Origin of the sequence: Streptomyces olindensis (genome assembly GCF_040645895.1) — a bacterium.
GTDB classification, from domain to species: domain Bacteria; phylum Actinomycetota; class Actinomycetes; order Streptomycetales; family Streptomycetaceae; genus Streptomyces; species Streptomyces olindensis.
Map to the genome: position 1 here is coordinate 123,242 of NZ_JBEYZD010000005.1, position 56,541 is coordinate 179,782.

Sequence of the window (56,541 nt, forward strand, 5' to 3'; positions counted from 1 at the left end):
GGTCGTGGCGGCCCGGGCGGGACCGGTCCGGTCGGTCAGCGGGCTGTTCGTGCACGCCGGGCATGGGGTGGCGGATCTCGATCCGGGCGGTACGGACACCCTCGTGGTGGTGGGCGGCGAGGGCGTCGACCGGGCCCGGGAGGACGCGGCGCTGGTCTCCTGGATCACCGCCGCGGCGGCCGGTGCCCGGCGCGTCGCCTCGGTGTGCAGCGGGGTGTTCCTGCTGGCGGCCGCGGGCCTGCTGGACGGACGGCGGGTCACCACGCACTGGGGGCGGGAGGAGCAGCTGGTCCGGGAACACCCCGAGGTGCGGGTGGACTGCGACCCGATCTTCGTCCGGGACGGGCGGGTGTGGACCTCGGCCGGTGTGACGGCCGGCATGGACCTGGCGCTCGCCCTGGTGGAGGACGACCGGGGCCGGGAGGTCGCGCACGCCGTGGCGCGCCGACTGGTGCTCTTCCTGCGCCGTCCGGGCGGCCAGTCGCAGTTCAGCGTGGCGTTGTGGTCGCGGCAGCCGGCGACGGACCCGGTGCGGGCCGCCGTCGGCGCGGTCCACGCCGATCCGGGCGCCCGGCACGACATCGCCTCGCTCGCCGCGCACGCCGGGCTGAGCCCGCGCCACCTCCAGCGCCGCTTCACCGCCGAGCTGGGTGTGCCGCCGGCCGCGTACGTCGAGCGGGTGCGCGTGGAGGCGGCCCGGCGTGCCCTGACCGAGGGGGACGAGCCGGTCGAGGCCATCGCCCGCCGCCACGGCTTCGCCACCGCCGAGACGCTGCGCCGCACGTTCCACCGACGGCTCGGGGTCGCGCCGTCGGAGTACCGCGCCCGGTTCCGCTCGACCGCGGAACCCGCCGGCGCACTGCCTGATCAACCCGTCCCAGAGGAAGGTGAACCCGTATGACGACCTACGGCCTGCTGGTCTTCGAGGAAGCCGAGGAGCTCGACTTCGTGGGGCCCTGGGAGGTGTTCACCGTCTCCGCCATGCTCCGCGACGGCGCCGACCGGGCCGTGCTGGTCGCCGAGCACTCCGGGCCCGTGCGCTGCAACAAGGGGCTGCGGGTGCTGCCCGACCACACGCTGGACGACCATCCGCCGCTGGACGTGCTGCACGTGCCGGGCGGGCGGGGCGCGCGCGAGGCCCAGCTGCGCAACCGGGTGGTCACCGACTGGATCGGGAAGACCGCGGACCAGGCGGCCTGGGTGCACGGGGTGTGCACCGGTACGTTCCTGCTGCACGCCGCGGGGCCGGCGCGCGGCCGCCGGGTGGCCACCCACTGGAGCCAGGAGGACACCCTCCAGGCGCGGGGCGACGTGACGGTGGTCCGGGACGCCCGCTATGTCGTGGACGGCAAGCTGGTGACCAGCCAGGGCGTCTCGGCCGGTATCGACAGCGCGCTGTGGCTGGTGGGCCGGCTGCACGGCCGGGAGCACGCGCGGGCCGTGCGCCGCTACATCCAGTACGACCCGGCGCCGCCGTACCTGGCGGACGAGCCCGTCTGACCCAGGTGCCGGTGCCGTGCGCCGCATGGGTCGGCGTACCCCGGGCAGCCGATGTTCATGGGCGGTGACACGGACGACGGTGGACAGGTGAGGCAACCGGGCGGCTGCGGGCACCGGGCGGTGCCGCACCCGGGCGACATCCGGATCGAGGCGTGGGCGGCGTGCCGGGAGCACTGTCTGGCGGAGGCCGTGCTGGCGATGGTGGAGTGCTTCGCGGACGTGTCCGGGGTGCGGCCCACCGCCGTGGGCCGGGTGCGGCTGGCCGAGGCCAGCGACGACGACCTGCTCGCCACGCTGCTGGACGAGGTCATCTTCCGGCTGGAGGCGTACGGCGAGGTGCCGGTGGACGTGGAGGCGGACGAGGCCGACGGCGGCCTGGACGTCCGGCTGGCGGTCACCGGCCTCGACGACGTGGAGATCACCGGGGCGGTCCCGAGGGCGGTGGTGTGGAACGAGCTGCGGATCGGGCCGGGCCCGTACGGCTGGTCGTGTGCGGTGACGGTCGACGCGTGACCCCGGCGGCCCCGGTGTGCCTACGGTGGAGGCGTGGGCGGCTCAGTCGTGACGCTGTTCCTGTGCGGTGACGTGATGCTCGGGCGCGGCGTCGACCAGATCCTGGCGCACCCCGGTGATCCGGCGCTGCGGGAGACGTACGTCGTGGACGCGCGGTCCTACGTCCGGCTCGCGGAGGCGGCGCACGGTCCGGTCCCCGCGCCCGTTCCTCCCTCCTGGCCGTGGGGCGAGGCGCTGCGGGTGCTGGCCGAGGCCGCGCCGGACGCCCGGATCGTGAACCTGGAGACGTCGGTGACGCGCAGCGACACGTTCGACCCGGACAAGGAGATCCACTACCGGATGGACCCGGCGGGTCTGCCCGCCCTGGCCGTGGCCCGGCCCGACGTGACCGTCCTCGCCAACAACCACGTCCTGGACTTCGGCCGCCCGGGCCTGCTGGAGACGCTGGACGCGCTGGCAGGTGCGGGGGTGCGGACGGCGGGCGCGGGCCGGGACGCCGACCGGGCGTACGCACCCGCGGCGGTGTCTCTTCCGGGCGGCCGGCGGCTGCTGGTGTTCGCCCTCGGCGCGCGCTCCAGCGGGATCCCGTCCGGCTGGGCGGCGGCTCCCGGCCGGCCGGGCGTCGCGTACCTGCCCGAGCTCTCGGCCGCCGCGGCCGACACCGTCGTACGGCGGGTCCGTGAGGTCCGGCGGGCCGGTGACATCACCGTCGTGTCCGTGCACTGGGGGTCGAACTGGGGGTACCACGTGCCGCGGGAGCAGGTGCGGTTCGCGCACGCCCTGGTGGACGGCGGGGTGGACGTCGTCCACGGGCACTCCTCGCACCATCCCCGCCCGCTGGAGGTGTACCGGGAGCGGCTGGTCCTGTACGGCTGCGGCGACTTCGTCGACGACTACGAGGGGATCTCCGGGTACGAGGAGTACCGCGACGACCTGCGGCTGGCGTTCCTGGTCTCGGTCGAGGCGGACGGCGGACGGCTGGCGGGGCTGCGCATGGTGCCGCTGCGGGCGCGGCGGATGCGGCTGGAGCCCGCGCCCCGGGAGGACCGCGCCTGGCTGCGGGCGACGCTGGACCGGATCAGCCGCGGGGTGGGCGTGGCCCTGGAGGCCGACGGTTCGCTGACGCTGGTGTGACCGGCACCGGACGCCGGGTCAGCTCGCCCAGGCCACCAGGCGCTCGCGGTTGCCGGGCTCGCGCAGTCGGGCGAGGGACTCCTTCTCCAGCTGGCGGACCCGCTCCCGGGTCAGGCCGACGCGCTTCGCGACCTCCTCCCGGCTACGGGTGTGGCCGTCGTGGAGGCCGTAGCGCAGGGAGAGGATCATGGCCTCGCGGGGCGCGAGCGTGCCGACGGCCTCGCGGAGTTCTTCGGCGAGGGCCTGGTACTCGGCGACTTCGGGGGCCTGGAGCACCTCGGTGTCGGGGATGAGGTCGCCGACGACGGTCTCGCCGGTCTCGTCCACGGGCGTGTCCAGGCTGACGGCCTGCCGGCCGACGCGGCGCAGCCAGCCGATCCGGTCCTCGGCGAGGCCGCTCTCCCGGGCCACCTCCTCGACGCTCGGCTCGCGGTCCAGGTCGTGCCGGAGCCGCCGCTCGACCTTGGCGACCTTCTGCAGCTGCTCGACGACGTGCATCGGCAGCCGTACGGTGCGGGCGTGCGCGGCCAGGCCCCGTTCGATGGCCTGGCGGATCCACCAGGTCGCGTAGGTGGAGAACTTGAAGCCCTTGGTGTGGTCGAACTTCTCCACGGCCCGGATCAGGCCGAGGTTGCCCTCCTGGATCACGTCCAGCAGGGGCAGACCGCGGTGGGCGTGGCGTTTGGCCATCGAGACCACGAGCCGGAGGTTGGCCCGGACCATGTGGTCCTTGGCCGCCTGCCCGTCGCGCGCGGCCTCCTCCAGCTCCCGGCGCCTCTCGGACGCGAGGTCGCTCTCGCCGGCGTCGGCCCGCTCCAGTTCCTCCAGCGCCCGCTCGCCGGTCCGCATCCGCCGGGTCAGCCGTACCTCGTCCTCCGCGGTGAGCAGCGGCGTCGCCGCGATCTGGGCGAGGTACTGGCCGAGCAGGTCCGGTTCCTCGTCGGGCTCGGGGATGCGGCTGCGCAGCCGTGCGGTGCGAGCGGGGGCGCGGCGGTCCTCGCGGGCGTCGGCCGCGGGGTCTTCTGCCAGGGGAGACATCCTCGTGTTCCTCCGTCTCCTGCCTTCGTTCCGGCTCGCTCCGGAAAGCCTCCGGTCTCGCTCCGGAAAGCTCTCCGGAGCGCGCTCCGGAAAGGTCCCCGGGTACCCGCGAGGATGGGTTCCGAACCGCATGCCCGGGCCCCGCGGGGGTACTCCGGGGCACATGACCGGCATCGAACTGCGCAGCAACGCGTTCAACGACCACTCCTTCATCGCGCGCCGGTACGCGTACGAGGGACCGAACGTCTCTCCGCCGCTGACCTGGAGCGGCGTACCGGACGACGCGGCCGAACTGGTCCTGCTCTGCGAGGATCCCGACGCCCCGTCGGGCACCTTCGCGCACTGGGTGGTGGTCGGCATCGACCCGCACAGCGACGGCGTCGAGGCCGGGCACTGCCCACCGGGCGGCACGGAACTCGTCAACGGCTACGGGCAGCAGGGCTGGGGCGGCCCCCATCCCCCGCCCGGTGACGACGCCCACCACTACTTCTTCCGGCTCTACGCGCTGGCCGAACCGTGTGTGCTGCCCGACGCGCCCCGGGCGGACCAGGTGCACGAGGAGGTCGAGAAGCGGCGGCTCGCCGACGGGACGCTGGTGGGGCTGTACCAGCGCTGAGGTCCTGAGCCGCGCGGGTCCTCGTGGCACAACGGTCGGTTGTGGCACGGGTGACGGGCGGTTGTTTGCCCGGCCCGCCCGCTCCCCGCTTGGATGGCTCCCGGTCAACACCGTGTTGTCCGCGGGAACGGGGAGTGTGCGCCGGGTATGGCGGGCAGGCGGTCGCTGGGGCGGCGGTTCGGGTGGCTGTGGGGCGCGTACGCGGTCAGCACGGCCGGGACATGGCTGGCGTTCGACGCGTTCGCCCTGATCGCGGTCCTGGCGCTGGACGCCGGGCCGGCGCAGGTGTCGCTGCTGGCGGCGGTGGGGCCGGCCGTCGGTGCCGCGGTGTCGGTGCCGCTCGGGCCGTGGGTGGAGTTCCGCCGGAAACGGCCGGTGATGATCGCGACGGACCTGGTCCGGTGCGCGGTGCTGCTGAGCGTACCCGTGGCGTTCGCCCTGGGCCGGCTGGGCTTCGGTCAGCTGCTGCTGGTGTCGGTGGTGGTCGCGGCGGCCGACATCACCTTCAACGCGGCGGCCGGGGCGTTCCTGAAGGAGCTGGTGCCGCGGCGGGACCTGCTGGTCGCGAACGGCCGGTTCGAGGCGACGATGTGGACCGCGAGCATGGCCGGGCCGCCGCTGGGCGGCGCCGCGATCGGGCTGTTCGGCCCGGTGACGACCGTGGTGGCCGACGCGGTGAGCTATCTGCTCTCGGCGGCCGGGCTCCGGGCGATCGGGGGCGGCGAGAAGCCCCCGGTACGGCCCGGACCCGCCACGGCCCGGCTCCGGGCGGGCGACCTGCTCGGCGGCTGGCGGCACATCCTGGCCGACCCGGCGCTGCGCCCACTGTTCTTCAACACGGTCCTGGTCAACGCCCTGATCATGGCGGCGTCGCCGCCGCTGCTCGTGCTGATGGTCGACGACCTGCGGTTCGCGCCCTGGCAGTACGCCCTCGCCTTCGCCGTGCCCTGCACCGGCGGCCTGCTCGGCTCACGGCTGGCGCCACGGCTCGTCACACGGTTCGGCGGGCGTCGGGTGCTGCTCGCGGCCGGGGTGCTGCGGGCGTGCTGGTCCCTCGGACTGGCCTTCGTCGGCCCCGGCGCGGCCGGGCTGGCGCTGGTGATGGCGATCGAGTTCGGGCTGATCACCTGCTGCGCCGTGTTCAACCCGGTGTTCGCCACCTTCCGCCTGGAGCGCACCCCCGCCGACCGGGTCACCCGTACCCTGGCCGCCTGGTCGGCCACCGGCAAGGCGGCCACCGCGGCCCTGACCGCCCTGTGGGGCCTGCTGGCGGCGTGGACCGGCCCTCGTACGGCCCTGGCGCTCGCCGGTGCGCTGCTCCTCGCGACCCCGCTTCTGCTCCCCCGCCGGGACCACGCGCCGGACACCGAGGCCGAGCCCGCTCCCCTGGCCCTGGAGCCGGACGGCGGCTGAACGGCCGTTCAGCCGCCGCGCGGACTCGGGACGCCGGGTCAGACCGCCCCGGGCACGTCCTCCGTGATGCCGTTCAGCGGGGAGGACGGATCGGCGCCGTACGGGCGGGTGATGATCTCCAGGCCGTGGCCCGCCGGGTCGAGGAAGTAGACGCCCCGGCCGCCGTCGTTGCGGTTGATCCGGCGCGGGTGGTTGCCGTGCGGATCGGCCTGGATGGGTATCCGGGCCTCGATGAGGCGGGCGAGGGCCTCGTCGAACTCGTCCTCGGAGACGAGGAACGCGTAGTGCTGCATGGGGATGTCGGCGTCGATGGTGAGGAAGTCCAGCGTGACGCCGTTGGCGGTCGTCACCGGCAGGAACACCCCGGCCGGTGCCCCGACCTCCAGCCCCAGGATCTTCGCGAGGAAGTGAGCGGACTTCTCCCGGTCTCGGGACAGGACGATGGTGTGGTTGAACTCGACTGACACGGTTGAATGCCTCCACGGGCATCTCCGCGGCGCCTCCATGCCTCACCCGGCCGGTGACCGGCACGCGATGCCGCGCCGTGGATCGTAGACAGAGGCGGCCGGGACCGTCGAGCGGTTTTCGGCCGTATCGAGGGCCCTGGCGCGGAGTGTCCGCTCCCGCGCGCGACGTCGCGTCCCTGCCGCCCCAGGGGATCCTGACAATTGTCAGGGACCGTGTCGCCCCAGGCCTCCCTACAGTGCTGAGCGTCGGCCACACCGTCAGGGGGAACACGACATGTCCACTCGTCTCTTCGCCAAGGCCGCGCTCGTCGGTGCCGGGGCGCTCGCGCTGCTCGGCCCGCTCACCGCCGGGACCGCGTCCGCGGCCACCGCCGGCGAGCAGGGCGGCGCCCGCGTCCTGGCCGCGCCGTACGCTGTCGTTCCGTACGAGAACGTCAACGTCCGCCGTGGGCCGGGGACTTCCTACGGCATCATCACCACCGCTCCGGCGGGCCAGCCGCTCGGCGCCTACTGCTGGACCCGCGGCGAGCGCATCACCGACAACGGCTACTCCAACGACGTCTGGGTGAAGCTCCTGGAGGGCTACGTCAGCGCCGTCTACCTCAAGGGCAACGAGTACGGCGACCTGCCCGCCTCGGCGCGCTGCTGACCCGGACCATGACCGGTTCCGACCACACCGACCGCACCTTCATCCCACGGGGGACAGACACATGAAGCGACCGATCAGCCGCATGGCCATGGGCCTCGCCGTGACCACGCTCGCCGTCGGCGGGCTCGCCACCACCGCCCAGGCCTCCCCGGCCGTCGCAGACGGCGGCGACCCGACCCTCACCGACGTCTACATCTGGGCCACCGACGTCAACCTGCGCCAGGAGCCGACCACCAACTCCCCGCGCCTCGCGGTCCGTTCGCAGTGGTGGGCGGACGCCATCTGCCAGAAGCAGGGCCAGACCGTGCACGACCCGGCGGTCGGCACCAACAACTGGTGGACCGCCGTCATGGAGCTCTCGGGCAGCGACGTGGCCTGGGTGAACAACCTGTACATCCGGGGCGGCGAGAAGATCGCCGGCGTTCCGGACTGCTGACGTACCCCGCGGGGGGCGGACCGGAACACCGGCCGCCCCCCGCGGTGTGTGCGGCTCAGAACCAGCCGGTCTCGGTCAGGTCGTGGCCGTCGCACGAGAGCACGGCGCGCGAGACGCGGCCGTTGAGGTTGTTGCCCATCTGCGTGTAGGCGTAGTTGATGCCCGGGTCGACGGTCTCGGAGACCCATCCGTCGACGCGCCCCACACCGCTGTTGGAACGCTGCAGCACGGCGGCGCAGTTGGCCCGGGAGTTCTCGATCCGGGCGAACGAGCCGCACTTGTCGGAGTAGAAGTACTTCAGGGCCATGCCCTCGGCGTACTTGGTGTCACCGATCTGCCGGAACGTGCCCGAGCAGTAGGAGGTGGTGGGGTACTGCCCCTCCATCCCGTAGGCCCCGTAGTTGCCGCCCGAGTACGGCGCGGCCTGGGCAGAGGCAGGGAGGAGCGCCATCACCGCGGCGGCTCCCCCGGCGGCCAGCAGTGTCCTGAGTGATCGGCGGCTCATGAGCCCTCTTTCGTTCGTGTGTCGGCGGGTGTTTCCCGAGGTGACCGTACGGGCCGTCACCAGGCCGCCGACACCTGACATTTATCAGGGTGTGCGGGCCCTGACATTCGTCAGGACCGCCCGCACCCCCCGCGCTCCTACGGTGTCCGCACGGGGCCGCGGCTCCGCCGGACAGCCGGACGACCAGGAAGGCCAACCATGCGCATGCTGCTGCGCGGCGCCGCCGCGCTCGCGACCCTCGTCACGGTCGCGTCGCTCACGGGCGGTGCGGCGGCGGTCCCCCGGCCGGAGACCGCCGCCCGGGCCGTACAGGCCGCCCAGATCCCGGACGGCGTCACCGCCGGCGTCGCCGTGTTCGACCGCCGGACCGGCACGTTCACCGAACAGGTCAACGCGAGCGCGCAGTTCCGCTCCGCGTCGATCGTGAAACTGCTGCTGACCCTGGACTTCCTCTGGAACCGCGGGCCCGACTACACCGTCCCCGCGGCCGACCGGGCCCTGCTGGAGCCGATGCTGCGCAGCAGTGACGACGACGCCGCGAACCACTACTGGTCGACGTACGGCGGCTCGGCGATCATCGACCGGATGTCCGCCCGGCTCGGTCTGCGCGACACCGCGCCGCCGCCCGCCGGGTACGCGGGATTCTGGGGCTACACCGCCCTCTCCGCCCGGGACACGGTGACGATCTACCGGTACGTCCTGGAGAAGGCGCCCGCACCCGTCCGCGACTTCGTCATGGACAACCTGCGCCGCTCCACCCGCTGTTCCTCCACCGACCACTTCGACCAGCACTTCGGCATCGCGGGGGCGTTCGACCGCCCCTGGGCGGTGAAGCAGGGCTGGTCCGGGAAGTTCGCGAAGGGAACCTGCGGCCCCCAGGGGGCGTCCGCCTCGGCGGCACCGGCCGAGGCCTCCACCCGTGCCGCCGCCGATGTGGACCTCACCCGTCCCGCGCTGCACACCACCGGCACGGTGGGGGCGGACGACCGGGCGATCGTGGCCGTGCTGACGCTGCACCCGGTGGGCACGTCGTACGGGAAGGCGTACACCGACCTCGGGCGGCTGACGCGCACGCTGAACGTGCCGGGTGCGGTGCGGCCCGCCGGGACGTGGTTCGGCACGTGGGGCGAGTTCGTGAACGTCCGCAAGGGCCCGACCACCGGTGACGACCGGATCACGCAACTGCCCGCAGGCGTCGAGGTGCTGGTGGGCTGTCAGATCCGCGGCCAGGTGGTCAACGTCCCGCCCTACACCAACGAGTGGTGGGCCTACCTGCCCCAGTACGGCGGCTACATCTCCAACATCTACATCAGCTCGCCGGACAACCGGCTGCCGAACGTCCCGGAGTGCGGCTCGCCGCGGCCGTGACGGGAACGGGGGACAAGCGGGGGGCGGGGCGAAGGCTCCGCCTCCCGCTCGCGTGCGCGCACCTCGAGGCCGGTTCTCGGCGAGTCAGCGCTGGTACTCGGCGAGATAGCGCAGCACCTTGTCGACGTGCGGCCGCACCCGTTCCGGGACCCCGCCCTCCTCGATGACCGTGCGGTCGCTGGTGCGGTAGCCGGCCGCGACCAGTGCGGGCAGGTCCTTCTTCGGCAGCCCGGCCTCCTTGAAGCGCTGGTCGAGCCAGCACACGTAGCCGCTCATGGTGGAGATCGCGTCCGGCGGCGACATGTGGTCCTTGTCGCCGTCGCCGTCCCCGTCCACCGCCCAGGCGTTGAACACGGCCGGCGTCCACATGGCGATGCCGTACTCGTCGCTCTCCGGGCGGGCGGCGTTCGCGTCGAAGCCGCTCTCGGCCTTGACCATCGCGGCCAGCAGGGCGGGGGTGATCTCCTCGTCGGTGCAGCGGTGCGCGGCGCGGGTGATGACGGGGCGCAGCGCCTCGGGCACGTCGGAGTCCGCCGGGATCTCACCGGGCGCCGGGCGGGGTGTGCCGGTGACGGCGGTGGGGGCGCCCCGGTCGCGGGCGTCGTCCCCGGTGTCGCCGGTGTCGCCGTCGCCGCCGAGCAGGGCCGTCCCGGCGAGTGCGGCGGCGGCCAGGACGGCGAGCCCGGCCGCGGCGGCCGGCAGCAGGCGTCGCCGCCGGGGGCGGGGAGGACCGGTCAGGGCCTCGACGCGGGCGGCGACGCTGACCGCCGTGTGCGGCAGGCGGGTGGTGTGGTCGGGTGCCAGGCAGTCGGCGATCAGCCGCCGCAGGTCGTCGTCGAGCCCGGCGTCGAGCCGCAGGGGTGCGGTACCGCGGGCGTAGGTCTGGGCGGCGAGGGAGCGGGCCCGGGCCGTGGCGCCCGGGAAGGGGTGCAGGCCGCCGGTGAGGACCTGGTGGGCGAGGACGCCGAAGGCCCAGATGTCGGCGGTGGGCCGGACGACGGCGCCCTGGGTGCCGGTGCGCTGGGACCACCACTCGGGCGGCAGGTGGTCGAGGGTGCCGAGCGGCGGCAGATGGGCGTGGGTGCCGTCGAGTTCGGTGGTCAGGCCGAAGTCCGCGAGCCACACCTGCCCGTCCGGGCCGAGCAGGACGTTGGCGGGTTTGAGGTCGCCGTGCACCCACCCGGCGGCGTGCATGTGGGCGAGGCCGGCGGCGACTCCGCGCAGGACGCGGTCCGCCCCGTCGATCGGCCCGCCCGTGACGGCCGCGTCGAGGACGTCCTTGAGGCTGGCCTCGGCCCGGTCCATCACCAGCGCGATCGCCCCGTCCAGGGCGGGCAGCTCCGGTGCCTCGACGGTGCACACGGCGTGCGTGCGGACGAGGTGCGGGTGGTCGGCCTCGGCACTGAACCGGACCTCGCGCGCCACGAGTTCGCCGAGCGCGGCACGCTGCCCGGGGCCGAGGGCGCCGGTCGGCAGCACCTTCACCGCGGCGGGCCTGCCGTCGGCGACCGCCCGGGCCTCGTGGACGGTTCCCCAGCCGCCCGAGCCGATGACCGCGCCCACTTCCCAGTCCTCGATCCGGAAGCCCTCCGGGAGGCGGGGCCGGGGCATCTCCAGGTCGTCCTCGTGGACGCCGGGTCTGGACGTCATGCTCCGGCCTCCTGCGGGGCGAGGCGGCCGGCGCCGCGGCGCGGCAGCAGGCCGAGGTGTTCTTCGCGCACCAGGCCGAAGCGCAGGGCGACGGAGGCGAGCCGGGCGCGTTTGGCGCCGGCCCCGGTGGCCGTCTCCTCACCGAGGTCCAAGCGCAGTTTGGCGAAGGCGAGGTAGTCGATGTGGTAGTTGACGGCGGAGCGGGTGAGGTCGCGGCAGGACTCCAGTGGGCGCAGCCGTTCCACGATCTGCCCGACCCCGGGCAGCGCCGTGTCGGAGGGGTCGCGCAGCCGCGGTTCGCACAGGGCCACCAGGACCAGGAAGTACTTCGACGTGGGGTCGAGGGCGAAGGGGTGGACGGTCTGTTCCCCGCCGCCCGGTGCGGACTGCTCGCCGAGGTAGGCGTGCTGGGGCGCGAACACCTTGAAGCCGGCGGTGCCGGACAGGGCGGGGAGCACCACGCGGGAGAACTCGAAGGGCACGGGCGCGCCGAGCCGCCCGGGGGCGACGGTGAGGTACTCGCCGGCCCCCTCCAGGTTCTCCACCACGTACGACACGCTGCGGCTGAAGTTGGACAGCCGCCAGTAGTCCCCGGCCGCTTCCAGTTGCCCGGCGCGGCGGGAGATCCCGGGGTCGGTCAGGACGATGCGCACCCCTGTCCCACCGCGGCCGAAGTCCGCGACGTCCCCCGGCCCCAGGTGGATCAGTTCGGGACTGCCGGGCTCGTCCGCGTCCCACTGCGACGGGCCGGGCAACTGCACGATGATGGTTTCCACGCGGACTCCCCCGCTGATGACGCCCCCGATTTGGTCGCGAGGATTGTACGGTCGGATTCCGCTTGCCGCGGAGCCGGTCGGGCCGTGTCAGCGGGCGTTTTCCGGACGCCGTGCGATGAACACGTACTCCCGGCCGGGACGGTCGGGTGCGTCGCGCACATCGTCCACCGTGTAGCCTTGGTCGACGAGTTCGGCCTCGGTCTCCTCGCGCTCGCGGAAGCGCAGCGTCGAGTCGGAGGTCAGCACCTGGCCGTCCGCGGTGAACACGTAGGTCCACCGGAACGTCACCAGCGGCCCGCTCACGTCGAGCAGATCGGCCCAGGACTCGACACCGCCGGCGCCGGGGACGTCCGTCACGGTGTACGTGTCCTCGCGGGTCCACCGCTCCCAGGCGCGGCGGGCCGGCACCCGGGTCTCGAACACCAGGCGGCCGCCGGGCCGCAGCGCCTCGCGGGCCCCGCCCAGGGTGCGGCGCCAGTCCTCGGGGTCGACGATCGCCTGGGCGACGTTGCCCGTCATCGTCGCGAGGTCGGCGGCGAGCGGCGGGAGCGCCGTGGCGTCGCCGTGGATCCACCGCACCCGCTCGGCGCCCGGCTTGCCGCGTGCCACGTCCAGGGACGCCCGGGCCGGATCGACCCCGACGACCTGGACGCCGCGTTCGGCGAGGAGCAGCGCGAAGACGCCTGTTCCGCAGCCGATGTCGAGCACCCGGCGCGCCCCGAACTCCTCGGCCATCCGCAGATAGGGGCCGAGATCGCCGCGGTCGGGGTCGAGCGGGTCGTAGACCGCGGCGAGCCGCGGATGCCGGAAGCACTCGTCAGCCATGCGCCCGACGCTACGGAGGGCGGGTGCGGGCGGCCACCGGTTTTCGGCTCAGCCGAGGCAGATGACGAGGAGGCAGAGTTCCTTCGACTGCGGGTCGGAGTCAGAGCTCGCGGGCGGCTGGGTGCTCGTCGTGGGCGGGGGTGTCGCCGGGGCCGCGGGCTGCTGCGTGTCCGGCTGGGTCTCGGCGGCCGGCGGTGTCGTCGGCTCGGTGGCCTTCGAGGCGGACGAGCCGGCGGTGCCGGTGACCGTGTCGGTGGTGCTCGGGGCGGTGCTCCGCCGCTGCGGGGTCGTCAGCGGCAGCTCGCGCGGTGTGGCGGCCGCGTCCGTGCGCGTGTCCGTCGGTGTGGTGCGGGGGTCGGCCGTGCGGGTCTGCTGGTGGCGCGAGGCGCGGCCGGAGTGCGGTGGCGTGGTGGGCGAGGAGCGCGGGGTGTCGTACTGCTCGGACGTCGGCTCCGTGAACGTCGGGGCCTCTCCCTTGGTGCCGCCCATGGTCGTGTCCTCCGGCGCGGTGGCCGCGCGGACGCCGGGCGTCGCGTTCCCGTTCAGCGCGGCGACGGTCAGGCCGCCTCCGACGAGCGCGACGGCGGTGGCCACCACGGCCCGGCGCTGGTTCTTCTTCCAGCGGGCCATCTGACGGCGGCGCGCCGCACGTCCCTGGGGCCGTTCCTCGTAGTCCGCGGCGGTGCCGGTGCCCGGGGAGTCGTAGGCGTCGGGCGATCCGGCGCCATGGGTCTCCGGCGTGCCGGTACGGGTCGTCTCGTCCCACACGGTGCCGTCGTGCCACGTGCCGGTGGCGGCCGGGTGGTCCCATGCGGCCGGTGCGGCGTGGGCCGCGGCGGTCGCGAGGGCCGGGCCGGTACCGCCGTCGGCGGCGGAGGGGTCGATGTCCGGGGCGTAGGCGCCGCACCCCGGGCAGACCAAGGCGCCGTTGAGGTGCCGACGGCACGAGGAGCAGTAGTCCATGTGTGGTCTTCCCGATCTGGCTGTGCCGGCGGCTCGCCGGCCGCGGCCTGGTCACGTTCGCACGTGGGATCGAGCCGTAACGCTAACGAGACTTTGGAGGGGCGGTGTGCAGCCTGTGTGTCACCCCTGCGCAGATCCTCTGGATCTCACGTGAGCCATGGGTGACTCGATGAGTAAAGGCGGCGGAGCCTGGGCACGCTCGGGCACCACCCCGGACACGGGCGGCTCCTCCGCCCGATGCGGGCTCCGGCTCCCCCCTGTCAACTCGCCTGATTTTCACGGGAATCGACGCACAACCCTTTGGGTGCGCCGCGGGTCACACCTTGTAGGAGCAACCACCTCGAAGAGTTGCAAGGGGGAAATATGAGATTCGCCCGTTCCGTCCTGGCCGCGTCCGCCGTGGCGGCGCTGTCGGTGGGGACCATGACCGCTCTGGCGTCGCCGGCCTCCGCGGCGCCCAACACCACGCCGCAGAAGGTCTGCGGCAGCGGCTACAAGACGGTCAATTCCGCGAACGTCGGCTCACTGGGGACCGTTTACCTGACCTACAACGCCTCCAACGGCCAGAACTGCGTCGCGACCATCCGCAACAACCCGGGCACGGCGGTCAACATGTCCGCCTGGATCTACGTCCCGGACACCGATGAGAGCCACTACGACGAGGGCCTCTTCACGTCGTACGCCGGACCGACCTACGTCTACGGCAAGGGCCACTGCGTGGACTGGGGCGGCAGCATCGCCAACACGTACGTCCAGGTGTACGGCTCCAACTGCGGCTCCCTGAAGGAGCACCGGGTCACCTTCACCCGCTGACCCCCCTCCAGCCGGGCCACCACACTCCCCCGCCGCGCTCTCGCGGGGGCCGTGGTGGCCCGGTCTCCGTCGTGGGCCGCCCGGCGGAGCGCGTCGGTCCGGCATCCGCGGTGACGGCCGCGGGAAACCGAGCAGGGGCATCGATGTCAGTGCCGGGCCCTACCTTTGCCGTGTGACTTCTCAAGAGCTGCGTGAGCGACTGGCCCGTTTCCGCGACGAAGCGGTCCAACTGGACATCCCGGCCGACGAGGTCGACCGGTGGATCGACATGGTGCGGCCCTGCGCGGTCCTGTCGACGCGCGACGACGGCCCGGTCGCCGCCCGGTTCGGCGGCCCCGTGCTGCTGCCGGCCGGTACCCCGCACCCTCCCTTCCCCCACGTCGCCTCCATCGACCTCGCGGCGCTTGCGCAGGCCTCGACCGACCTGCCCCTGCCGGGCGACGGCCGCCTGCTCCTCTTCTCCTGGCCACGCGACAGAGGTGACCTCACCAACCACGGCGCCGTCGTGCATGTCCCCGTCGGGGCGCCGACGGAGGAACACGACCCGTACGCCTGGGACCCGAGCGGCATCCCCGAGGAGCGGGAGGTGGCCGATGCCTTCCCGCGGGGCGAGCTGCGGGCGCGGACCGAGCCGTCGCTGCCGTACCACTACGAGGTCGAACTGCCCGACGGCGACCTGGAGCCGCTACCCGGCTTCCCCCACGCCGAGGAACTGGCCGAGGAGTGGGAGACGGCGTGCCGCTACCTCGACCTCCGGGGCCCTTTGCAGATAGGCGGGTACGCCGACGAGGAGATGGTCCATCTCGATCCGCTGGCGGACCTGGTGCGCTGCGCGGTCGAGCAGGCGTCGACGGGCGGCTGGGGCGGTGGGGAACCGGTGTCCGAGAACGTCGAGGACTGGGTGCTGCTCGCGAGCTGGAGCCCCGACCTCGGTGATGTGGCGGCCGGATCCAGTGTCCACTGGGCGATCCAGCGCAAGGACCTGGAGGCCGGACGCTTCGACCGGACGTTCACCGACGTGTACTGGAACCCCTGAGCCGGCGTCACTGATCGGTCGTCGCGACCAGCCCGGCCACCAACTGACGCGCGTACGCGGTGTCGAGCCCCTCAGGGCGGAAGAGGATGCGGTACATCATGGGGGCGACGACGCGGTCGAGGACCGTCTCGACGTCGGGTGCGGTCTCCGCGCGGCCGGCCGCTCGGTCGAGGATGACCTCGATCTGCTCGGCCGCGTACGCCGAGCACTGGCCGGCATTGCTGCCGTCCGGGTCGCCGAGCAGGGCGTCGCGGACGTAGGCGCGGCCGGTGGGGGCGGACATCTCCTCGAGGAACTGCTCCGCCCAGGCCTCGAGATCGGACCTCAGGCTCCCCTGGTCCCGCGGCGCCGACTCGGGCCGCAGGCGCTCGACCGCCACGTCCGACAGGAGCTCCTGCAAGTCGCCCCAGCGGCGGTAGATGGTGGACGGGGTGACTCCGGCACGGGTGGCGACCAGAGGGACGGTCAGCGCTTCCCGGCCCACCTCCGCCTCGAGTTCGCGCACGGCGGCGTGCACCGACGCCTGCACCCTGGCGCTGCGGCCACCGGGACGCACCATTGTCTTGCGGCTCATGGAGCCAGCTTAAAGCGAATATGTCGCTTCAAGTGCCCGCCCCCGGCCCCGGTCGGCGCGGCCGGGGGCCGCACAGCCGGTTCGTCACACGGCCGCCGGCCGGCGTGCGGGCCGGGTCTTCTCGTAGGCATGGCCGACCCGCAGCAGCACCGGCTCGCCGAAGGGGCGGCCCAGCAGCTGCATGCCGATGGGCAGGCCTGCCGTGTCGTGGCCGACCGGGACGGACAGCGAGGGCACCCCGGTGATGTTGGCGGGGGCCGAGAGGCGCACATAGGCGTCCGCGACTCCCTCGACGGTGCCGTCCGGCCAGGTGATCGTCTCGTCGCCGGCCTTCACCGCCGTGGCCGGGACCGTCGGGGCGGCGATCACGTCGACCTCTTCCAGCAGGCGCCCCCAGGCCCGCTGCATGAGCGTGCGCGAGCGCTGGGCACGCAGATAATCCCCGGCCGGCATCAGCGCGCCGGCTTCGAGAAGGACACGCACGTCGGCCTGGTACAGCTCGGGGACGGTGCGCAGGGTGTGCTCGTGGTAGGCGGTGGCCTCCGGCACCATCAGGCCCCACTGGGTGGCCTGGATGTAGCGCGTCATGGGGATCTCGACCTCGACGAGCCGCGCGCCGAGGCTCTCCAGCTCGGCTGTGGCGCGCCGGACGGCGGACTCCACCTCCGGGGCGACGTGGTCGAAGTAGTAGGTGCGCGGCACGCCGATGCGCAGTCCCGTCAGTTCCGTTGCGTCGCCCGGCCGGTAGGCCGGGCCGGAGGCGGCCACGGAGGCGGGGTCGCGGGGGTCGTGGCCGGCCAGGGCGGTCAGGACCAGGGCCGCGTCCTCGACGGTGCGGGTGATCGGGCCGACGTGGTCCAGCGACCAGGACAGTGACGTGACGCCGTGGCGGGAGACGAGGCCGTAGGTCGGCTTGAGACCCACGACACCGTTGAGCGCGGACGGCACCCGGATCGATCCGCCGGTGTCGGTGCCCAGCGCGAAGGTCGCGGCGCCCGCGGCGACGGCGACGGCGGACCCGCCGCTGGAGCCGCCGGCGACCCGGTCCCGGTTCCAGGCGTTGGCGGTCTGCGGGGTGGTCAGACCGTAGGCGAATTCATGGGTGTGCGTCTTTCCGACCAGGACCGAGCCGGCCGCGGACAGACGGGCGGCGACCGTGCTGTCGCTCTGCGCACGGTGGTCCGCACGGACCCGGGAGCTGGCCGTGGTGGCCTCGCCGGCGACATCGATCAGGTCCTTCAGCGCCATCGGGATGCCGTGCAGCGGGCCGTGCAGGCGGCCGGCCGCGACATCGCGCTCGGCCTCGCGTGCCGCCCGGCGGGCCTGCTCCGCGGTGACGGTGACATAGGCCTCCAGACGCGGATCGACCTTCTCGACGCGGTCGAGGACCGAGTCCACCAGCTCGACGGGGGACAGCGTCCGTGCCCGGATCGCGTCGGCGGCTCGGGCGAGGGACAGTTCATACGGCCGCATGGTTCTGCTCCTCTCCGGCGCGGTAGGCGGCGGCAGGCGGGGTGTCTGTGAAGTCCAGCTCCCGCAGGACCGCGACGACGGAGTGGATGTGGTCGGCCGTGGCGGCCACCGCGGCGTGCCGGCCGGCCGGCATCGGGATTCCGGCACGGTCGGCCCAGCGGGCCGCCTCCTGTGGCGTGAGTCCGGCAGCGGACATGAAGGTTCTCCCCTGATCGGGCGGGGGCGACGGAGCACCCCGGCGTCAAAAGCTAAGTTTTTGCTTTAACCGACACTAGGACCCTACGATGCCTTAAAGCAAACTGTTTGCTTTTACAGGCCACCGGGCCGTCAGGTCCGCCACGCCCCTGAGCCCGCGCCTTGGCCGACCACCGCCGAAGAAGGAAGGAGCCGACAGACCATGAACACTCCACCGGCCGTCGAGACCACAGCCACCCCCTCCTGGACCGTGGGCGCTGTCACCGTCCACCGCATCGACGAGGTCCGTCTGCCGCCCGCGACCGGACGCTGGCTGCTGCCGGACGCCACCACGGACCTGGTCGGCCGGCAGGACTGGCTGCACCCCGACTTCGCCGGCCACGACGGCGTCCTGCACCTCGACAGCCACAGCTTCGCCCTCACCGTCGGCGGGCTGCGCATCCTCGTCGACACCGGCATCGGCAACGGCAAGGAGCGGGCGAATCCCGCGTGGCACGACCTGCGGACCGACTTCCTCGAGCGCCTGACCGCCGCCGGCTTCCCCCCGGACTCCGTCGACCTGGTGATCCTCACCCACCTGCATGCCGACCACGTCGGCTGGAACACGCGGAAGGTGAACGGCGAGTGGGTCCCCGCCTTCCCCCACGCTCGCTACCTCACCTCCCGCGTCGAGCGGCAGTTCTGGGCCACGTACGACATGGAGGAGGCGCGCGGGCAGATGTTCCGCGACTCCGTGATCCCGGTCGAGGAGGCGGGGCTGCTCGACCTCGTCGACATCCCGGCCGAGGGGGCCGAGGTCGCCCCGGGCCTGCGCCTGCTGCCCACGCCCGGTCACACCCCCGGCCATATCGCCGTCGAGCTGACCAGCGAGGGCGAGACGGCGCTGATCACCGGCGACTGCATCCATCACCCGGTCCAGCTCGCCCATCCGGCCATCGGCGCGTGCGTCGACATCGACCCGGAGCAGTCCGAGGCCTCGCGTCGCAAGCTGCTCGCTTCCCTCGCCGACACGGACACCCTGGTCCTCGGCACCCACTTCGCGCCGCCCACCGCCGGCCGTGTGATCACCCACGAGAGCGCCTACCGGCTCACGCCCGTCCCCGCCGCCCCGCGGACCGTCGCGCAGTGACCCGGTGGCCGGTCCGGCCCGTACTCTTCCCACTTTTCCTATCGAATTACTAGGGAAGCCTTGACGGCGTCCGACGGGGGTGCCCAGGATGATGTACATGCCAGGGACATCTCCGTGACCGCGGCACTCCCTCCCTGCCACCGACCTTGAGGAGCCCACGCCATGGGCGTTGCCACCGCGCCGTCCGGCCCCACCGCGGAATCCGGCCTGCCCGGGGCCGGCCGTGCGCACTGGCTGCGCGTGGCCCGCGAGGCGGCGGACGACCTGGCCACGGACGCGGTGACCAGGGAGCGGGCGGGCAAGGCCCCCTTCGACGAGGTGTCCCGGCTGCGCGAGGCGGGACTGCTGACGCTGCTGACACCGGCCGAGTCGGGGGGCGGCGGCTCGGACTGGGCCACGGCCTACGCCGTCGTACGGGAGCTCGGCGCGGCCGACGGCGCGATCGGTCAGCTGCTCGGCTGCCACTACTTCACGTCGTGGAGCGCCGGGCTCTTCGCGGAACCCGCCGCGGCCGCGCGGATCGAGCAGCGGTCGGCGGCCGAACAGTGGTGCTGGGGAGCCGGGTTGGCTCCTCAGGAGCCGCCGCTGACGCTCGCCAGGAAGGCCGGCGGGCGAGTGCTCGACGGCCGGCAGAGCTACGCCACCGGCGTCCTGGTCGCCGACCGCCTCGCCGTGCGGGCCGTGCGGGCCGACACCGGCGAACCCGTCGCCGTCGTCGTGGATCCCGCGCGTGACGGCGTACGGATCGATGGCGACGCCGACCCCTTCGGCCAGCGGCTCGCGGGCGGCGCGAGCGTGGAGTTCGACGCCGTGCCGGTCACCGCCGAGGACGTGCTCGGCCCCCTGCCCGTGGACGAGGACACGCTGTCGCCGCCGGCCGCTCTCGCCGCCCCGGTCGGGCGGCTCGTCTCCGTGCAGCTCCTCCTCGGCATGGCCGAGGGAGTGCTCGCCGAGGCCCGCGAGTACAGCAGGGCGGGCCACACCCCGTGGCACCCCGCGTGGCCGGTCGGCACGCCCCACGACCCCCAGGTGATGACCGCCTACGGGGAACTCACCGTCCTCACCCGCTCCGCGGCCGCACTCGCCGATCAGGCGCTGGCGGCCGTGCAGGACGGACTCGACCGCGGCGAGGACCTCGCCCACGACACGTACGCGGAGATCTCCGTCCTCGTCGCCATGGCCGAAGCCGCCGCCTCCAGGGCCGCGCAGGAGTGCACCACGCGCGCCCTCGACGTCGTCGGCACCCGCTGCACCTCCGCGCGGCTGGGCTTCGACCGCTTCTGGCGCAACGCCCGGACCCACACCCTCTACGAACCCGTCGCCCCCCGGCTCCGCGAGGTCGGCGACTACTACCTCAACGGCGCCCACCCGCCCTTCGGCCTGCCCGCCTGAGCCGGCGTGCCCGCACCGGCGGCGGGGGGCGCCGGGGCCCTACGCGATAATGGACGCATGCGGATCTCAGCCAGGGCGGACTACGCGGTACGTGCCGCGCTGCAGCTCGCCGCGTCCCGGGACGACCTGCCACTGAAGGCCGAGGCCATCGCCGACGCCCAGGACATCCCGCACAAGTTCCTGGAGAGCATCCTCAACGACATGCGCCGGGGCGGTCTCATCCTCAGCCAGCGCGGCGGCAACGGCGGCTACCGGCTGGCCAAGCCCGCGGAGTCCATCAGCATCGCCGACGTCATCCGCGTCGTGGACGGGCCGCTGGTGTCGGTCCGCGGGGTCCGCCCGCCGGACCTGTCGTACACCGGCCCCGCCCAGTCGCTGCTCCCGCTGTGGATCGCGCTGCGGTCCAACGTGCGCGAGATCCTGGAGGGCGTGTCCCTCGCCGATGTCGCGTCGGCCCAACTCCCCGCGGAGGTCTCGGCGTTGACCGACGCGCCGGGGGCCTGGACCAACCCCTGACGCGCCGGGATGCCGACACACGTCCCACCTGACGAGATCATCTCGTCCACTATGTGAAAGCCCTCTTGGGGCCGGCGCGCCCTTCTGTCACGATCCCTATCAGCCAGGTAGGAAAACTAGGGAACCAGGAGGTGGCCATGGCAACGCACCACCGCGCGGGCCGGTCGTTCCTCCTGCTGACCTCGCGCCGCCACATCGACCTCGGCCGGACGTCCAGCGCCATCTGTCGACGCGCCTGAGACCGCCCGCCGAGTCCCGCGCCGAGGCCGCCCGCCGAGTCCCGAACTGAGACCGCCCGCCGAGTCCCGCGCTCCGGGCGGCGGCACCTGCCGCGCCTCCTCCTCCCCCCACACCGCACACCTCCGCTCCCGAACCCCGCGGCGGCGTTCCCGCCGCCGGGTGCCGGCGAGCGGAGCAACGGCGCGTGCCCGCGGGCCTCACGCCCGCACGCGCCGCTCCTCACCGATCCACCGTCTCCCCGAGAGGACACCTCCGTGTCTGCCGCCAGACCGCTCACCGCCCTGCGCACCCTCGCCGTCACCGCCGCGCTCCCGCTGCTGCTCACCGCCTGCGGATACGGCTCCCAGTCCACCGACGACGGCAAGCAGAGCCAGGTCGCGGCGGGCGCGAAGAAGCTCTCCGCCGACGAGGTGAAGATCGGCTACTTCCCCAACCTCACCCACGCCACCGCGCTCGTCGGCGTCCAGGAGGGCCTCCTGCAGAAGGAGCTCGGCGGCACGACGATCAAGCCCTCGACGTTCAACGCCGGGCCCTCCGAGATCGAGGCGCTGAACGCCGGCTCCATCGACATCGGCTGGATCGGTCCCTCCCCCGCCATCAACGGCTACACCAAGTCGAACGGCAGGAACCTGCGCATCATCGGCGGTTCCACCTCGGGCGGCGTGAAGCTCGTCGTCAACCCGGACCGGATCAAGTCCCTCCAGGACGTCAAGGGCAAGAAGATCGCCACGCCGCAGCACGGCAACACCCAGGACGTCGCGTTCCTCAACTGGGTGAAGGACCAGGGGTGGAAGGTCGACGCCGCGAGCGGCCGGGGCGACGTCTCCGTCGTCCGCACGGACAACAAGGTCACCCCGGACGCCTACAAGTCCGGCTCCATCGACGGCGCGTGGGTGCCCGAGCCGACCGCGTCGAAGCTGGTCTCCGAGGGCGGCAAGGTGCTGCTCGACGAGTCGACGCTGTGGCCCGACAAGAAGTTCGTGATCACGAACATCATCGTGCGGCAGGAGTTCCTGAAGCAGCATCCGGACGTGGTCGAGGCCGTGCTGCGCGGTTCGGTGCGGACCAACGCGTGGATCAACGCCCACCCCGACCGGGCGAAGGCCTCCGCGAACAAGGCCCTGGAGACCCTGTCCGGGAAGGCGCTGCCCGCCGACGTCCTGGACCCGGCCTGGAAGTCCATCACCTTCCTCGACGACCCGCTCGCCTCCACCCTCCGCACCGAGGCGGACCACGCGGTCAAGGCCGGGCTGCTGGAGAAGCCCGACCTGAAGGGCATCTACGATCTCGCACCGCTCAACAAGGTGCTCAGGGCCGAGGGCAAGGAGGAGGTCGACGACGCCGGTCTCGGCACCGAGTGACGACGCGCCCGGCCCGGCCTTGAGCCGGGCCGGTCCGGTCCGGTGCAACCGCAGAGGCACCGGCACCGTTCGGTAATGTGTTCGCCCGGAGAGGGCCCGAACGACCGCTGCCGGCGGCAACGGCAGCCGCAGCCGTCGACGACGTCCCCTGACCCCGGACATCGGCACGGTCTCCGGCCCCGATCCACAGGACGGAACACGAGACGGACGGGGGAACGCCGATGACGACCGGTCACGCGTTACCGGGAACCGGCGGCCGGCCGCCGGAGGACGACACGGTCATCGCCGTACACGACCTGCGGATGCGCTACCGCAGCCAGGACGTGCTGAAGGGAGTCGGCTTCACCGCCCGCCGGGGCGAGGTCCTGGTGCTGCTCGGCCCGAACGGCGCCGGCAAGACGACCACGATCGAGATCCTGGAAGGCTTCCGGATGCGCTCCGACGGCGACGTGAGCGTCCTCGGCACGGATCCGGCTCGCGGGGACGAGCGGTGGCGTGCGCGCCTGGGCGTCGTGCTGCAGTCCTGGCGGGATCACGGCAAGTGGCGGGTACGGGAGTTGCTGGCCCATCTCGGCTCCTACTACGTGCCGTACTCCACCGGCCTCATACGGCGCCCGTGGGACGTCGACGAACTCCTCGCCGCAGTGGGGCTGACCGAGCAGGCGGACAAGCGGATCGGGACCCTGTCCGGCGGCCAGCGCAGGCGCTTCGACGTGGCCGTCGGCATCGTGGGCAGGCCCGAGCTGCTGTTCCTGGACGAGCCGACGGCCGGCCTGGACCCGGAGGCGCGGAACGAGTTCCACGGCCTGGTCCGCGGACTCGCCGACGAGAACACCACCGTCCTGATGACCACGCACGACCTCGCCGAGGCGGAGCGGCTCGCCCACCGGATCCTCATCCTGGCCGGGGGCCGGATCGTGGCCGACGGGCCGGCCGAGGAACTGTCCCGGCGGGCGTCGGCCGAGGCCACCGTGCGCTGGACGCGGGACGGGCGGCGCTACGAGGAGTCGACGGCCGAGCCCACCCGGTTCGTCCGACGGCTGTTCGAGGAGCACGGCGAGGCGATCGGCGGGCTGGAGGTGCGCCGGGCGAGCCTGGAGGACACCTATCTGACCATGGTGCGGGAGCTGGAGACGGGAAGCGTTCCCGAGGAGCGGGCGGCGCAGGCTTTCGAGGGGGGAGCGCGATGAGTCCGGTGTGGTACGCGGCCGGAGCAGGGGTGCGGCGCGGCTGGACGGAACTCCGGCACACCTTCACCACCGGCCAGGACGTGTTCGGTTACGTGCTCTGGACGGTCCTGCTCCTCGTTCCGCTGTTCCTGGCCGGGGACGACCGGCTGAAGGGCACCGACATCTCGACCGGCGCGTTCCTGCTGCCGAGCATGCTGGGCATGACGCTGGCGTTCACCGGGATGATGACCACGGCGCAACTGCTCGCGACCGAGCGGGAGGACGGCACGCTGCTGCGGGCCAAAGCCGTGCCCCACGGCATGGTCGGCCACCTCGTCGGGAAGATCGTCATGGTGTCGGGTACGGCCGTGGCCTCCATGGCACTCCCCTTCGCCTTCGGTGTGTTCCTCGTGGACGGGGTCGCCCGGCAGGGCGGCGGAGCCTTGCTGACGCTGGTGTGGGCGGTCCCGCTGGGCCTGCTCGCCACCCTGCCGGTGGGCGCCGTCATCGGCTCACTCGTCGACAGCCCGCGCACGGTCGGGCTGCTGATGCTTCCGGTGATGGGACTCGTCGCGATCTCCGGGATCTACTTCCCGCTGTCGAAGCTGCCCGAGTGGCTGCAGACCGTCGGGCAGGTCTTCCCGGTGTACTGGCTCGGGCTCGCACTGCGCTCCGCGTTGCTGCCGGCCGACGCGGTCGCCGCCGAGATCGGCGCCTCTTGGCGGCACCTGGAGACGGCGGGCGTGCTGGGCGCCTGGACGGTCGCCGGGCTGCTCCTGGCACCGTCGGTCCTGCGCAGGATGGCCCGCCGCGAGTCCGGCGCGGCGATGGCGGAGCGGCACCGGAAGGCGATGCAGCGGGTCGGTTAGCAGGACGCCCACCTGGCGATCGGGCCGGTCACCGTGTGCGGGTTCCTGGTCTCCTTCGCCCTGTCCCACGCCTGACCGAAGTCCCGTACGGCCGCCGGGCCCGGCGGCCGTGCCGGGGGCGTGCCGGGGGGGCGTCAACTGCCGCCGACGGCGTCTTCCTCTCCCCCGGACCCGGGTGTCCCGTCGTCCTGTGCCGGTGACGTTGCCGGTGCCGGTGCCGGGCCCAGCAGGACCTCGATGCCCGCCCGCAGATAGCGCTCCAGCGTGGCGTCCGGCGTCGAGACGAGGGCGGGTGGGCGGATCTCCGTGCGCATCAGGCTCGTGCCGAGCATCCAGGCCGCGAGGAGTTCCGCCCGCAGGTCGGCGTCGGGGCCGTCGAGGCGGGCGGCCAGGCGACGGGAGAAGATCTCCGTGAAGTCCGCCCGCAACCGTGCCACCGCCTCGTCCCGGCCGGAGGACCGCAGCACGGAGAGCACCGGATGCGGGAAGTCACCCTCGTTCGGCGGCCCCATGAGCAGCGCGCAGAACCAGTCGGGTATCGCCTCGACCGGCTCGTCCAACAGCGGCTCGAATATCCTGCCGGCCCCGGACACGTCGTTGAACAGCGCTTCTTTCGAGCCGAAGTAGCGGTAGACGAGGGCCGCGTCCACCCCCACGTCGCCCGCGATGTCGCGCACGCTGGTGCCCTCGTAGCCGTACTTGCCGAAGCGGAAGGCCGCGGCGGCCCGCAGCGCCGTACGCGTCGCCGAGGCCGAGCGTTTGTGGGCGGGCCGGCGGGCCGCCGCCTCTGCCGCCTCGCCGTTGTGTACTCCGGTCACGTGCCGCACCTCCTGGTCCACGGCCCTTCGGCCGTCCGCCCATGTTCCAGTCTGCGGCGACTGTCTCAAAGTCACCGACCGTTGTCATCAAACGTTGACTTGTCTTCTCGGCGCATGCGATACCTGACTCCGGTCAACGCTTGATGACTTGAGTCCTCGCTGTGCCTCGCTGTGCCCGGGCCGTACGACGGAGTCGGCCCTTCCAGGTCCGCCCGCACGTCGTGGCCGAGCGCGCTCCCGCGCGCCCTTCGGCCGTCGCACACGGGCATCCCCCCACCGACCGGAAAAGGTGATCTTCTGTGCCTGCTCGACGCGTCGCCGTGATCGGCACCGGCTACGTCGGACTGACAACCGGCGCCTGTCTGGCCTCCCTCGGGCACTCCGTGGTGTGCGCGGACGCCGACCCGCACAAGGTCGAGCGCCTGCGCGAGGCCCGGGTGGACATCCTCGAGCCCGGCCTGCCCGAAACCGTCCGGGACGCCCTGGACGCGGCCCTGCTCGACTTCACCGGCGACACCGCGGCCGCCGTCGCCGAGACCGAGGTCGTGTTCCTGTGCCTGCCCACGCCCATGGGGGCGGGCGGCGCTGCCGATCTCGCCGCCGTGGAGGCCGTCGCCGCGCAGATCCGCGAGGTGCTGCCACCCGGCTGTGTCGTCGTCAACAAGTCGACCGTGCCGGTCGGGACGAGCGAGCGCGTCGCCGCGCTGCTCGGCCGGGACGACGTGGCCGTGGTGAGCAACCCGGAGTTCCTGCGCGAGGGCCGCGCCGTGCAGGACTTCCTGCACCCCGACCGGATCGTCATCGGCGCCGCCGACCGGGAGGCCGCCCGGCGCGTCGCCGACCTGTACGCCGGGCTGGACGCCCCGCTGGTGCTCACCGACCCGGCGAGCGCCGAACTGACCAAGTACGCGGCGAACTTCTTCCTCGCGATGAAGCTGTCCTTCGCCAACAACCTGGCCACCGTCTGCGAGCGCTTCGGCGCCGACATCGACGACGTCACCGAGGGCATCGGCCGGGACCCGCGCATCGGCTCCGCGTTCCTGCGGCCCGGTCCCGGCTGGGGCGGCTCCTGTCTGCCCAAGGACACCCACGCCCTGCTGACCTTGTGCGAACTGGCCGGGGTCGACTTCCCCCTGCTGCGCGCCACCATCGAGACCAACGTCAGCCACCAGCGGCAGCTCGTCGACCGGGTCGCCGCCTCGTGCGGAAGCGGCGCGGACGGATCGCTGCGCAGCGTACGACTCGCCCTGTACGGCCTGACCTTCAAGGCCGGCACCTCCGATCTGCGCGACTCCCCCGCGCTCTCCGTCGCCCGGCTGCTGCGCGAGCGCGGGGCCGAACTCACGGCGTACGACCCGGCGTTGCGCGAGGAGCGGCCCGACCTGAGCGATCTGCTCGACCTCGTCGACGACCCGGTGCGGGCGGCGGAGGGGGCGGCGGCCTGTCTGGTCCTCACCGAGTGGCCGGAGCTGCGCGACCTCGACTGGGCGGCGATCGCCGCGCGCATGTCCGGCCGGGAGGTCCACGACTTCCGCAACCTGCTGGACGCGGACCGGCTGGCGCGGGCCGGGCTGAGCCGGCACGGCATCGGGCACGCGGAGAGCCCGGCGCGTGTGGCGTGACACCGGCCCACGTGGCGTGACACCGGCACGCGTGGCGTGACACCGGTGCGGGTCCCCGATCACCCCTCCCCCGAAGAAGATTCCAAGAGAGAGGCCCATCCCATGCGGGTTCTGTGCACCACGCTCGGCAGTCCCTCCCACGGGCGTGCCCAACTGCCCCTGCTGCGCGCCCTGGCCGGGGCCGGGCACCAGGTGCTGGTGGTCACCACCGAAGCGCTCGTCCCCGTCTTCCGGGACGACGACGTACAAGTGAGGGCCGCTTTACCGGAGTTCGACCCGCTCGCCGCGGTGGGGCCGTACCTCGCCGAGCTCCGGGGCACGGCCGATCTGACGGAGCCGACGGACGTGCTGGCCCGGCTGCTGATGCGCCACGTGGCCGGGCCCGGAGTCAAGCCGCACCTGGACATCCTGCTGCCCATCGCCCGGGACTTCCGGCCCGACGTGGTCCTGCGGGACGGCATGGACATGGGCGCGGTGCTCACCGCCGAACTGCTCGGCGTGCCGCAGTTGCCGACGCCGTCCGGGTTCAGCAACATCCTGGACCCCGCCGAGGTGCTGCCGCAGCTGAACGAGCGGCGCGCGGAGCTGGGGCTGCCCGTGGTGGACGACCCGCTGTCGGTCGCCCCGCACGGCCGCGTCGACTACGTGCCGCCCCCCTTCTCCTTCGCCCGTCACCTGCCCGAGGCGTGGTCCTACCGGCAGACGGTGGACGTCGAGCGCGGCCGGGCGCTGCCGGAGTGGGCCGCCGGACTGCCCACGGACCGGCCGCTGGTGTACGCCGCGATCGGCACCGCCCTGCCGAAGATCCGTGAGCGCACGGCGGACGACGAAACGTCCCTGCCCGTGAAGCTGCCGGACCCCACCGAGAGCCTGCGCGCCATCGTGGGGGCGGCGGCCGAGCTGGACGACTGCACGGTGATCGTGTCGACCTCCGGTGTACCGGTGGACACCGATGGACTGCCCGGGCACGTGCGGGTCACCGAGCGGGTGCCGCAGCCGCTGCTGCTGGAGTCGGTCGACCTGTTCGTCACCCACGGCGGCTTCAACAGCATCCGGGAGGCCATGCGCACCGGCACGCCGCTGGCGGTCCTGCCGCACTTCGGGGACCAGCCCGCCAACGCGGAGCGCGTGGAGGAGCTGGGCCTGGGCCGGCACATCACGAACCGCAGCGCGAGCGGCATCGCCGACGTGTGCCGCAAACTCCTCGCCGATCCCGAGCCCCGGGCGCGGGCCCGGTCGGCCCAGCTGGCGATGCTGACCCTGCCGGAGATAGGGCAGGCGGTCGGCGACCTGGCCGGCCTCGCCGGCTAGCCGCCTCGCCGCGGGCGCGGAGCGTACCGGGGTTCCCGGGCGGTCCGCGCCCGCGTGCCGTACCCGCCCCCACCCCGAGGACGACACGTGACCTTCTCCGACACCCAAGAACAGGGCGCGGCCGGGGACATGCCCCCGCGGCTCAGTCACCGGCAGATCACCACCGTCATGTCCGGGCTGGTGCTCGGCATGTTCCTGGGCGCGCTGGACCAGACGGTGGTCTCGTCGGCGCTGCGGACCATCGCCGACGACCTGCACGGGCTGACCGCCCAGGCGTGGGTGACCACCGCGTATCTCATCACCGCCACCATCGCGACGCCGCTGTACGGCAAGCTCTCCGACATCCACGGCCGCAGGCCCGTCTACCTCGCCGCGATCGCCCTGTTCACCGTCGGCTCGCTGCTGTGCGGATGCGCCACGTCGATCTACGAACTCGCGGCGTTCCGCGCCGTGCAGGGGCTCGGTGGCGGTGGGCTGATGTCGCTGGCGATGACCATCGTCGCCGACATCACCACTCCTCGCGAACGGGGCCGTTACCAGGGCTACTTCATGGCCGTGTTCGGCGGCGCCAGCATCGCCGGGCCGCTCGTGGGCGGTGCCTTCGCCGACCGGGCCGAGCTGCTGGGCATCGCCGGCTGGCGCTGGATCTTCCTGATCAACGTGCCGCTCGCCGCCGCGGCCGCGGTGGCGATCACGCGCGTGCTGCGCTTCCCGCAGCGGCGGGTGCGGCACCGGCTCGACTACGCGGGGGCGCTCGCCCTGGCCGTGGGGCTGGTGCCGCTGCTGACGGTCGCCGAGCAGGGCCGCGTCTGGGGGTGGGGCTCGCCCCGGGCCCTGGTGATGTACGCGATCGGCGTGGCGGGGCTCGCCGTGTTCGTCATGGTGGAGCGCCGTCGCGGTGACGCCGCGCTGCTGCCGCCGCGCCTGTTCCGCATCCGGGCCTTCCGGCTGGGCGTCGGACTGCACTTCGTCGTCGGCATCGGCATGTTCGGCGCCATGACGACACTGCCTCTCTACCTCCAGCTCGTGCGCGGTATGAGCCCCATCGCGGCGGGTCTGGCGACCCTGCCCACGGTCGCCGCGAACCTGGCGGTGACGTTGCTGACGGGCCGGATGGTCGCCCGGACCGGCCGGTTCAAGGTCCATCTCGTCGCCGGTGCGGGCTCGTTCACCGCCGCGATGCTCGTGTTCGCGACGCTGCGCGTGGACAGTCCGCTGTGGCACCCGGCGCTCGGCATGGTCCTGATGGGCGCGGGACTCGGTGCGTCGATGCAGACGCTCACCACGCTCGCGCAGTGCGAGGTGCCCCGTACGGACATGGGAGCGGCGACGGCGTCCGTCAACTTCTTCCGCTCCAACGGCGGTACGGTCGGCACCGCGGCGTTCCTGTCGATCCTGTTCACCACGGCGGCCGGCAGCATCGCCGAGCGGCTGGCCGAGGCGCGCCAGGACCCGGCCTTCCGCCGGCTTCTGTCCCAGCCGGACAACGCGCACGCCCTGACGGGGGTCCTGCGCCCCGGCGGCGGGGTCGACCTGGAGGATTCCGCCTTCCTGCACGCCCTCGACCCGAGCGTGGCGCTGCCGTTCCTGGAGGGCTACGTCGCCTCGATGCGTCTCGTCTTCCTCACCGGCGCCGCGGTTTCCCTGCTCGCCTTCGTGCTGGCGGCCTGGCGGGTTCCCGACCTCACGCTCTCCGACGAGTAGCGCGGCACGGTGGCAGTGGCGTCGGCACGGTGTCAGTCCGCCGTCTGTGCCGGGCCCGCCGTCACCTTCCGCAGCAGCGGCTTGCTGCCGGCGATCGCGGCGAGCATGGCCAGCGCGCCGACGGTCACGCAGATCACCAGTTGCAGGGCACCGGAGGTGTTGATGGTGGTGCCGGCCGCCTTGTTGAGCTGCGTGGCGCCGAAGACGCCCATCGCGGTGGTGCCGCCGGCCAGGACGGTCAGCGGGATGACGGTCTCGCGGATCCGGGCCCGGTCCAGCACCTGGAGCGGGGTGCCGGCCAGCCGCAGCAGGCCGTAGACCCGGCGCCGGTCGAGGACGTTCGCGGCGGCCGTGAGGCCGGCGGAGGCGGCCGCGACGAGGAAGCTCAGCACCAGGGTGGCGGTGCTGACGGTGGCGACGCGGGCGGTGATCGTGTCGTCCGGCGCGGACACGTACTCCTGCGTGATCGGGTACCTGCCCGAGCCGAGGGGCGTCAGGGCGGTGACGGCGGTGTCGGTCTTCTCCTGCCCGCCGGAGACCTGGGCGGTCACGCCGTCGACACCGCCGAGCAGGCTCAAGTAGTCGTCCTCGCTCGTGACGGCGACGGTCGCCGTGACGCCCGCCTCGCGCAGGAGCGTCCGGGCCTCGGCCGCGGTGCGCCGCGCGTCGGCGGCGTTCGCGGTGATCACCGCCACCTGGCCCTCGTGGCGCGGGCCTTCGGAACCGAGTGTGCTGACGGAGAAGAACCCGGCCACGAAGCCGGCGAGGACGAGTCCGCTGACGGTGCGCCACGCTCCGCGCGGGTCGTCACTGAGGCGGCGCGCGGCGAGCAGCGTGGCCGGGCGGTCGGCGCGGCGGCCCACGATCCGGCCGAGCCGGTCCACGACCCAGGGGCCGAGCATCCAGAACGCGCCGTAGAAGAGCGCGAGCAGACCGAGCAGTTGACGGACCGTCAACTGGCCGCCGTCGCTCGTGTTCGCCCAGATGTAGAGCAGGACCGCCACGAACAGAAGCAGGCGGATGAGGCGGGTCCGACGCGGGTCGGCCTGCTGGGCGACGCCCAGGGGTGAGGTGACCACCTGGCGGAGCATCGTCACCGCGCTGACGGTGATCAGCGCCGTGACGGCCAGCACCACCGCGGCGAGCCACGGCAGTCCCACCCACAAGCGGCCCGTGTACCAGCCGCCCACGCCGTACGGGACTTCGGCGAGCGCGGGCAGCAGGGCCGTGTAGGCGAGCGCGCCCGCCAGTGCCCCGGCCGCGCCGACCGCGGCCGCCTCGACGGCGGTCATGGCGAGGATCTGCCGGGGGGTCGCCCCGGCCAGCCGCAGTGCGGCGAGCCGCTGCTCGCGCCGGGCCGCGCCGAGCCGTCCGGCGGCCGAGGCCAGTACGACGACCGGCATGACGAGGAGTACCACTCCGAGGAGCACGGTCCCCTGGTCGGCGCCGGTGAACACGCTCGCCTCGGTGCCGGAGAAACCGGCGACGAGCGCGCGCTCCGTCAGGTTCTCGTCGTAGTAGTTCTGCTCCCCGGCGGCCTTGGAGACGGCCCTGTCGCCGGGCGCCCGTCCGACCACCGCGACGAGTTCGTCGGGTGAGGCGAGACCGGCGGCGCCGATCGTGCCGTAGGACTTCACCTCCGGGAAGCGGCCGGCGAGTTGCCCCGCGGGCAGCTCGTGCAGCAGGTCGGCGAGGGCCGGGGAGACGTACACCTGGCCCTGCTTCGGGAAGCCGCTCAGGCCGGGCGGTGCGGGGGTCTCCTGGCGGCCGGGCAGCTGTGCCAGGTTCACGACGGTGACCGGCTCGTGGCGGACGTACGTCGTGGTCGTGGCCTGGACGGCCGTGGCCTCCTTGGCGGGGACGGCGTCGGGGGTGCGCCACGTGGTGTGGTCGGCGCGGGTGCCCGCGCCGAGGGAGGCGGCGATCATCAGCAGCAGCAGGAACGAGCCGACGGCGGCGGCCCCGGCCGCGAGCAGCTGGGAGTGCAGGCCGCGGCGGCCGGAGGACCTGGCGAGGTGCCAGGTCAGGGGCAGGACGGGGGAACGCATGGGGGCTCCGCAGGGCTTTGGCTTGGGCTTGGTCTTCGGGTTGGGGTCGGATCCGGGTCGGGCGTCTCAGGCGACGGTGAACTGGCTGTGGTCGCTGATACGGCCGTCGCGGACGTGGAGGACGCGGTCGCAGTGGGCGGCGACGTCGGCGTCGTGCGTGACCATGACCAGGGCGGCCCCGGTCTCCCGGGTGGCGAAGGTCAGCAGTCGGACGACCTCCGTGCTGGTGCGCTGGTCCAGGGCTCCGGTCGGCTCGTCCGCGAAGACGACGTCCGGTTCGACGACCAGGGCACGGGCGATGGCGACCCGCTGTGCCTGTCCGCCGGAGAGCTGCCCGGGGCGGCGCTGCTCCAGCCCCTCCAGGCCGAGCGGTGCGAACCAGTGGCGGGCCCGGGTGACGGCCTCGCGGCGCGGCACGCCCTCCAGCATCAGCGGCAGGGCGATGTTCTCCTCGGCGGGCAGTTCGGGCAGCAGCTGGCCGAACTGGAAGACGAAGCCGAAGCGCTTGCGGCGCAGGGCGCTGAGCCGGTTCTCCCCCAGGTCGTCGATGCGCTCGCTCCGCAGGAGCACCTGGCCGCCGTCGGGCCGGATGATCCCGGCGAGGGTGTGCAGCAGGGTCGACTTGCCGGACCCCGACGGGCCCATGATCGCCAGCGAGTCGCGCTCGCGGACCTCCACGTCGACGCCGGCCAGAGCGGTGGTGGAGCCGTATTTCTTGACGAGGCCGTGTCCGGCCAGGACGGTGCTCATGGTGTGGGGTGGCTCCTTCTCAGCGCTCGAACGTCCAGGTGACGCTCTTGGCGTCGGCCTTGGTCACGCGGACGGGGATCTCGACGGTCGAGCCGTCGCTCTTCTTGCCGGTGCAGGTGAGGCCGGCTCCGGTCACGGCCTTGAGACCGGTCGGGCAGGAGACGCCCGAGAGCTTCTCGCCGACCCAGGGCAGCGGGTGGTACTTGCTCTGGGTGCGGCCCGCGACGATGTCCGCGGAGAGCGCCTTGTGGCCGTCCACCGACGCCATGCTGTACTCGTCCAGGCGAGTGGTCGACTCGGTGCCCGAGAGCAGATAGGTGCCGAGACCTCCCAGCGCGACGACGGCGGTCACACCGCCGACGGCACCGACGAGGAACGTGCTGCGCTGCATCGCGTACTCCTGATGTCCGTGGTGAGGATGCGGCTCCACCCTCGCCCGCCGGCCCGCACGCGCGCCTCGGCCGAACGGTCGGCATCACGGGCCGCGGCCCCGGCCCCCTCGACCGTTCGGCCGATCTCCCGAGTGGCTCACTCCGCAGACACGCACCGCCGCGCCGAAGATCACCACCCTCCTCCACGACACCCAGTACCGCACGGCCCTGGCCTGGCCTGGCAGAACACGCCTACAACCAGCCCCCGCCCCCGCCGTCAGGGCCTGCTCGGCTTCACCTTCCTGTCGGTGCCGTTCATCCGCACGGTGACCTTCTTCCGGTTCCGTGCCCGGTCGGCCACGATCTTGAAGGACGTGACCTTCCCGTCCCGCCACGTACAACTGACCTCGTAGCCGCCGCGGGCGCGGAGCCCGGTGAAGGAGCCCTCGGCCTTCCACGCGTCCGGCAGGGCGGGCAGCAGGTGGATGACTCCGTCGTGGCTCTGCAGGAGCATCTCCGCCACGGCGCCCGAGATGCCGAAGTTGCCGTCCATCTGGAAGGGCGGGTGGTTGCAGAACAGGTTGGGCAGCGTGTTGTACGTCAGCAGTCCGCGCAGCATGATCTGCGCGCGCTCCCCGTCGCCGAGGCGGGCGAAGAGGGCCGCCCGCCAGGGCCAGGTCCACGAGCGGCGGCTGTCGCCCGACACCGTCGCGGCCGTGAACGGGACGCCTTCCTTCTCGCCGCACCGTGCCTTGAGCGAGACGAGGGCGGCGGCCGCGAAGTCGGGCGTCCTGGGGGTGATCTGGCGGCCCGGGTAGACCGCGAAGAGGTGGGAGGTGTGGCGGTGGATGTCGGTGGGGCTGTCGATGTCCTCCTGCCACTCCTGGAGTTGCCCCCAGCGGCCTATCTTGTTCGGCGCGAGGCGCGCCTGCATGTCCGCGACCTTGGCCCGGTAGGCGGGATCCGCGTCGAGCACCGCCTCGCAGTCGAGGTAGTTCTGGAACAGGTCCCAGATGATCTGCTGGTCGTACATGACGCCGTCCTCGCGCGGCCCGTGTTCGGGGGACCAGCCGTTCGGCGCGACGAGGAGTCCGTCCTCGCGCTCCTTGAGGTGGTCCTCCCAGAACTCGCAGATCTCCTTGATCATCGGGTGGGCGACGGTACGGAGGTAGCGCAGGTCCTGGGTGAACGCCCAGTGCTCGTAGAGGTGTTGCGCGTACCAGGCGCTGGCGACGGTGTTCCACTCCCAGGCGTTCCCGCCGAAGATGCTCTGGCTGGTGCGGGCGGTCCAGCCGCGCGTGTCCTCGCCGAAGGCGTTGCGGGTCGCCACGCGGCTGGGGACGGCCACCTGCTCGATGAACTCGACGAGTGCCTCATGGCACTCCGGCAGGTTCGTCGTCTCGGCTGCCCAGTAGTTCATCTGGACGTTGATGTTGGTGTGGTAGTCGGAGGCCCACGCCGGCTGGTTGCTGTCGTTCCACAGGCCCTGGAGGTTGGCGGGCAGGCCGTTCGGGCGCGAGGAACTGATCAGCAGGTAGCGGCCGTAGTGGAACATCGACTGTTCGAGTGCGGGGTCCTGGCCGCCCGCCGCGTAACGCGCCAGCCGGGCGTCGGTCGGCAGGGCGACGACGGCCTCGTCGGAGGTGCCCCAGGCGACCGAGACGCGGTTCATGAGGGCGCGTGTCTCGGTGGTGTGCGTGTCGCGCAGTTCGTCGTAGGGCCGGGCGGCGGCCTTGTCGAGTGTCGCGGCGACGGCCGGTTCCGGATCGGCTCCCCGCCATCCGGCGGCGGCGTCGAGCTTGTAGTCGGTGCGGGCGTCCAGGAGCAGGGTCAGGGTCGTGCAGTCGCTGAACCGGAGCACCGATCCGTCGGCGCGGAAGTCGCCGTCGGTGTGCACGGCCCGGACGGTGCACGCGTGCTTGAGGCCGTTGCCCATGACACCGCTGAAGGAGATCCGGCGGGCGTCGGCGTCGACGCTCGTCGGGGCCTTGTCCTGGGCGGACGTCAGCGCGATCGCTCCGGACAGTCCCCCGGCCTCGTCCGACGTGTAGCGGAAGACCATGACGTCCGCGGACCGGCTGGCGAAGGCCTCGCGCAGGACGCGGCGTCCGGGCGCGCCGAAGCGGGTGACGTGGACGCCGTTCAGGAAGTCGAGGGAGCGCTGGTAGTCGACGACCGTCCGCCGCGTGCGTGTGTCGAAGCCCCGGCCTTGCAGCGCGATCTCCGCGATCTGGAGGCCGGTGGAAGACGCTCCGGGGGTCAGGGTGAGCCGGTAGGCGCGGTAGGCCGTGCTGTCGGTGATCCGGAAGGTCCGGGTCTCGCCGCGGCCGGCGAAGGGCGCACCGGGGTTCTGCGTGTCGAGTGTCGTCCAGGCACTCCCGTCCTTCGACGCCTCGAGTCGCCATCGCCGGGGGTCGTCGTCCGGACGGTTCGGGGCCGCCGTCAGCGTGTACGAGGTGAGGGCGACGGGGCGCGGCAGATCGGCCTGCCAGACGACCGGTTGGGAGCCGCTGACGGCCCGCCAGACCGTGGCCGGGTCGCCATCCGCCGAGTTCGAGAGGTCCGTGGCCCGGGCACCGCCCCCGGCCCCGGCTCCCCTGGAATGTCCGCTCGGCGAGGACAGGCACACCGGGCCGTCTCCGCCGAGGTCGACGCCGTCCAGACCGATCTCGCTCACCTGGAAGTGGCTGACCCCCGCCTTGGGGACGAAGTCGAACCGGTAGAACCGGTAGGCCGCGGAATCGGCACAGGTGAATTCCTTCGTCTGGAAACGGCTCTCGAAGGGCGCGGCCAGCGTGCGTCTGTCCAGCCTGGTCCAGGCGACGCCGTCGGCGGAACCGGACAGCGTCCACTCCTGCGGGTCGCGCTGCGGCACGTCGTTGGCGCTCGTCAGACGGTAGGTCGCGACCGCGACGGGAGCGGGGAGTTCCACCTGCCACTGCACCTTCGTGCCGGGCCCGTCGACGCACCACTTGGTGTCCGGGTTGCCGTCGTACGTCTTGTCGACGCCCTCCGAGGAGGAGGTGCGGTACGGTCCCCCTGGGGCCGTGACCTTCGCACGAGGAGCGAAGGTGACGACGACGTCACCGAAGTTCCGGTACGAGCCGAAGCCGCTCATGCCGGTGTCGAAGGCGCTGTCCGGCTCGCCCGCGAGGGCGTTGTCGTAGTTGTTGACGCCGCCCCACAGGCTCTGTTCGTTGAACTGGACGCGTTCCTCGTAGGGGTCGGCGAACAGCATGGCGCCGAGCCTGCCGTTGCCGATCGGCAGGGCCTGGGATTGCCAGTCCACGGCAGGGACCGCGTACTTCAGCGCCTTGCGCGACAGAGTCGGCCACTGGACGGCCGCCGGGGCACCGCTTCCCACGGCAACGGCCTGCCCGGCGGGAGTGGTGCCCGTCAGCTGAGCGACCAGCGGTGCCGCGGCGAGCACACCGCCGAACTTGAGGATGCTGCGACGCTGTGGTTCGGATTCATGGCTCACAGGGGATCTCCCGACCCATTCATCGGTTCTAAGCGCACGGAAGTGCCGGCCATGTCGAGCCAAGTGGCAGGCGCGGTCATCATTTCCGGACGATAGATCGGATGTCTAGGGTGCGACACCGGCTAACTGCTCGTGTCCGCCGGGCCCTCTGCGCGCCGCGGGGCAGGCCGGGGTCCGGACCTGCCCCGCGGGGTGCACCGCGTGAGGCTCAGGCGATCTTCACAAGGGTCGGTCCTCCTGAGGCACCCTCCAGGTGAACGGCCAGTACAAGTACGTCGTGTCCTTCCCGCCGACCGGCTCGGCCACCGCCTGTCGCACCGTCCCGTGCTCGCCCACCTGGCCGAGGGGCTTGCCGCAGCGTGGTGAGCCCGGCGGTCAGTTCGAGGCCGGATGCAGCGGTTCCGCGGTGTCGCGGTGTCGCGGCTACTTCATTCCCGTGGTGGCGATTCCCTTGACGAGGTAGCGCTGGCCGACGAGGAAGACGATGAAGACCGGGATCAGCGTGACGACGGACATGGCGAACAGCGATCCCCAGGAGGCTCCGCTCGTGGCGTCCACGTAGTTGCGCAGGGCCACCGGCGCCGTCTGCAGTTCCGGTTTCGTCAGGTAGATCAACTGGCTGAGGAAGTCGTTCCACGTCCAGATGAAGGTGAAGATCGCGGTCGTGGCCAGGGCCGGCAGCGAGATCGGCAGCAGGATGCGGAAGTAGATGCGCCAGTACCCGGCTCCGTCGATCTTGGCCGCCTCGTCCAGCTCGGTGGGCAGCCCCCGGAAGAACTGGACCATCAGGAAGATGAAGAAGGCGTCCGTGGCCAAGAACTTGGGGACGATCAGCGGAAGGAACGTGTTGACCCATTCGATCTTCGAGAACATCACGTACTGCGGGATGATCAGCACGTAGATCGGGACCATCAGGGTCAGCATCATCATGCCGAAGAAGAACGCCCGCCCGCGGAACTTCAGCCGCGCGAAGGCGTAGGCCGCCATGGAGCAGCTGACCAGGTTGCCGAGCAGCGCTCCGAGGACGACGATCGCCGAGTTCATCAGGTACACACCGAAGGGGTGCGACAGTGCGCTCCAGCCGTCGGCGTAGTGCCCGAAGTCGGTCTCCGTGGGCAGCAGGGAGGGCTCACGGAAGATCAGGGCGTCGGGTTTGACCGAGCTGGCGATCATCCACAGCAGCGGATACACCATCACGAGCCCGAAGGCGATCAGTACGGCGTGCTTGAGGAGCGCACGGATGCGGGCCGCCCGCCTGTGGCGTCGTGCGGAAGGTGAGGGAGCGGGCGCGGGCGAAGGGGTGTCCTCGGCCTCCAGGAGTGTCATCTCACTTACCGTCACCGTAGAACACCCATCTCTTGCTGAAGTAGAAGTTGATCGCGGTCAGGACGCCGACGATCACCACGAGCAGCCACGCCATGGCCGAGGCGTAGCCCATGTGCAGCCGGCCGAAGCCCTCGTCGTACAGGTACAGCGAGTAGAAGAGGGTCGAGTCCGAGGGGCCTCCCGTCCCGCCGCTGACGACGAACGCCTGGGTGAAGGACTGGAAGGAACTGATGACCTGCAGAACGAGGTTGAAGAAGATGATCGGCGTGAGCAGGGGCACGGTGACGTTCCGGAACTGGTGCCAGCGGCCGGCGCCGTCGAGGGCGGCGGCTTCGTAGTACTGCTCGGGGATCTGCCGCAGTCCCGCCAGGAAGATCACCATGGAGGAGCCGAACGTCCACACGTGCAGGACGACGAGGCTGTACAGCGCGGTGTCCGGGTTGGAGATCCAGCCGGGCCCGTGGATGCCGAACAGCGCGAGGAACTTGTTCACCAGGCCGTCGGTGCCGAAGACCTGCCGCCACAGGATGCCCACCGCGACCGACGCGCCGAGCAGCGACGGCAAGTAGTAGACGGACCGGTAGAACGCCAGCCCCTTGATGCCCCGGTTGAGGACCATCGCCAGGGCGAGGGCGACCGCGAGCAGCAGCGGCACGCTGAGGGCGACGTAGACGAACGTCACGGTCAGGGACTGGCGCAGCCGGGGATCGTCGAGCATCTTGCTGTAGTTCTCGAAGCCCACCCACTCGGGAGAGCTCAGCAGGTTGTAGTCCGTCATCGAGAAGTACAGGGAGGCGATCATCGGGCCGAGCGTGACGCCGGCCATGCCGACGAACCACGGCAGCAGGAAGACCCAGGCGGTCCGTTCTTCTTTTCTGGCCGCCCGGCTGAGGGGTCTGCGGAGCACAGTCATCGTCCTCGGGTTCTGGAATGGGTGCGGAGGTTCAGGAATCGCTCGACGGCCGATCGGCGTCCTGCGGCGGGGCCAGGGGGCTGCGCACGACGGCGACGTCCGCCGCGTCGAGGACGAGCGTCTCTCCCGCCTGAAGGCGGCGTCCGCTGATCAGGTCGGTGCCGGAGCGGTCGAGGGTGATGGTCGCCTTGTCCTGCCGGTGGTTCAGCAGGAACAGGTACGCGCTCGTCCGCGTCCGTCGCTCGGTGACCTCGACGCCCCGCGGCGCGGCGTGCACCGGTCGCACGTCGGCACAGTCCAGGACGTGCCGCACCAGCGCCTCCAGGGCGTCGTCGTCCAGACGCGTGCCCACGTACACGGCACGGCCCCGGCCGAGTGCGTGCTCGGTCACCGCCGCCTTGCCGGTGAGGTGGCCCTTGCGGTAGACGGCGAGCGGCCGGGCGGTCTCCATGTCGAGGTCGTCCTGCCACACGGAGGCGGTCGCGAAGAAACCGTCCAGCGCGGTCTCCCCCGCTGCCGCCTGAACCGGCACCGTGGCCTCGGTGGGCAGCGGGGAGAACTCCTGGATGTGCGCGCCGACGATCTCGCGCAGCGCGCCGGGGTATCCGCCCTCGACGATCCGGTCGTCCTCGTCGACGATCCCGGAGAAGTACGAGACGAGGAGCCGGCCCCCGTCCTCCACGAACTTCCGCACGGCGGCAGTGTGGTGGCGGGTCATCAGGTACTGGTTGGGGACGACCAGGACGCGGTAGGGCGAGAGGTCGTCGTCGAGGGTGACGACGTCGACGGCGACCTGGCTGTGCCACAGGGCCCGGTAGTGCCGGGCCACGGTGTCCCGGTAGTCGAAGGTGTTGTCGGGGTGGGCGCAGCCTTCCACGGCCCACCAGTTCTGCCAGTCCCAGACGATCGCGACCTGCGCGCGGGTGCGTGCCGTGGCGACCTCGTCGACGGTGCGCAGCTCGTTGCCGAGCGCCTTGACCTCCTGCCACGTGCGGGTCTTCTCACCGCCGTGCGGGAGCATCGCCGAGTGGAACTTCTCCTGTCCCTGCCGTGAGGCCCGCCATTGGAAGAACATCACCGCGTCGGAGCCGTGCGCGACGGCCTGGTAGGAGCCCAGACGCATCCGCCCCGGCTGTTTGACCTGGTTGGTCTTCCACTGGCTCACCGCGCCGGCGGCCTGTTCCATCAGCATCCAGGGCTGCCCGCCGCGCAGGGAGCGCATCAGGTCGTACTGGAAGGCGGCGACGGCCATCGCGTCGGGCTTGCCCGGATCGGGGTAGCAGTCGAAGGCGACGACGTCGAGTTCCTGCGCCCAGCGGTGGCTGTCGGTCAGCCGGCACTGGAAGAAGTTGGTGGTCGCGGGCACGTCCGGCGTGATCCCGTGCAGCAGGTCGCGCTCCTGCACGACGAGGTCCAGCAGGAGGTCGGAGGTGAAGCGGGAGAAGTCCAGCTCACGGGAGGGGTTGACCCAGCCGCGCACGGGCCGGGGCAGGTGCACCTGGGCCCAGTCGCTGTAGCGCTGGCTCCAGAAGGCCGTGCCCCACCGGTGGTTGAGCTCCTCCAGGGTGCCGTACCGCTGTCGCAGCCAGGTGCGGAAGCCGTCGTCGCACAGGTCGCAGAAGCAGTCGGAGTGGTACTCGTTGCCGATGTGCCACATGGCCAGACCGGGATGCTTCCCGTACCGCTCGGCCAGCTTGGCGGCGATGCGCCGGCTGCGGTCCCGGTAGAGCGGGGAGGACGGGCAGAAGTGTCCTCTGCTGCCGATGTCGTGCCGTACTCCCCGCCGGTCCACCGACAGGGTTTCGGGGAAGTCCGTGGCGAGCCACGGCGGCGGCGCGGCGTTCGGCGTCGCGAGGTTGACGTGGATGCCGTTCGCCCACAGCAGGTCCATGATCTCGTCGAGCCAGGAGAAGTCGAACTCTCCGTCGGCCGGTTCCAGCATGGCCCAGGAGAAGACGCCCAGGCTCACCAGCCGCACGCCCGCGGCTCGCATGAGCCGGACGTCCTCCTGCCACACCTCCCTCGGCCACTGCTCCGGGTTGTAGTCCCCGCCGTAGACGACCCCCGGCAGTCGACGGCGAAAGGTGTTCATGCGCGGATCGGACACGGCGGGGATTCCTTCCAAAGCGCTACTGCACGGCTCAGAGCTGGGACTTGATCTCCGAGATGAACTTCTCGGCCGCCTCCTGCGGCGACAGGCGGTCGAACAGCACGTCCTCGTTGAGCCGCTGGAAGATCTCCGGGACAGCCGGGCCGGCCTTCGCGTTGGGGAGGTGCAGGGCGGTCGGCTTCAGGGCGTTGATACGGCCCAGGTAGTCGGCGATCCGCTTCTCCGTGGCGGACAGGTCGGGCGTGATCGCCTTGAGCACGTCGGGGTTGACGGGAACACCACGGTCGAACTTCCCGATCTTGCCCGCTTCGGGGGAGTTGATCAGGAAGTCGAGCAGCTCCGCGGCCTCCTTGGGGTGCTCGGTCCGCGCGGAGGCGCCGTAGAAGACGCCGGGCTTCGTATAGGCGCCGACCTGGGTGGCCCCTTCCTCGCCGGGGAAGAGGAGGAGCTTGGTCGCACGTCCGCTGGCGCCCTCAAGCGCGCCGAGCTGGGTGACGGACATCTCGGTCATGGCCGCCTTGTGCTGGGCAACCAGGTTCTGTTCGATACCGGCACCCGCAGACAGTGCCTCGACCGCGGCCTCCGGAGTGTTCGTGCCACCGCTGTCCCGCAGCTTCACGACCCACTCCCAGTACGCGGCCATGGTCTGCTCGGTGAAACCGATCTCGCTGCCGTCCTCGGTCCAGTAGTCCTCCCCGTGCTGGCGCAGCCAGGGGCCCACCATGTTGGGGTAGAGGGGCATCTCACTGCCGACCAGACCCGACTTCGACCTGGCGATCGCGGTGGCGGTCTTCACGTAGTCGTCCCACGACCACTTGGTGTCGTCGGGCACACGCACGCCGGCCTTCTTGAAGGCCTCCGGATCCACGGCGATGCCGAACGCGCTGTCGCCGGCCGGGACGCCGTACAGGCCGCCCTTGACGGTCGTCATCGCCATCGAGTTCGCGGGCAGCTTGTCCGTGTTCAGGACGTCCTTGACCTTCTTCAGGTCCATCAGCTGCCCGTTGTCGATGTAGGAGTACATGAACGGGTCGGTGATCTGCAGGACATCGGGCATGTCACCGGCGGCCGCGCTGGTGGAAAGCTTCTTCCAGTAGTCGTCCCAGTTGGAGTACTCCGGCTGGACGTCGATGTCCGGGTGCTCCTTCTCGAACACCGCGATCATCTGCTTGGTCATCTCGTGCCGGGAGTCCGATCCCCACCAGTTGAACCGGATGACGGTCTTGCCGCCGCTGCCCTGGGAGGAGTCTCCGGCGCAGCCTGCGGACAGAGCCAGGGCGAAGACCGAACAGGTCACCCCGACCGCACGGAGCGTGCGTCTGGTCGGACGGGAAGAGTGGTTCATGGTGGAGGCTCCTCTGCTGCCATCACTGGGCGGTGCGCCCAGACGGGGGAAACGTCGACTCGGAAGGCCGGACCAGGACGCCGGCCGTCTCGCCGCGTGGGCGGCAACTGCACAATTCGACTGCTTTGCGGGCCGCGAAAGTTACATGCGGTCCAGTTGCCGGCAGCCGGCCCGGCTCGTGGGGGCCCCGGGTGGGCTGCGGCGGCTCTGACAGGGGTTGACGTGAACGAACGCGGGAGCCTTGGTCGGTGTGTCGAGCGGATCCGCGGAGGTGACCGCGAGCATCGCACCGAGGTGAGGACTGTGTGCGTCAGCAATAGTGAACGTTCACACGGCGAGCGTAACGACCGACCACATCTCGGTCAAGGGTTCGGTACGTAACACTTGAGTGCCCGTGCGGACGGGGTGTTCCCGCGCTCCCGCACGCCGAAATCCCGTTGCACGACAGCGGGTTGGTGGGAGCGACGAGCTACATGGTGTCGTGCGTCCTCGCCGGTCCGGACGACTCGCGCAGCACGAGGCGGCAGTCCAGATCCAGCCGCAGGTCCGGCTCCCTCTCCTCGCGGATGCGGGCGAGCAGGGCCCGCATGGCCCGCCGGCCCATGGCCTCGCGGTCGAGGTCCACGGTGGAGATGGAGGGGTTGAAGTACGCGGTGAACTCCTGGTTGTCCCAGCCGAAGACGCTGACGTCCTCCGGGACCCGCCACCCGCGGTCCTGGAAGCCACGGATGACGCCCATGGCGACGTCGTCGTTGGCGGCGAGAACCGCGGTGACACCGGAGTCCGCCGACAGGCCCTGGGCCGCGTCGTATCCGGACCGCACGGACCAGTCGCCGTCGATGACGGCGTAGTTCTCCAGACCCCGCTCGGCGACCGTCCGCAGATAGACCTCGCGTCGCTTGCGTGCCGACATCCAGTCCGTGCTGCCGGCGACATGGACGAATCGCCGGTGCCCCAGGGAGACGAGGTGATCGATGATCATGGCGGCCGGTTCGCCGTCCGCCGTGATGCCGTGGGAGCGCATCTGGTCGTCGTACTCGCCTATGACGACGGTCGGAGTGTGGTCCAGCCCCAGCTTCTCCAGGTCGCCGATGGGGGTGAAGGTCAGCACTCCTTCGGCCTGACCGGAGTCGAGGAGGGCGCGGACGCGGTCGCCCCTGACCCGTTCGTCGCCTTCCAGGCCGACGATGTCCAGCAGGAAGCCGGCCGCCTGTGCCTCGGCGGACGCTCCCCGCAGGATCTGCGAGGGCACGAAGGTCGTCATGGCCGGCAGGACCACCGTGACGCGGTTCGACTTGCGGGTCCGCATCGACCGCGCCACCAGGTTGGGCCGGTAGTCGAGGTCGGCCACGGCCTGCTCGATGCGCGCCACCGTCTGCGGCTTCATGCCTCCGTCGCCCCGCAGAAAGCGCGAGACGGTCTGGTGCGACACCCCCGCGTGCGCCGCGACGTCGAGGATCGTGGGACGCTTCCTGGTCGGCGGCTTCGGCCGTTTCACATGCCGCTCCGATCTCTCCGGTCCCGTGTCCGAGCCCACCGTGCCGCCCCCCGCCGCATCTCCACGCCCCGCACGCCCGTCGGTACTTTACTGCCGAGTTGACCATGGCAGGCCGGATCCTTTCCTCTCGCCGTCTCGCCGGAGCTGGCCGCATCGGCCGGCCGCGTGGTCGCTGTCCGGGCCGTGCGGCCGGCCGTCGAGTCCGCCGTCACCGGGCGGCACGCGTCGCTCATGTCAGACCCGCAGAGTCCAGTGCTGGTTCGTGTGCGACTCGTCGTTCCAGCAGGTGTACTGCAGCAGCCGTGCCCCGTCCGCCGTGAAGGCCCGGTCGACGTCCAGGCACTTGCCGGAGTGACGGGCGATGATCTCGACGTAGCCGGTGCCGGTGTCGCTCAGCCGCCACTGCTGGCTGGTGCGGCCGTCGCAGGTCTGCTGGACGATCGCCGCCGTGTTCGCCGTGGAGGAACCGGCCACGTCCAGGCACAGTCCCGAGTGCCGGGAGAGAATCTGGTAGTAGCCCCCGCCGGCTGCGTGCAGTTGCCACCGCTGGTCGTCACCGCCCGAGCAGCCGGACTGCTCGATCGCGGCTCCGGCCACGGTCGAGGCGCCCACCGCCTCGGCGCACTTGCCCGAGTGCCGCGCCTCGATCGCCGTCGTGCCGGCCAGCCGGGACAGCTGCGAGGAGAGAACGGGGACGTAATAGTCGGTGATCCCGGCGATGTTCGGGTGCGTGCCGCTGCCGCCGCTGCCCGGGTAGCCGCCCACGAGTCCGTCGAAGGTGTACGCCACCCGCTGGGCGTCGACGCGCGTGTCGAGCGTCGTGTCCCCGAAGACGTCGGCCACCGCCACGCCCCACTTCTGGGCGGCCTGCAACTGCACCTGGCGCAGGGCGAGCTGGGTGTCCCAGTCGCGCGAGCCCATCTTGTGGGCGGCCACGTAGACCAGCTGGGCGGTCGGCCACTTCTGCCGCATCGTGTGGATGGTGGTTTCCAGTGCCCCGGCGTAGGTGCCGGGGTCGAGGGTGGCGGGGTCCTGGGAACCGCTGACGGTGCCGACCTCGTAGGTGTGCTTGTCGTGGATCTCCATCGCGTCGTTCGTGCCGCCGTCGAAGACCACGAAGTCGGGCGCCGCCGCGCTCGCCGACTTCACCTGGTTCAGGATCTGTCCACCGCTGGCGGTCGGCGCCGGGCCCACGGTCGCGCCGTTGCGGGCGTACTTCGTCAGCGTCATGCCCTCGCGTTCGGCGACGAAGTTCACGAAGCTGCGCGCGTACTGGTGCCCGTAGACGATGCTGTCGCCGAAGGCGTAGACGGACGAGCCGGCGAGGGACCCGTACGCGGGGTTCGCGGGCCGGGTCAGGCGGAAGTTGTCGATCGACTGCACGCCGGTGCCGTAGTAGTTGCAGGCGACGAGCTTCGCCAGGTTCTGTCCCGTGATGCTCTTCGTGACGGAGACCAGCACCGTGGGCGCGGCCTCCTTGCTGGTGACCGTGTACTGGACCTTGCCGAGGGTGAAGTCCAGGTGCAGATCGACCGTGTACCACTTGGCCCGGTCGAAGCTGATCCTGGTCCAGGCCGGATTGAGCGCGTCCGGGGCGGAGGTGGAGTCCGAGTCGGGACCGGTCGCGGCGTGACGGAACTCCGCGCTGGTCGCGGCCATGCCGAAGACCAGACGGCCGGCGCTGTCGCGCAGTTCCAGACCGGTCTTCATGCCGGTGCTTGCGATGGCCGTCTTCCAGTCGAACCGCAGGTCGAGCGTCTTCTCCTGGGTGACCGACGACGCGAACGGCCGCACGGACGTCGTGTAGTTGCCCATGCCCTTCGTCACGTCCAGTACGCCGTTGCCGATGGCGGCGCCGGCCGGGAAACCGAAGTTCGCTGGGTCGGTCTGAGCGTCGAACGTCTCGTTGATGAACGTCGCGGCGGGGGTTTCGGCGGCGGAGGCGGCCGGAGCCGCGAGGAAGGCCGCGAGGAGCAAGGTGCCGGCGGCGGCCAGGGAGCCGCCCCGTCTTCGGGGCCGACGGCCCGTTCTGCGCATGACCGTGTACACGTGATCTCCCTTGATCTGTGGTGATGCCGACCGGTGCCCGGCGGGGAGGAGGGGGCCCGGCCGTGGCTCGGCCCGACGGCGCACAGAAAGCCACGAAATACCGGGAGCGGTGAGGTGTCCGACAACAGCAGGGGCAACGTAGTGATCGTTCACCTGAGCGGTCAAGATGTCTGCAGGTGATCGTTCACTACGCCCCTGCCCATTGGCATTACCGGAGTCGAATCGCTCTCGACAGCGACCGAAACTCTCCCCGTCCGCACCATTGACACACAAGTGTTACAGCCAGTCTTATGTGCGCCATCGTTGGTTTCAGTCGACCTCTGCTCCCCAGGGCCCCGCCGTCGCCTGTCGGCTCGATCGCGCCGTGCCCGACACCCCTGCCTCGAAGGTTCCCGACGGGCGCCATCGACCCCTCGATCGTGATCGTTCACTATCCGGCCACGAGTCCACCTGACACGGAGGTAGCGCAATGAAGTCGAACACCGGCCCTTGGTCGCGCCGCAGATTCCTCGCCACGAGCGGGGCGGCAGCCCTCGGGGGCATGGCGCTGAACCTCGTCGGCGGCCTCCCGCGGGCCAACGCGGCCGGCAGCGTGGTGTCCTACGTCGACACGTCGAGGTCCACGTACGACAAGATCACCCTGATGGTCGACGGGAAGCCCTTCTACCACAGTGGCGTCCAGTTCCGGTACGAGAAGCACAAGTACACGTTCGGCTGGACGGACGCCCAGTTGAAGCCGGTGCTCGGGATGATCCGCGACGACGGGTTCACCGTGGTGAACATCCCGATCTGGTGGTCGAAGGTCGAGACCTCGAAGGACGTCTTCGACTTCACCGACATCGACCGGTACCTGGCCTGGTGCGGGGAGTACGGCCTCAAGCTGGAACTGCTGTGGTTCGGCCATGAATCGACCGGTTCCTCCCTGGCGCCCCGGATGCCGGCCTACGTGATGAACGACTACCAGTTCGTGGTGAAGTCCGACGGCACCAGACTGACCCTGAACGGCAACCCCCTCCTGGACAAGACCGATCCGAACCTGCTCGCCAGGGAGAAGTTCGTACTCGGCCGGCTCATGACCCACCTCGCGACCGCCGACACCGCTCACACCGTCGTCGGCATCCAGGTGCTGAACGAACCGAACGTGTCGAAGCAGCAAGGCGGCTCGTCCATCGACCGGAGCTACAGCACGTACAGCACCGACCGCTGGACCAGCGGCGGGTACGCCGACGCGGTGAAGTTCCGCAAGGACGTGCTGCTGGACTACCTGACCGAGCTGGGACAGGTGATCAAGCAGTCGGACTACTCGGTGTACACCCGGACCAACATCGCCGGCAGCGGGGACACGGTGCCGGTCGCCGAGAACGAGGCCCGCAGGGCCCAGGGGACGTCGACCATCGACTTCTTCGGGAAGGACCCGTACACCACGGGCCTCGACACGCTCTACAACTACGGCAGGGACGCCGTCTGGGCCCAGGGGAAGAACTTCCCCATGATCATGGAGAACTTCGCGGGAACCCCGGCGGCGGACGTCGAGAAGTTCAACGGCATCGCCGGCAACACGGCCTTCAATCTGTACGCCGCCCTGGACCCGGACTCCAGCACGGGCAGCAGCGGCCACGGCCTGTACGACTTCAACCCCACCACCAAGGTCGTCACCCGCAAGCCCGTCTCGGACAAGGTCGCCCGACTCAACCACGTGCTGAACAAGATCCACCGGGACCTCGCCAGCAGGACGCCGGTGGAACGCGGCGGAACCGACCTGCAGACCTTCAACCGGAGCGCGACCGCCGGCGCCACCACCACCAAGCCCGTGGGCGGCGCCGACATCACGTTCACGACATCGACCGGTGCGCAGGCCTTCGGTGTCCGGCGCGGTGCGGCCGAGTTCGCCTTCGCCACCACGACCGAGGCCACGTTCACACTGCCGGGCACCATCGGCGTCGTACGGTCCGTCGAAACCGGCCGATACGACACGAACGACAACTGGGTGAAGTCCGGCACCAAGACGTACAGCACAGCGTCCGGGGACACCGTCATCGCCCTGGCGGCCGGCGAATGCGTGCGGGTCGCCTACCTCGTCAGCGGCGCGCGGTACAAGCTGAGGAACACGTCCTCGGGCAAGTACCTCGACACCGACGCGAACGGTGCCGTCATCCTCTCGTCCGCGACCGTCTACGACGACCAGGACTGGATCGTCGCCAGGGACTCCTCCGGGTCCTGGACCATCAGGAACGTGCGAACCGGACGCTTCTATCTGGAGGCCGGTGCCGTCGACAACAACGTCATATGGAACACCGGCACCGTCGCGGACGCCTCGCTCTGGAACCTGGAAGGGGTCGCGGCAGGCGGGCTCCGCGTCAGGAACACCCACACGGGACGGGCCTACCTGTACGGCAACTCCGCGGGTGAGGCGAAGTGGAACACGGGAACGCAGGACGCGAGCACGGTCTGGGAGTTCCAGCCGAGGTAGCCGCCCTCCCGCTGCCCCCTCTCCCGCGAGGCCGGAAGGAGGCGCTCGCCCGGGAGAGGGCGGCTCAGGGTGCCCGTGTAATGATTGCCGCATGACTCAGGCCGACGTGTTGCGGGCCCTGGACGCCAGGGCCGCCGGCCAGTGGGGCCTGGTGACCACCGCACAGGCGAAGCTGGACGGCGTGCAGGGCGTCCAGCTCCTGCGGCTGGAGCGGTCCGGGGCGCTGGAGAGCGTCGGCCACGGGGTGTACCGCCTGACCGCCTCTCCCCCGCCGGAGCACCTCAGGATCAAGGTCGCGTGGCTGCGGCTGGATCCCGGGACTCCGGCGCGGGACCGCCGCACCGACGGCCCCGGGGCGGGCGTCGTCTCCCACACCTCGGCGTGTGCGGTGCACGGCCTGGGCGGCCGGCCCGCCGACCCTGTGGAACTGACGGTGGCGTCCCGCCGTACCACGCGTGACGAGACCGTCGTGCTGCACCGCGCGGCCACGGACGCCGAGGACGTCACCGTCGTCGACGGGCTGCCCGTCACCACCGTGCCGCGCACCCTCGTCGACCTGCTGCGAGCCCGTGCCGACGCGGCCCGTACGGGCACGTTCGTCGCCGAGGCCGCCGCCCGTGGCCTGGTGCGCGTCGACGACCTCGCGCCACGGGTCGCGGCCTTCGCCGGCGCCTACGGACTGCCTGCGGAGGCGTCCGGCACGGAACTGCTGGAGTTTCTGTGCGAGCGGGCGGGGCGTCCGCTGCCGGCCCGGAAGGCCGGTCGGCCCGCGGTGAAGGCCTCCGACCCGAGGGCCGCTTCCGCCTCCGCCTCCGCCTCCGCCTCGGAGAGGAGACGGCCGACCATCTGGGAGGTCGCCAAGCGGGCCGGCGTCTCGCACCAGACCGTGTCCCGGTTCCTGAAGAACGACAGCGGCATGAAGCCGGCGACGCGGGAAAGGATCGAGCGGGCCGTCGCCGAGCTGGACTACCGGCCCAACCTCATGGCGCGGTCGATGCGCACGCGGCGGTCCCACCGGATCACCATCGTGCTGCCCGAGCTGAGCGGTTTCGTTCCGATTCCTCTGCTGAGGGGTGCCTCGGCCGCGGCGCACGAGGCCGGGTACATGACCGACGTCGTCGGGCTGGAGGGCGGCGAGTCGCGGCGCGCCCGCAGCGTGCTGTCCCTGCTGGAGACCCGGCAGGCGGACGGGGTGCTGTCGCTGGTGCCGCTGGGGGACCTCGCCGGTGGTCAGGGCACCGGGCAGTGGCCCGTGGTGGTGCTGGGCGAGTACGACGACAACCTCCAGTCCCGGGGACGGCTGGCCGACGGACGGCCCGCCGAGGAGATCCTGCGTCACCTCGCGGACCAGGGACACCGCCGGTTCCTCCACGTCGCCGGCTCGCAGGACTGGGCCTCGGCACGCAACCGGCGGGCGGTCTACGTGGAGGCGGTCGAGCGACTGGGCCTTGAGTCCTACGGCGTCGTCGACGGGGACTGGTCCGTGCGCTCCGGCTACGAGGCCGCGCGGGACCTGCCCGCCGATTCCGGCGTGACGGCCGTGCTGGCCGCCAACGACTACGTCGCCCTGGGCGTACTGCGCGGCTTCCAGGACCGTGGTACGCGGGTGCCCGAGGAGATGAGCGTCTTCGGCTGGGACGACGAGGAGTTCACCCGGTACTTCGCGCCGAGCATCTCGACGGTGCACATCAACAAGGAAGAAGTCGGCCGCCAGTCGATGCTGTCGCTGCTCGCGCTGCTGCGCGGCGAGTCCGCGCCGGAGTCCGAGGTCACGGACCTGTTCCACCTCGTGCCGCGCGGGTCGAGCGGCCCGGCTCCCCGCTGACTCCCTCGCAAGGCCCCCCGTCGGGACGTCACGCGAAAAGTGAACGATCACTTCGCAACTCTTGACCGCCAAGGTGACCGTTCACTACGTTCATGCTGCCGCCGCTTCCACACCGGCGAGAGCCCGAGTTCGTCCGACAGAACCGCTCCCCCCGACCGCACGGCCACGCGTGCACGCCGTGGGCTGAGCAGAGCGAACCGATTCCACGAAAGAGCCCCATGACTGAGTACAGCCAGCCCTCGCGGGTGGCGATCGTCGGTGCGGGAAACATCGCCGACGGCTGTCACATGCCCGCCGTCCAGGCCCAGCGGGGCGCGGCAGCCGCCGTCGCCGTCGTCGACGTCGATCTGGAGCGTGCCGAGGCCTTCGCCGCCCGCTGGGGCATTCCCGCCGCCTACGACAGCCTCGACCGGATGCTCCAGGAGCAGCACCCGGACCTGGCCATCGTCTGCACGCCCCCTCTCGCCCACGGCGAGGCCATCACCGCCTGTCTCGACGCCGGGGTGTCGGTGTGGTGCGAGAAGCCTCCCACCCTCTCGGTCGCCGAGTACGACGCGGTCGCCGCCCACGAGCGCGAGGGCGGCCCGTACGTCTCCTACGTCTTCCAGCACCGGTTCGGGTCCGCCGCCCGGGCTCTGCGGGAGCACATCCGGACCGGCAGGCTCGGCGCTCCCCTGGTGGGCGTCTGCCACACCCTGTGGTACCGGGACGACGCCTACTTCGAGGTCCCGTGGCGCGGCAGGTGGGAGACCGAGGGCGGCGGCCCCACCATGGGACACGGCATCCACCAGATGGACCTCATGCTGTCCCTGATGGGGGAATGGACCGAAGTGCGCGCCGCCATGGGGACGTTGGCCCGTGACGTGGAGACCGAGGACGTCTCCATGGCGATGGTCCGCTTCGCCGGTGGCGCCATGGTGTCCATGGTCAACAGCCTCCTCTCCCCCCGCGAGACCAGCTACCTGCGCTTCGACTTCCCCGAGGCCACGGTCGAGCTGTCCCACCTGTACGGCTACGACAACTCCCACTGGACCTGGACTCCCGCACCCCACCGGGCCGATGCCACGCCGGCGGAGCTGGGGGCACCCCTCGACGACGAGCCCAGTTCGCACGCCGCGCAGTTGCGCGCGCTGCTGCGGTCGCTGCGTGCCGGGGAACGGCCCGAGGCCGGCGGCGACGACGGCCGCCGCGTCCTGGCCCTCATCGCCGCCCTGTACGAGTCGGCGCGGACCGGACGCCCCGTCACTCCGGACATGATCACCCCGGCCAGCCCCTTCTACCACTCCATGAGCGGCCGCCCCGTCGCCGCCCGGGACAACGCCGTCAAGGAGAAGACCGGTGTCTGAGACCCCCTTCCGCCTCGAACACGACGACGCCGGAACGCAGTTCGTGGTGTCGGCCGCGGGCACGGACCTCGCCACGTACGTCTACCGGCCGGACACCCCGCTCGAAGAATCCCCCAAGCCCTACGTCTACCCACTGAAAACACTGTCCGGCGCCTCCGTGGGCGTCTACCGGCCCTGGGACCACCGCTGGCACAAGGGCCTGCAGATGACCTGGTCCCACCTGTCCGGCGACAACTTCTGGGGCGGGCCCACCTTCCAGCAGGGTGCGCCCGGACACGGCTACGTCTGGCGGGAGAACCACGGCCGGCAGGTGCACCGCGCCTTCGACCGGCAGGACGCCGGCGACAACGAGGTGTCGGTCGTCCAGGGGCTGGACTGGATCGCCTCCAGCGGCGAGACGTGGATCGACGAGAGCCGCACCCTGCGCTTCCACAGCGCCGATACCGCCGAGGGCGTCTGGGCACTGGACTTCACCGCCGCCCTGACCAACGTCCACCACGAGCCCCTGCGGATGGGCAGTCCCACCACGCACGGGCGCCCCGACGCCGGCTACACCGGACTGTTCTGGCGCGGGCCCCGGGCCTGGACGGGTGCGGACGTCATCGCCGACGGGGGCCACGAAGGCGACGCCGTCATGGGTACCCGGGGCGCCTGGGCGGCCATCACCGGCGAGCACGACGAGATCGACGGCGGCGCGACGGTCCTCGCCTGCGCCGGTACCACCAGCGGTGCCGCCCCGCTGACGTGGTTCGCCCGCAGCAGTGCCTTCGCCTGCCTCAACCCCTCGCCCGCCTTCGACACGGAGATCGAGCTGGAACCCGGTGAGAGCCTGCACCTGACCCACCGCTTCGTGTTCCTCGACCGCAGGGTGGATCGCCACGAACTCGAACCGATCGCGCGGAGGTTCGCGCTGTGACCGCCCTCCCCGGCTTTCCCGGAGCCGTGGGGCTCAGCCGGCTCGAGGTGTACCCCTGGCCCACGGCGGACGACGAACACGGCGGCTCGCCCCACATGCACCTCGCCTGCGCGGAGTGCTACGTCGTCGTCAGTGGCCGCGGCCGGCTGGAGACCCTCGGCCACCAGGGACTCATGACGACCGAGCTGCACCCCGGAGACGTCGTCTGGTTCACCCCCGGCACGATCCACCGAGCCGTCAACGACGAGGACCTGCGCGTGATCGTCGTCATGCAGAACAGCGGCCTTCCCGAGGCAGGCGACGCGGTGATGACGTTCCCGCCCGAGCACCTCTCCCCCGACACCTACCCGGACGCGGCCTCGCTCCTCGACGCCGAGGGCAACCCCAGCCCCGAGCGCGCGCGGGCCCGCAGGGATCTGGCCCTCGCGGGCTTCACCGAACTGAAGAGGCAGTGGCGGCGAGGAAACCGCTCGGCCTACGAGGACTTCTGCGCGGCAGCGGTGCGGCTCGTCCAGCCCCACCTGGACACCTGGGAGAAGACGGTCACCGACGGTGCGCTGGCGGCCGCGCAGGCGGCACTACGACACATCGGTGCGCTGAGGAGCGGCGACTTCACCCACCTGTTCGACGCGGACGTCTCACGCATCGCCCGACCGCCACGGCAGACCCTGGGCATGTGCGGTTACCTGCGCGCCTACGCGGCGGCGCACCGGACCGGTGCACCGGGAGGTGGTGCCCCATGAGTTCGCCACGGCCGGAAGTCGGTGGGTACGCCGACGCGGCGACCGCCCCGATCCTGTCCGGGATGTACCCCGATCCTTCGGTGTGCCGGGTCGGCGAGGAGTACTTCCTGGCGAATTCGTCGTTCGAGTACAGCCCCGGCGTTCCGGTCTGGCATTCGAGGGACCTGCTCTCCTGGCGTCAGATCGGCAATGCCCTGACGAGGGACGAGCAGTTCCCCGCGGGCCGTTCGCCGTCGAGCCGCGGCATCTACGCCCCGACGCTGCGCCACCACGGGGGCCGGTTCTGGCTGATCACCACGAACATCGACGACGCTCGCGGCGGCCATCGGCTCTACCACGCGAGCGACCCGGCCGGGCCGTGGTCCGCGCCGGTGTGCCTCACCGGACTCGACGGCATCGACCCGGACCTGACCTGGGACGAGGAGGGAACGTGCCTGGTCACGTACTGCTCGTGGTCGGAGACCGAGATCGGCATCAGGCAGGTCGCCGTCGATCCGGAGCGGGGGTCGTTCCTCGAGCAGCCGCGGTGGATCTGGCACGGCACCGGCCTGGCCCATTCCGAGGGGGCCGCACCTCTACCGGCGCGGCGACTGGTGGTACCTGGTCATCGCCGAAGGCGGCACCGACCGGGGTCACGTGGTGTCGGTGGCGCGCTCCCGGAGCCCCCGGGGGCCTTTCGAGGCCGCCGCGCACAATCCGGTCTTCACCCACCGCAGCACGGCTCATCCCGTCCAGAACGTCGGTCATGCCGATCTGGTGGAGCGTCCCGACGGGACGTGGGCAGCGGTGTATCTCGGCACGCGGCCACGAGGACGCAGCCCACGCTTCCACGTCAACGGCCGTGAGACGTTCCTCGCCGACGTCTCCTGGGTGGACGACTGGCCGCGGTTCGAACCGGCGAGAGGCCGCATCCCCGCCGGACAGCGGGACTTCGAGGACGACTTCTCCGCGCCCGGGCTGGATCCCCGGTGGGTCTCACCGGGGCAGCGTCCCGACCGGTTCGTGCACGGCGCGCCGGAAGGGGTGGTCGTGGGTCACGCCTCGAGCGAGACCGGCGAGCCCTCAGGACTGTTCACGCGGGTCGGCGGTGACCACTGGGAGGCCGACTTCGTCGTCGATCCGGGCGAGGGTGCGTGCACCGTCGCCCTACGGCTCGACGGTGCCCACTGGTACGGCCTGCACGTCGCCGGCGGCGCGGCAACCGCCGTCGCACGGATCGGACAGGTCCGGTCGGTTCTGGGCTCCCGCCCGCTGCCCGACTCCCCTGTCACCCTCCGCGTCCGCTCCGCGGAGCCCACGTGGAACGGACCGGACGACATCGAGCTGGGCATCGGTGACGGACACGGCACGGATGTCCTCGCCCGCCTGGACGGACGCTATCTGTCCACCGAAGTGGCGGGCGGCTTCACCGGGCGCCTGGTCGGTGTGTGGGCCGAGTCGGGGGAGGTCCTCGTCCGCCGGGTCCGGTTCGCCGAACGGCGCGCGTGACAGCGCCCGGTGCGGATGTACCCGGTGACGGTGAGGTGGAAGCGCCCGCGACGCGGCGGCGGGCCGGGCTACTTCTCCAACGCGCCCATGGCCCGGTCGAGCAACTCGGCCAGCGGGACCGCGCCGTCGCAGGCCACCCATCCCTGGGAGGCCACGTCCAGGCAGGCGAGGGCGGCGGCGGCCAGCGCACTCGCCCTGGGGTCGTCGGGCCGGTCAGCACTCACGCCCAGGCGGCGGGCGACCTCCGGCACCAGCAGTTCCTGCCAGCCCAGTTGCTTCTCGTAGTGCCGGGCGCGCAGGGACGGGGTTTCCTGGAGCATGCGCAGATAGCCGAGTACCTGCTCGGGCGGCGCCGCCTCGTTCATCCGCGTGAGGGCGTCGAAGGACCGGCGCAGTGCCTCCCAGGGCCGCTCGTCGTCGGGGCGGGAGGCGAGCTCCGCCGCGATCCGGTGGCCGGACTCCTCCAGGCGCCCGAGGACGATGTCCTCCTTGGTCCCGAAGTACCGGAACAGGCTGGCGCGCGACAGGCCCACCTCGGCGGCGATCTGGTCGACGGTCGTCCGGTCGAACCCCTGCTCGGTGAAGAGCCGGTGCGCCACCTCCACCACCTCCGCCCGGACCGTCGCACGCACGCGCTCGCGCAAGCCGGGCGGCTTGCCTGCGGACCGGGCGGCGGCGGTACGGGGCGTCTCACTCATATCGGCAGCGTACAACAACGGCTCACTTTGATACCGAGTATCAGTCCTCACTCCCGGTCGTCGTGAGCGACTCGAGGGTCACGCGGCGCCGCCCTGGGCCTCGGCGGAGACGTCGGCGCATTCCTCCCAGGTGGACGCCGAGGTTGGGGAAGGCGGTGACGCCGCCGACGCTGGAGATCTGCACGATGTGACCGGCGCCCTGGGCCCGTTGGGTCTCCATCTGCTCGCGGACCTGCTGGGAAGGATCGCCTCGCCGTGGACGGCCACCCCCTCTTGAGACTCAGTCTCAAGATGATTCACGGATTCGTTGCTGTACGCTGTTCCGCACCCCCGGCGAGGGACGTTCGACAAGGGGAGGACAGGGATGTCTTCACATGTGGCGGCCGGTGACGAAGGCACGTCCGGACTCGACCGGCGTACCGAGTTGAAGGAGTTCCTGCGGTCTCGCAGGGCCCGGCTCAAGCCCGAAGAGGTCGGGCTGCCCTCGCACGGGCGGCGGCGCGTTCCCGGACTGCGGCGCGAGGAGTTGGCGCAGCTCGCGGGGGTGTCGTACGCGTACTACGCGCGCCTGGAACAGGGCTACGGCGAGACCATGTCGGCCGAGGTGCTGGACGCCGTCGCCCGGGCCCTGCGCCTGAACGGGGAGGAGCGGGAGCATCTGGTCCGGCTGGCGCAGCCCGAGCGGCAGAGCGCGACGCAGGCCGTGCCCCCGTCGCAGCCGCTGCGGCCCAGCGTCCGGCATCTGCTCGACGCGCTCGGCGTGCCCGCCTACGTCGTCGACCGGCGCCTGAACATCCTGGGATGGAACCGGCTCGCCACCGTCGTCTTCGGAGACTGGGGCCGCCTGCGGCCCGAGGAGCGCAACGTGGCCCGTCTGGCCTTCCTCTCGCCCGAGGCGCGCGAGAGGTTCGCCGATCCGGATAGCACGACGGAGAGGATCGCCGGCGTGGTGCGCATGAACGCCGGCAAGAGCCCCGGGGACCCGCACTTCTCGTCGCTGATCGAGGAGTTGTCGCAGCAGAGCGAGGAGTTCCGGCGGCTGTGGGCCCGGCATGAAGTGAGCTGCGGGTCCGCCGGCGAGACGGTGCG

51 protein-coding genes and 2 pseudogenes (2 of these 53 only partly in view) are annotated in these 56,541 nt (G+C 71.7%); 31 read left to right on the forward strand and 22 right to left on the reverse strand.

Annotation, left to right across the window (positions count from 1 at the left end):
* The 4 genes in view from ABZ948_RS04535 to ABZ948_RS04550 are tightly spaced (at most 57 nt apart) and all read left to right on the forward strand, a layout consistent with a single transcriptional unit that may run on beyond the window.
* Window positions 1–901 carry the 3' portion of a GlxA family transcriptional regulator gene (locus ABZ948_RS04535; RefSeq protein ID WP_359757187.1) on the forward strand. It extends 104 nt beyond the left edge of the window, so only the last 901 of its 1,005 coding nucleotides appear in the window; the start codon falls outside the window, past its left edge; it ends in the stop codon at window positions 899–901.
* Window positions 898–1,500 carry a DJ-1/PfpI family protein gene (locus ABZ948_RS04540; protein WP_359757189.1) on the forward strand — a complete coding sequence of 201 codons (603 nt, stop codon included), beginning with the start codon at window positions 898–900 and terminating at the stop codon, window positions 1,498–1,500. The genes ABZ948_RS04535 and ABZ948_RS04540 overlap by 4 nt, the downstream gene beginning before the upstream one ends.
* A gap of 57 nt (window positions 1,501–1,557) precedes the next feature.
* Window positions 1,558–2,013: an archease gene (locus tag ABZ948_RS04545; protein ID WP_359757191.1), complete on the forward strand. Its 456-nt coding sequence runs from the start codon at window positions 1,558–1,560 to the stop codon at window positions 2,011–2,013.
* Window positions 2,014–2,046: 33 nt separating this feature from the next.
* The gene (locus ABZ948_RS04550) at window positions 2,047–3,147 is read left to right on the forward strand and encodes a CapA family protein (protein WP_359757192.1); all 1,101 of its coding nucleotides are present in this window, start codon (window positions 2,047–2,049) and stop codon (window positions 3,145–3,147) included.
* Between the two features lie 18 nt (window positions 3,148–3,165).
* Here the strand turns inward: ABZ948_RS04550 and ABZ948_RS04555 are convergent, their stop codons facing one another.
* Window positions 3,166–4,185, reverse strand: coding sequence for a sigma-70 family RNA polymerase sigma factor (locus ABZ948_RS04555; protein WP_359757194.1), 1,020 nt, complete (start codon window positions 4,183–4,185; stop codon window positions 3,166–3,168).
* A 163-nt stretch (window positions 4,186–4,348) separates the two neighbouring features.
* On the opposite strand from ABZ948_RS04555, the gene ABZ948_RS04560 reads away from it, so the two are divergent.
* Complete coding sequence (locus tag ABZ948_RS04560) at window positions 4,349–4,801, forward strand: YbhB/YbcL family Raf kinase inhibitor-like protein (RefSeq protein ID WP_359757195.1); 453 nt, start codon at window positions 4,349–4,351, stop codon at window positions 4,799–4,801.
* Window positions 4,802–4,948: 147 nt separating this feature from the next.
* Window positions 4,949–6,214, forward strand: coding sequence for an MFS transporter (locus ABZ948_RS04565; protein WP_359757197.1), 1,266 nt, complete (start codon window positions 4,949–4,951; stop codon window positions 6,212–6,214).
* Between the two features lie 38 nt (window positions 6,215–6,252).
* Here the strand turns inward: ABZ948_RS04565 and ABZ948_RS04570 are convergent, their stop codons facing one another.
* Complete coding sequence (locus ABZ948_RS04570; RefSeq protein WP_359757199.1) at window positions 6,253–6,681, reverse strand: VOC family protein; 429 nt, start codon at window positions 6,679–6,681, stop codon at window positions 6,253–6,255.
* A gap of 274 nt (window positions 6,682–6,955) precedes the next feature.
* On the opposite strand from ABZ948_RS04570, the gene ABZ948_RS04575 reads away from it, so the two are divergent.
* Both ABZ948_RS04575 and ABZ948_RS04580 read left to right on the forward strand, forming a co-directional pair.
* Complete coding sequence (locus tag ABZ948_RS04575; protein WP_359757201.1) at window positions 6,956–7,330, forward strand: SH3 domain-containing protein; 375 nt, start codon at window positions 6,956–6,958, stop codon at window positions 7,328–7,330.
* Between the two features lie 61 nt (window positions 7,331–7,391).
* Window positions 7,392–7,766, forward strand: coding sequence for a peptidase M23 (locus ABZ948_RS04580; protein WP_359757202.1), 375 nt, complete (start codon window positions 7,392–7,394; stop codon window positions 7,764–7,766).
* A 55-nt stretch (window positions 7,767–7,821) separates the two neighbouring features.
* Here ABZ948_RS04580 and ABZ948_RS04585 read toward each other — a convergent pair whose 3' ends face one another.
* A complete protein-coding gene (locus tag ABZ948_RS04585; RefSeq protein ID WP_359757204.1) occupies window positions 7,822–8,271 on the reverse strand; it encodes a hypothetical protein in 450 nt (149 codons plus the stop codon).
* A gap of 198 nt (window positions 8,272–8,469) precedes the next feature.
* On the opposite strand from ABZ948_RS04585, the gene ABZ948_RS04590 reads away from it, so the two are divergent.
* Window positions 8,470–9,639 (forward strand): hypothetical protein, encoded by a 1,170-nt coding sequence (locus ABZ948_RS04590; protein WP_359757206.1) that lies wholly within the window; start codon window positions 8,470–8,472, stop codon window positions 9,637–9,639.
* A gap of 84 nt (window positions 9,640–9,723) precedes the next feature.
* On the opposite strand, the gene ABZ948_RS04595 is transcribed toward ABZ948_RS04590, so the two are convergent.
* The 4 genes from ABZ948_RS04595 to ABZ948_RS04610 all read right to left on the reverse strand — a co-directional run bounded on the left by ABZ948_RS04595 (window position 9,724) and on the right by ABZ948_RS04610 (window position 13,853).
* A complete protein-coding gene (locus ABZ948_RS04595) occupies window positions 9,724–11,289 on the reverse strand; it encodes a protein kinase domain-containing protein (RefSeq protein ID WP_359757207.1) in 1,566 nt (521 codons plus the stop codon).
* Window positions 11,286–12,065, reverse strand: a complete 780-nt coding sequence (locus tag ABZ948_RS04600) for a serine/threonine protein kinase (RefSeq protein WP_359757208.1) — start codon at window positions 12,063–12,065, stop codon at window positions 11,286–11,288. Before ABZ948_RS04600 ends, ABZ948_RS04595 begins: the two co-directional genes overlap by 4 nt.
* 87 nt (window positions 12,066–12,152) lie before the next feature.
* Window positions 12,153–12,890 (reverse strand): class I SAM-dependent methyltransferase, encoded by a 738-nt coding sequence (locus ABZ948_RS04605; RefSeq protein ID WP_359757210.1) that lies wholly within the window; start codon window positions 12,888–12,890, stop codon window positions 12,153–12,155.
* A 48-nt stretch (window positions 12,891–12,938) separates the two neighbouring features.
* Window positions 12,939–13,853, reverse strand: a complete 915-nt coding sequence (locus ABZ948_RS04610; protein WP_359757212.1) for an SCO2400 family protein — start codon at window positions 13,851–13,853, stop codon at window positions 12,939–12,941.
* Between the two features lie 363 nt (window positions 13,854–14,216).
* On the opposite strand from ABZ948_RS04610, the gene ABZ948_RS04615 reads away from it, so the two are divergent.
* Window positions 14,217–14,666 (forward strand): spore-associated protein, encoded by a 450-nt coding sequence (locus ABZ948_RS04615; RefSeq protein ID WP_359757214.1) that lies wholly within the window; start codon window positions 14,217–14,219, stop codon window positions 14,664–14,666.
* Window positions 14,667–14,838: 172 nt separating this feature from the next.
* The gene (locus ABZ948_RS04620; protein ID WP_359757215.1) at window positions 14,839–15,702 is read left to right on the forward strand and encodes a DUF1963 domain-containing protein; all 864 of its coding nucleotides are present in this window, start codon (window positions 14,839–14,841) and stop codon (window positions 15,700–15,702) included.
* 7 nt (window positions 15,703–15,709) lie between these two features.
* Here ABZ948_RS04620 and ABZ948_RS04625 read toward each other — a convergent pair whose 3' ends face one another.
* From ABZ948_RS04625 to ABZ948_RS04635, 3 genes are all read right to left on the reverse strand, one after another.
* The gene (locus ABZ948_RS04625) at window positions 15,710–16,276 is read right to left on the reverse strand and encodes a TetR/AcrR family transcriptional regulator (protein WP_359757217.1); all 567 of its coding nucleotides are present in this window, start codon (window positions 16,274–16,276) and stop codon (window positions 15,710–15,712) included.
* An 84-nt stretch (window positions 16,277–16,360) separates the two neighbouring features.
* Window positions 16,361–17,749 (reverse strand): amidase, encoded by a 1,389-nt coding sequence (locus ABZ948_RS04630; RefSeq protein WP_359757219.1) that lies wholly within the window; start codon window positions 17,747–17,749, stop codon window positions 16,361–16,363.
* Window positions 17,736–17,945 (reverse strand): hypothetical protein, encoded by a 210-nt coding sequence (locus tag ABZ948_RS04635; RefSeq protein ID WP_359757221.1) that lies wholly within the window; start codon window positions 17,943–17,945, stop codon window positions 17,736–17,738. Before ABZ948_RS04635 ends, ABZ948_RS04630 begins: the two co-directional genes overlap by 14 nt.
* Window positions 17,946–18,146: 201 nt before the next feature.
* Between ABZ948_RS04635 and ABZ948_RS04640 the strand changes: the two genes are divergently transcribed.
* The 7 genes from ABZ948_RS04640 to ABZ948_RS04670 all read left to right on the forward strand — a co-directional run bounded on the left by ABZ948_RS04640 (window position 18,147) and on the right by ABZ948_RS04670 (window position 24,620).
* On the forward strand, window positions 18,147–19,073 hold the full coding sequence (locus ABZ948_RS04640; protein WP_359757223.1) for an MBL fold metallo-hydrolase: 927 nt from the start codon (window positions 18,147–18,149) through the stop codon (window positions 19,071–19,073).
* Between the two features lie 162 nt (window positions 19,074–19,235).
* Window positions 19,236–20,465, forward strand: a complete 1,230-nt coding sequence (locus ABZ948_RS04645) for an acyl-CoA dehydrogenase family protein (protein ID WP_359757225.1) — start codon at window positions 19,236–19,238, stop codon at window positions 20,463–20,465.
* Window positions 20,466–20,522: 57 nt separating this feature from the next.
* Window positions 20,523–20,981 carry an RrF2 family transcriptional regulator gene (locus ABZ948_RS04650; RefSeq protein ID WP_359757227.1) on the forward strand — a complete coding sequence of 153 codons (459 nt, stop codon included), beginning with the start codon at window positions 20,523–20,525 and terminating at the stop codon, window positions 20,979–20,981.
* Between the two features lie 137 nt (window positions 20,982–21,118).
* Window positions 21,119–21,220, forward strand: coding sequence for a putative leader peptide (locus tag ABZ948_RS04655; protein WP_359757229.1), 102 nt, complete (start codon window positions 21,119–21,121; stop codon window positions 21,218–21,220).
* 255 nt (window positions 21,221–21,475) lie between these two features.
* Window positions 21,476–22,582, forward strand: a complete 1,107-nt coding sequence (locus ABZ948_RS04660) for an aliphatic sulfonate ABC transporter substrate-binding protein (protein WP_359757231.1) — start codon at window positions 21,476–21,478, stop codon at window positions 22,580–22,582.
* Window positions 22,583–22,803: 221 nt separating this feature from the next.
* On the forward strand, window positions 22,804–23,772 hold the full coding sequence (locus ABZ948_RS04665; protein WP_359757233.1) for an ABC transporter ATP-binding protein: 969 nt from the start codon (window positions 22,804–22,806) through the stop codon (window positions 23,770–23,772).
* Window positions 23,769–24,620, forward strand: coding sequence for an ABC transporter permease (locus ABZ948_RS04670; RefSeq protein ID WP_359757235.1), 852 nt, complete (start codon window positions 23,769–23,771; stop codon window positions 24,618–24,620). The genes ABZ948_RS04665 and ABZ948_RS04670 overlap by 4 nt, the downstream gene beginning before the upstream one ends.
* A gap of 134 nt (window positions 24,621–24,754) precedes the next feature.
* Here ABZ948_RS04670 and ABZ948_RS04675 read toward each other — a convergent pair whose 3' ends face one another.
* Window positions 24,755–25,438, reverse strand: a complete 684-nt coding sequence (locus ABZ948_RS04675; RefSeq protein WP_359757237.1) for a TetR/AcrR family transcriptional regulator — start codon at window positions 25,436–25,438, stop codon at window positions 24,755–24,757.
* Between the two features lie 299 nt (window positions 25,439–25,737).
* On the opposite strand from ABZ948_RS04675, the gene ABZ948_RS04680 reads away from it, so the two are divergent.
* From ABZ948_RS04680 to ABZ948_RS04690, 3 genes are all read left to right on the forward strand, one after another.
* Entirely contained in the window at window positions 25,738–27,060 is a 1,323-nt protein-coding gene (locus ABZ948_RS04680) for a UDP-glucose dehydrogenase family protein (protein ID WP_359757239.1), read from the forward strand.
* A gap of 102 nt (window positions 27,061–27,162) precedes the next feature.
* Entirely contained in the window at window positions 27,163–28,371 is a 1,209-nt protein-coding gene (locus tag ABZ948_RS04685) for a glycosyltransferase (RefSeq protein ID WP_359757241.1), read from the forward strand.
* Between the two features lie 87 nt (window positions 28,372–28,458).
* Window positions 28,459–30,075 carry an MDR family MFS transporter gene (locus tag ABZ948_RS04690; RefSeq protein WP_359757243.1) on the forward strand — a complete coding sequence of 539 codons (1,617 nt, stop codon included), beginning with the start codon at window positions 28,459–28,461 and terminating at the stop codon, window positions 30,073–30,075.
* 32 nt (window positions 30,076–30,107) lie between these two features.
* On the opposite strand, the gene ABZ948_RS04695 is transcribed toward ABZ948_RS04690, so the two are convergent.
* From ABZ948_RS04695 to ABZ948_RS04705, 3 genes are all read right to left on the reverse strand, one after another.
* Window positions 30,108–32,123 (reverse strand): FtsX-like permease family protein, encoded by a 2,016-nt coding sequence (locus tag ABZ948_RS04695; protein WP_359757245.1) that lies wholly within the window; start codon window positions 32,121–32,123, stop codon window positions 30,108–30,110.
* 66 nt (window positions 32,124–32,189) lie between these two features.
* Entirely contained in the window at window positions 32,190–32,873 is a 684-nt protein-coding gene (locus tag ABZ948_RS04700; protein WP_359757247.1) for an ABC transporter ATP-binding protein, read from the reverse strand.
* A gap of 19 nt (window positions 32,874–32,892) precedes the next feature.
* The gene (locus ABZ948_RS04705) at window positions 32,893–33,264 is read right to left on the reverse strand and encodes a DUF4333 domain-containing protein (protein WP_359757249.1); all 372 of its coding nucleotides are present in this window, start codon (window positions 33,262–33,264) and stop codon (window positions 32,893–32,895) included.
* A gap of 166 nt (window positions 33,265–33,430) precedes the next feature.
* Between ABZ948_RS04705 and ABZ948_RS40995 the strand changes: the two are divergent.
* A pseudogene (locus ABZ948_RS40995) lies at window positions 33,431–33,518 on the forward strand (rhamnogalacturonan lyase family protein); the annotation flags it as partial.
* 3 nt (window positions 33,519–33,521) lie between these two features.
* On the opposite strand, the gene ABZ948_RS04710 reads toward ABZ948_RS40995, so the two are convergent.
* Window positions 33,522–36,725, reverse strand: coding sequence for a glycosyl hydrolase family 95 catalytic domain-containing protein (locus ABZ948_RS04710; protein ID WP_359757251.1), 3,204 nt, complete (start codon window positions 36,723–36,725; stop codon window positions 33,522–33,524).
* A gap of 253 nt (window positions 36,726–36,978) precedes the next feature.
* Here ABZ948_RS04710 and ABZ948_RS40900 point away from each other — a divergent pair, with 253 nt between their 5' ends.
* Window positions 36,979–37,188 carry a hypothetical protein gene (locus ABZ948_RS40900; RefSeq protein WP_435857457.1) on the forward strand — a complete coding sequence of 70 codons (210 nt, stop codon included), beginning with the start codon at window positions 36,979–36,981 and terminating at the stop codon, window positions 37,186–37,188.
* Here the strand turns inward: ABZ948_RS40900 and ABZ948_RS04715 are convergent.
* The 6 genes from ABZ948_RS04715 to ABZ948_RS04740 all read right to left on the reverse strand — a co-directional run bounded on the left by ABZ948_RS04715 (window position 37,149) and on the right by ABZ948_RS04740 (window position 45,966).
* Window positions 37,149–38,051, reverse strand: coding sequence for a carbohydrate ABC transporter permease (locus tag ABZ948_RS04715; protein WP_359757253.1), 903 nt, complete (start codon window positions 38,049–38,051; stop codon window positions 37,149–37,151). The two genes, ABZ948_RS40900 and ABZ948_RS04715, sit on opposite strands and share 40 nt — an antisense overlap.
* 1 nt (window position 38,052) lies before the next feature.
* A complete protein-coding gene (locus ABZ948_RS04720; RefSeq protein WP_389616216.1) occupies window positions 38,053–38,964 on the reverse strand; it encodes a carbohydrate ABC transporter permease in 912 nt (303 codons plus the stop codon).
* 31 nt (window positions 38,965–38,995) lie between these two features.
* Window positions 38,996–41,056 (reverse strand): beta-galactosidase, encoded by a 2,061-nt coding sequence (locus tag ABZ948_RS04725; protein ID WP_359757257.1) that lies wholly within the window; start codon window positions 41,054–41,056, stop codon window positions 38,996–38,998.
* Window positions 41,057–41,105: 49 nt separating this feature from the next.
* Entirely contained in the window at window positions 41,106–42,419 is a 1,314-nt protein-coding gene (locus tag ABZ948_RS04730; RefSeq protein ID WP_359757259.1) for an ABC transporter substrate-binding protein, read from the reverse strand.
* A gap of 469 nt (window positions 42,420–42,888) precedes the next feature.
* Window positions 42,889–43,956, reverse strand: coding sequence for a LacI family DNA-binding transcriptional regulator (locus ABZ948_RS04735; RefSeq protein ID WP_359757261.1), 1,068 nt, complete (start codon window positions 43,954–43,956; stop codon window positions 42,889–42,891).
* A 195-nt stretch (window positions 43,957–44,151) separates the two neighbouring features.
* Window positions 44,152–45,966: an RICIN domain-containing protein gene (locus ABZ948_RS04740; RefSeq protein WP_359757263.1), complete on the reverse strand. Its 1,815-nt coding sequence runs from the start codon at window positions 45,964–45,966 to the stop codon at window positions 44,152–44,154.
* A 469-nt stretch (window positions 45,967–46,435) separates the two neighbouring features.
* On the opposite strand from ABZ948_RS04740, the gene ABZ948_RS04745 reads away from it, so the two are divergent.
* The 7 genes and pseudogenes from ABZ948_RS04745 to ABZ948_RS04775 all read left to right on the forward strand — a co-directional run bounded on the left by ABZ948_RS04745 (window position 46,436) and on the right by ABZ948_RS04775 (window position 54,754).
* Window positions 46,436–48,436, forward strand: a complete 2,001-nt coding sequence (locus tag ABZ948_RS04745; protein ID WP_359757265.1) for an RICIN domain-containing protein — start codon at window positions 46,436–46,438, stop codon at window positions 48,434–48,436.
* Between the two features lie 91 nt (window positions 48,437–48,527).
* On the forward strand, window positions 48,528–50,261 hold the full coding sequence (locus tag ABZ948_RS04750) for a substrate-binding domain-containing protein (protein ID WP_359757267.1): 1,734 nt from the start codon (window positions 48,528–48,530) through the stop codon (window positions 50,259–50,261).
* 218 nt (window positions 50,262–50,479) lie between these two features.
* Complete coding sequence (locus ABZ948_RS04755; protein ID WP_359757269.1) at window positions 50,480–51,607, forward strand: Gfo/Idh/MocA family protein; 1,128 nt, start codon at window positions 50,480–50,482, stop codon at window positions 51,605–51,607.
* Window positions 51,600–52,523 carry a DUF6807 domain-containing protein gene (locus tag ABZ948_RS04760; RefSeq protein WP_359757271.1) on the forward strand — a complete coding sequence of 308 codons (924 nt, stop codon included), beginning with the start codon at window positions 51,600–51,602 and terminating at the stop codon, window positions 52,521–52,523. Before ABZ948_RS04755 ends, ABZ948_RS04760 begins: the two co-directional genes overlap by 8 nt.
* Window positions 52,520–53,266 carry a cupin domain-containing protein gene (locus tag ABZ948_RS04765; protein ID WP_359757273.1) on the forward strand — a complete coding sequence of 249 codons (747 nt, stop codon included), beginning with the start codon at window positions 52,520–52,522 and terminating at the stop codon, window positions 53,264–53,266. The genes ABZ948_RS04760 and ABZ948_RS04765 overlap by 4 nt, the downstream gene beginning before the upstream one ends.
* Window positions 53,267–53,328: 62 nt before the next feature.
* Window positions 53,329–53,745: pseudogene (locus ABZ948_RS04770) on the forward strand (family 43 glycosylhydrolase); the annotation flags it as partial.
* A gap of 121 nt (window positions 53,746–53,866) precedes the next feature.
* A complete protein-coding gene (locus tag ABZ948_RS04775) occupies window positions 53,867–54,754 on the forward strand; it encodes a family 43 glycosylhydrolase (RefSeq protein WP_359757328.1) in 888 nt (295 codons plus the stop codon).
* 68 nt (window positions 54,755–54,822) lie between these two features.
* Here the strand turns inward: ABZ948_RS04775 and ABZ948_RS04780 are convergent, their stop codons facing one another.
* A complete protein-coding gene (locus ABZ948_RS04780) occupies window positions 54,823–55,452 on the reverse strand; it encodes a TetR family transcriptional regulator (RefSeq protein WP_359757275.1) in 630 nt (209 codons plus the stop codon).
* 364 nt (window positions 55,453–55,816) lie between these two features.
* On the opposite strand from ABZ948_RS04780, the gene ABZ948_RS04785 reads away from it, so the two are divergent.
* On the forward strand, window positions 55,817–56,541 hold the 5' portion of the coding sequence (locus ABZ948_RS04785) for a helix-turn-helix domain-containing protein (RefSeq protein WP_359757277.1). The gene runs 163 nt beyond the window's last position; the window shows 725 of its 888 coding nt (coding positions 1–725); it begins with the start codon at window positions 55,817–55,819; its stop codon lies off the right edge, out of view.

Coding starts and splice junctions, on each gene's coding strand:
- ABZ948_RS04695 (WP_359757245.1), bottom strand. CDS start 32,123: ATGCGTTCCCCCGTCCTGCCCCTGACCTGGCACCTCGCCAGGTCCTCC.
- ABZ948_RS04725 (WP_359757257.1), bottom strand. CDS start 41,056: ATGAACACCTTTCGCCGTCGACTGCCGGGGGTCGTCTACGGCGGGGAC.
- ABZ948_RS04745 (WP_359757265.1), top strand. CDS start 46,436: ATGAAGTCGAACACCGGCCCTTGGTCGCGCCGCAGATTCCTCGCCACG.
- ABZ948_RS04700 (WP_359757247.1), bottom strand. CDS start 32,873: ATGAGCACCGTCCTGGCCGGACACGGCCTCGTCAAGAAATACGGCTCC.
- ABZ948_RS04585 (WP_359757204.1), bottom strand. CDS start 8,271: ATGAGCCGCCGATCACTCAGGACACTGCTGGCCGCCGGGGGAGCCGCC.
- ABZ948_RS04595 (WP_359757207.1), bottom strand. CDS start 11,289: ATGACGTCCAGACCCGGCGTCCACGAGGACGACCTGGAGATGCCCCGG.
- ABZ948_RS04730 (WP_359757259.1), bottom strand. CDS start 42,419: ATGAACCACTCTTCCCGTCCGACCAGACGCACGCTCCGTGCGGTCGGG.
- ABZ948_RS04625 (WP_359757217.1), bottom strand. CDS start 16,276: ATGAGCCGCAAGACAATGGTGCGTCCCGGTGGCCGCAGCGCCAGGGTG.
- ABZ948_RS04575 (WP_359757201.1), top strand. CDS start 6,956: ATGTCCACTCGTCTCTTCGCCAAGGCCGCGCTCGTCGGTGCCGGGGCG.
- ABZ948_RS04545 (WP_359757191.1), top strand. CDS start 1,558: ATGGGCGGTGACACGGACGACGGTGGACAGGTGAGGCAACCGGGCGGC.
- ABZ948_RS04630 (WP_359757219.1), bottom strand. CDS start 17,749: ATGCGGCCGTATGAACTGTCCCTCGCCCGAGCCGCCGACGCGATCCGG.
- ABZ948_RS04560 (WP_359757195.1), top strand. CDS start 4,349: ATGACCGGCATCGAACTGCGCAGCAACGCGTTCAACGACCACTCCTTC.
- ABZ948_RS04590 (WP_359757206.1), top strand. CDS start 8,470: ATGCGCATGCTGCTGCGCGGCGCCGCCGCGCTCGCGACCCTCGTCACG.
- ABZ948_RS04755 (WP_359757269.1), top strand. CDS start 50,480: ATGACTGAGTACAGCCAGCCCTCGCGGGTGGCGATCGTCGGTGCGGGA.
- ABZ948_RS04615 (WP_359757214.1), top strand. CDS start 14,217: ATGAGATTCGCCCGTTCCGTCCTGGCCGCGTCCGCCGTGGCGGCGCTG.
- ABZ948_RS04705 (WP_359757249.1), bottom strand. CDS start 33,264: ATGCAGCGCAGCACGTTCCTCGTCGGTGCCGTCGGCGGTGTGACCGCC.
- ABZ948_RS04665 (WP_359757233.1), top strand. CDS start 22,804: ATGACGACCGGTCACGCGTTACCGGGAACCGGCGGCCGGCCGCCGGAG.
- ABZ948_RS04715 (WP_359757253.1), bottom strand. CDS start 38,051: ATGACACTCCTGGAGGCCGAGGACACCCCTTCGCCCGCGCCCGCTCCC.
- ABZ948_RS04670 (WP_359757235.1), top strand. CDS start 23,769: ATGAGTCCGGTGTGGTACGCGGCCGGAGCAGGGGTGCGGCGCGGCTGG.
- ABZ948_RS04780 (WP_359757275.1), bottom strand. CDS start 55,452: ATGAGTGAGACGCCCCGTACCGCCGCCGCCCGGTCCGCAGGCAAGCCG.
- ABZ948_RS04655 (WP_359757229.1), top strand. CDS start 21,119: ATGGCAACGCACCACCGCGCGGGCCGGTCGTTCCTCCTGCTGACCTCG.
- ABZ948_RS04720 (WP_389616216.1), bottom strand. CDS start 38,964: ATGACTGTGCTCCGCAGACCCCTCAGCCGGGCGGCCAGAAAAGAAGAA.
- ABZ948_RS04635 (WP_359757221.1), bottom strand. CDS start 17,945: ATGTCCGCTGCCGGACTCACGCCACAGGAGGCGGCCCGCTGGGCCGAC.
- ABZ948_RS04540 (WP_359757189.1), top strand. CDS start 898: ATGACGACCTACGGCCTGCTGGTCTTCGAGGAAGCCGAGGAGCTCGAC.
- ABZ948_RS04565 (WP_359757197.1), top strand. CDS start 4,949: ATGGCGGGCAGGCGGTCGCTGGGGCGGCGGTTCGGGTGGCTGTGGGGC.
- ABZ948_RS04685 (WP_359757241.1), top strand. CDS start 27,163: ATGCGGGTTCTGTGCACCACGCTCGGCAGTCCCTCCCACGGGCGTGCC.
- ABZ948_RS04580 (WP_359757202.1), top strand. CDS start 7,392: ATGAAGCGACCGATCAGCCGCATGGCCATGGGCCTCGCCGTGACCACG.
- ABZ948_RS04750 (WP_359757267.1), top strand. CDS start 48,528: ATGACTCAGGCCGACGTGTTGCGGGCCCTGGACGCCAGGGCCGCCGGC.
- ABZ948_RS04650 (WP_359757227.1), top strand. CDS start 20,523: ATGCGGATCTCAGCCAGGGCGGACTACGCGGTACGTGCCGCGCTGCAG.
- ABZ948_RS04555 (WP_359757194.1), bottom strand. CDS start 4,185: ATGTCTCCCCTGGCAGAAGACCCCGCGGCCGACGCCCGCGAGGACCGC.
- ABZ948_RS04610 (WP_359757212.1), bottom strand. CDS start 13,853: ATGGACTACTGCTCCTCGTGCCGTCGGCACCTCAACGGCGCCTTGGTC.
- ABZ948_RS04605 (WP_359757210.1), bottom strand. CDS start 12,890: ATGGCTGACGAGTGCTTCCGGCATCCGCGGCTCGCCGCGGTCTACGAC.
- ABZ948_RS04645 (WP_359757225.1), top strand. CDS start 19,236: ATGGGCGTTGCCACCGCGCCGTCCGGCCCCACCGCGGAATCCGGCCTG.
- ABZ948_RS04640 (WP_359757223.1), top strand. CDS start 18,147: ATGAACACTCCACCGGCCGTCGAGACCACAGCCACCCCCTCCTGGACC.